The sequence below is a fragment of the Microcoleus sp. PH2017_28_MFU_U_A genome (assembly GCF_020738035.1).
In the GTDB taxonomy this organism is placed as follows: domain Bacteria; phylum Cyanobacteriota; class Cyanobacteriia; order Cyanobacteriales; family Microcoleaceae; genus Microcoleus.
This window is the reverse complement of sequence record NZ_JAEQCX010000041.1, coordinates 1-57435: the sequence shown is the minus strand read 5'-3', so window position 1 is coordinate 57435 and position 57435 is coordinate 1. Positions and strand designations below refer to the sequence as shown.

The 57435-nt window shown below is 46.0% G+C and carries 54 protein-coding genes, 1 tRNA gene and 1 other RNA gene; 38 read left to right on the top strand and 18 right to left on the bottom strand.

Annotated features, from left to right (window positions below; genetic code table 11):
* The first annotated feature begins 299 nt into the window (after window positions 1-299).
* From JGK14_RS09165 to JGK14_RS09155, 3 genes are all read left to right on the top strand, one after another.
* A complete protein-coding gene (locus tag JGK14_RS09165) occupies window positions 300-1619 on the top strand; it encodes a 5-(carboxyamino)imidazole ribonucleotide synthase (protein WP_293184715.1) in 1320 nt (439 codons plus the stop codon).
* A gap of 327 nt (window positions 1620-1946) precedes the next feature.
* Window positions 1947-2134, top strand: a non-coding RNA gene (gene ssrS / locus JGK14_RS09160) — 6S RNA.
* Between the two features lie 29 nt (window positions 2135-2163).
* A complete protein-coding gene (locus tag JGK14_RS09155) occupies window positions 2164-2292 on the top strand; it encodes a hypothetical protein (protein ID WP_293184713.1) in 129 nt (42 codons plus the stop codon).
* 72 nt (window positions 2293-2364) lie between these two features.
* Here JGK14_RS09155 and JGK14_RS09150 read toward each other — a convergent pair whose 3' ends face one another.
* Complete coding sequence (locus JGK14_RS09150; protein ID WP_293190545.1) at window positions 2365-2967, bottom strand: hypothetical protein; 603 nt, start codon at window positions 2965-2967, stop codon at window positions 2365-2367.
* A gap of 59 nt (window positions 2968-3026) precedes the next feature.
* On the opposite strand from JGK14_RS09150, the gene JGK14_RS09145 reads away from it, so the two are divergent.
* The 10 genes from JGK14_RS09145 to JGK14_RS09100 all read left to right on the top strand — a co-directional run bounded on the left by JGK14_RS09145 (window position 3027) and on the right by JGK14_RS09100 (window position 10732).
* Window positions 3027-3629, top strand: coding sequence for a hypothetical protein (locus JGK14_RS09145; protein ID WP_293184708.1), 603 nt, complete (start codon window positions 3027-3029; stop codon window positions 3627-3629).
* A 111-nt stretch (window positions 3630-3740) separates the two neighbouring features.
* The gene (locus JGK14_RS09140; protein WP_293184706.1) at window positions 3741-4328 is read left to right on the top strand and encodes a TetR/AcrR family transcriptional regulator; all 588 of its coding nucleotides are present in this window, start codon (window positions 3741-3743) and stop codon (window positions 4326-4328) included.
* A 141-nt stretch (window positions 4329-4469) separates the two neighbouring features.
* Window positions 4470-4895: an acyl-CoA thioesterase gene (locus JGK14_RS09135; protein WP_293184703.1), complete on the top strand. Its 426-nt coding sequence runs from the start codon at window positions 4470-4472 to the stop codon at window positions 4893-4895.
* 121 nt (window positions 4896-5016) lie between these two features.
* Window positions 5017-5847 carry a glutathione S-transferase family protein gene (locus JGK14_RS09130; protein ID WP_325314982.1) on the top strand — a complete coding sequence of 277 codons (831 nt, stop codon included), beginning with the start codon at window positions 5017-5019 and terminating at the stop codon, window positions 5845-5847.
* A 35-nt stretch (window positions 5848-5882) separates the two neighbouring features.
* Window positions 5883-6080: a 50S ribosomal protein L35 gene (gene rpmI / locus JGK14_RS09125; protein WP_293126590.1), complete on the top strand. Its 198-nt coding sequence runs from the start codon at window positions 5883-5885 to the stop codon at window positions 6078-6080.
* A gap of 20 nt (window positions 6081-6100) precedes the next feature.
* Window positions 6101-6457, top strand: a complete 357-nt coding sequence (gene rplT, locus JGK14_RS09120) for a 50S ribosomal protein L20 (protein ID WP_293148587.1) — start codon at window positions 6101-6103, stop codon at window positions 6455-6457.
* Between the two features lie 268 nt (window positions 6458-6725).
* Complete coding sequence (locus JGK14_RS09115) at window positions 6726-7256, top strand: tetratricopeptide repeat protein (protein WP_293184697.1); 531 nt, start codon at window positions 6726-6728, stop codon at window positions 7254-7256.
* Window positions 7257-7494: 238 nt separating this feature from the next.
* A complete protein-coding gene (locus tag JGK14_RS09110; RefSeq protein ID WP_293184695.1) occupies window positions 7495-7872 on the top strand; it encodes a response regulator in 378 nt (125 codons plus the stop codon).
* Entirely contained in the window at window positions 7869-8477 is a 609-nt protein-coding gene (locus JGK14_RS09105) for a chemotaxis protein CheC (protein ID WP_293148579.1), read from the top strand. The genes JGK14_RS09110 and JGK14_RS09105 overlap by 4 nt, the downstream gene beginning before the upstream one ends.
* Window positions 8474-10732: a sensor domain-containing diguanylate cyclase gene (locus JGK14_RS09100; protein WP_325314981.1), complete on the top strand. Its 2259-nt coding sequence runs from the start codon at window positions 8474-8476 to the stop codon at window positions 10730-10732. Before JGK14_RS09105 ends, JGK14_RS09100 begins: the two co-directional genes overlap by 4 nt.
* 760 nt (window positions 10733-11492) lie before the next feature.
* On the opposite strand, the gene JGK14_RS09095 is transcribed toward JGK14_RS09100, so the two are convergent.
* Window positions 11493-12542 carry a hypothetical protein gene (locus JGK14_RS09095; protein ID WP_293184689.1) on the bottom strand — a complete coding sequence of 350 codons (1050 nt, stop codon included), beginning with the start codon at window positions 12540-12542 and terminating at the stop codon, window positions 11493-11495.
* A 374-nt stretch (window positions 12543-12916) separates the two neighbouring features.
* Window positions 12917-13894: a DNA polymerase III subunit delta gene (gene holA / locus JGK14_RS09090; protein WP_293207014.1), complete on the bottom strand. Its 978-nt coding sequence runs from the start codon at window positions 13892-13894 to the stop codon at window positions 12917-12919.
* Window positions 13895-14113: 219 nt separating this feature from the next.
* Between holA and JGK14_RS34035 the strand changes: the two genes are divergently transcribed.
* The 6 genes from JGK14_RS34035 to JGK14_RS09065 all read left to right on the top strand — a co-directional run bounded on the left by JGK14_RS34035 (window position 14114) and on the right by JGK14_RS09065 (window position 19940).
* On the top strand, window positions 14114-14404 hold the full coding sequence (locus JGK14_RS34035) for a zinc ribbon domain-containing protein (RefSeq protein WP_442921442.1): 291 nt from the start codon (window positions 14114-14116) through the stop codon (window positions 14402-14404).
* Between the two features lie 34 nt (window positions 14405-14438).
* Window positions 14439-15179, top strand: coding sequence for a DUF1868 domain-containing protein (locus JGK14_RS09085; RefSeq protein WP_293184776.1), 741 nt, complete (start codon window positions 14439-14441; stop codon window positions 15177-15179).
* On the top strand, window positions 15176-15331 hold the full coding sequence (locus JGK14_RS09080; protein WP_293184683.1) for a hypothetical protein: 156 nt from the start codon (window positions 15176-15178) through the stop codon (window positions 15329-15331). The genes JGK14_RS09085 and JGK14_RS09080 overlap by 4 nt, the downstream gene beginning before the upstream one ends.
* A gap of 243 nt (window positions 15332-15574) precedes the next feature.
* Window positions 15575-16888 (top strand): precorrin-6y C5,15-methyltransferase (decarboxylating) subunit CbiE, encoded by a 1314-nt coding sequence (gene cbiE, locus JGK14_RS09075; protein WP_325314980.1) that lies wholly within the window; start codon window positions 15575-15577, stop codon window positions 16886-16888.
* A gap of 220 nt (window positions 16889-17108) precedes the next feature.
* A complete protein-coding gene (locus tag JGK14_RS09070; RefSeq protein ID WP_293230287.1) occupies window positions 17109-18314 on the top strand; it encodes a glycosyltransferase family 2 protein in 1206 nt (401 codons plus the stop codon).
* Between the two features lie 162 nt (window positions 18315-18476).
* Window positions 18477-19940 carry a PIN-like domain-containing protein gene (locus tag JGK14_RS09065; protein ID WP_325314979.1) on the top strand — a complete coding sequence of 488 codons (1464 nt, stop codon included), beginning with the start codon at window positions 18477-18479 and terminating at the stop codon, window positions 19938-19940.
* A gap of 7 nt (window positions 19941-19947) precedes the next feature.
* Here JGK14_RS09065 and JGK14_RS09060 read toward each other — a convergent pair whose 3' ends face one another.
* From JGK14_RS09060 to JGK14_RS09035, 6 genes are all read right to left on the bottom strand, one after another.
* The gene (locus JGK14_RS09060; RefSeq protein ID WP_325314978.1) at window positions 19948-20280 is read right to left on the bottom strand and encodes a DUF5615 family PIN-like protein; all 333 of its coding nucleotides are present in this window, start codon (window positions 20278-20280) and stop codon (window positions 19948-19950) included.
* Window positions 20277-20507, bottom strand: coding sequence for a DUF433 domain-containing protein (locus JGK14_RS09055; RefSeq protein ID WP_325314977.1), 231 nt, complete (start codon window positions 20505-20507; stop codon window positions 20277-20279). Before JGK14_RS09055 ends, JGK14_RS09060 begins: the two co-directional genes overlap by 4 nt.
* Window positions 20508-20609: 102 nt before the next feature.
* A tRNA-Asn gene (locus JGK14_RS09050) sits at window positions 20610-20681 on the bottom strand.
* A 108-nt stretch (window positions 20682-20789) separates the two neighbouring features.
* Window positions 20790-21344, bottom strand: a complete 555-nt coding sequence (locus tag JGK14_RS09045) for an NYN domain-containing protein (RefSeq protein WP_293245856.1) — start codon at window positions 21342-21344, stop codon at window positions 20790-20792.
* A 327-nt stretch (window positions 21345-21671) separates the two neighbouring features.
* The gene (murI, locus tag JGK14_RS09040; protein ID WP_293184665.1) at window positions 21672-22532 is read right to left on the bottom strand and encodes a glutamate racemase; all 861 of its coding nucleotides are present in this window, start codon (window positions 22530-22532) and stop codon (window positions 21672-21674) included.
* Between the two features lie 208 nt (window positions 22533-22740).
* Window positions 22741-24531: an N-acetylmuramoyl-L-alanine amidase gene (locus tag JGK14_RS09035; RefSeq protein ID WP_293212408.1), complete on the bottom strand. Its 1791-nt coding sequence runs from the start codon at window positions 24529-24531 to the stop codon at window positions 22741-22743.
* A 160-nt stretch (window positions 24532-24691) separates the two neighbouring features.
* On the opposite strand from JGK14_RS09035, the gene JGK14_RS09030 reads away from it, so the two are divergent.
* Window positions 24692-24853: a hypothetical protein gene (locus JGK14_RS09030; protein WP_293184661.1), complete on the top strand. Its 162-nt coding sequence runs from the start codon at window positions 24692-24694 to the stop codon at window positions 24851-24853.
* A 712-nt stretch (window positions 24854-25565) separates the two neighbouring features.
* Here the strand turns inward: JGK14_RS09030 and JGK14_RS09025 are convergent.
* On the bottom strand, window positions 25566-25760 hold the full coding sequence (locus JGK14_RS09025) for a hypothetical protein (RefSeq protein WP_293184659.1): 195 nt from the start codon (window positions 25758-25760) through the stop codon (window positions 25566-25568).
* A 97-nt stretch (window positions 25761-25857) separates the two neighbouring features.
* Entirely contained in the window at window positions 25858-26862 is a 1005-nt protein-coding gene (locus tag JGK14_RS09020) for an alpha/beta fold hydrolase (RefSeq protein WP_293184656.1), read from the bottom strand.
* A 416-nt stretch (window positions 26863-27278) separates the two neighbouring features.
* Between JGK14_RS09020 and infC the strand changes: the two genes are divergently transcribed.
* The 3 genes from infC (at window position 27279) to JGK14_RS09005 (ending at window position 31776) form a co-directional block, all read left to right on the top strand.
* A complete protein-coding gene (gene infC, locus JGK14_RS09015; protein WP_265239585.1) occupies window positions 27279-27812 on the top strand; it encodes a translation initiation factor IF-3 in 534 nt (177 codons plus the stop codon).
* A gap of 259 nt (window positions 27813-28071) precedes the next feature.
* Window positions 28072-31128, top strand: a complete 3057-nt coding sequence (locus tag JGK14_RS09010) for a HEAT repeat domain-containing protein (protein ID WP_325314976.1) — start codon at window positions 28072-28074, stop codon at window positions 31126-31128.
* 171 nt (window positions 31129-31299) lie between these two features.
* Window positions 31300-31776: a Crp/Fnr family transcriptional regulator gene (locus JGK14_RS09005; protein WP_293184648.1), complete on the top strand. Its 477-nt coding sequence runs from the start codon at window positions 31300-31302 to the stop codon at window positions 31774-31776.
* Here the strand turns inward: JGK14_RS09005 and JGK14_RS09000 are convergent.
* A complete protein-coding gene (locus tag JGK14_RS09000) occupies window positions 31733-31921 on the bottom strand; it encodes a hypothetical protein (protein ID WP_325314975.1) in 189 nt (62 codons plus the stop codon). The two genes, JGK14_RS09005 and JGK14_RS09000, sit on opposite strands and share 44 nt — an antisense overlap.
* A 184-nt stretch (window positions 31922-32105) precedes the next feature.
* Window positions 32106-32450, bottom strand: a complete 345-nt coding sequence (locus JGK14_RS08995) for a DUF4870 domain-containing protein (RefSeq protein WP_293183305.1) — start codon at window positions 32448-32450, stop codon at window positions 32106-32108.
* A gap of 102 nt (window positions 32451-32552) precedes the next feature.
* Here JGK14_RS08995 and prfC point away from each other — a divergent pair, with 102 nt between their 5' ends.
* Genes prfC through JGK14_RS08980 form a run of 3 tightly spaced genes read left to right on the top strand, consistent with a single transcriptional unit; the run spans window position 32553 to window position 35128 of the window.
* Complete coding sequence (prfC, locus tag JGK14_RS08990; protein WP_293207022.1) at window positions 32553-34181, top strand: peptide chain release factor 3; 1629 nt, start codon at window positions 32553-32555, stop codon at window positions 34179-34181.
* A gap of 57 nt (window positions 34182-34238) precedes the next feature.
* Window positions 34239-34514, top strand: coding sequence for a hypothetical protein (locus JGK14_RS08985; protein WP_293207024.1), 276 nt, complete (start codon window positions 34239-34241; stop codon window positions 34512-34514).
* 50 nt (window positions 34515-34564) lie between these two features.
* Window positions 34565-35128, top strand: coding sequence for a Uma2 family endonuclease (locus JGK14_RS08980; RefSeq protein WP_293207026.1), 564 nt, complete (start codon window positions 34565-34567; stop codon window positions 35126-35128).
* 198 nt (window positions 35129-35326) lie between these two features.
* On the opposite strand, the gene JGK14_RS08975 is transcribed toward JGK14_RS08980, so the two are convergent.
* Window positions 35327-40840, bottom strand: a complete 5514-nt coding sequence (locus tag JGK14_RS08975) for a trifunctional serine/threonine-protein kinase/ATP-binding protein/sensor histidine kinase (RefSeq protein ID WP_325314974.1) — start codon at window positions 40838-40840, stop codon at window positions 35327-35329.
* A gap of 143 nt (window positions 40841-40983) precedes the next feature.
* On the opposite strand from JGK14_RS08975, the gene JGK14_RS08970 reads away from it, so the two are divergent.
* Window positions 40984-41169 carry a hypothetical protein gene (locus JGK14_RS08970; protein WP_293281580.1) on the top strand — a complete coding sequence of 62 codons (186 nt, stop codon included), beginning with the start codon at window positions 40984-40986 and terminating at the stop codon, window positions 41167-41169.
* A gap of 249 nt (window positions 41170-41418) precedes the next feature.
* Here JGK14_RS08970 and JGK14_RS08965 read toward each other — a convergent pair whose 3' ends face one another.
* Complete coding sequence (locus JGK14_RS08965; protein ID WP_293190539.1) at window positions 41419-41865, bottom strand: KTSC domain-containing protein; 447 nt, start codon at window positions 41863-41865, stop codon at window positions 41419-41421.
* Window positions 41866-42455: 590 nt separating this feature from the next.
* Between JGK14_RS08965 and bchB the strand changes: the two genes are divergently transcribed.
* Together bchB and JGK14_RS08955 are read left to right on the top strand one after the other, a co-directional pair.
* Window positions 42456-43979, top strand: coding sequence for a ferredoxin:protochlorophyllide reductase (ATP-dependent) subunit B (gene bchB / locus JGK14_RS08960; RefSeq protein WP_293207029.1), 1524 nt, complete (start codon window positions 42456-42458; stop codon window positions 43977-43979).
* Window positions 43980-44176: 197 nt separating this feature from the next.
* Window positions 44177-44731: a GNAT family N-acetyltransferase gene (locus tag JGK14_RS08955; RefSeq protein WP_293236456.1), complete on the top strand. Its 555-nt coding sequence runs from the start codon at window positions 44177-44179 to the stop codon at window positions 44729-44731.
* Window positions 44732-44742: 11 nt separating this feature from the next.
* On the opposite strand, the gene JGK14_RS08950 is transcribed toward JGK14_RS08955, so the two are convergent.
* The 3 genes from JGK14_RS08950 to JGK14_RS08940 all read right to left on the bottom strand — a co-directional run bounded on the left by JGK14_RS08950 (window position 44743) and on the right by JGK14_RS08940 (window position 45755).
* Window positions 44743-45108, bottom strand: coding sequence for a DUF5615 family PIN-like protein (locus tag JGK14_RS08950; RefSeq protein WP_293207033.1), 366 nt, complete (start codon window positions 45106-45108; stop codon window positions 44743-44745).
* Entirely contained in the window at window positions 45105-45365 is a 261-nt protein-coding gene (locus tag JGK14_RS08945; RefSeq protein WP_293207036.1) for a DUF433 domain-containing protein, read from the bottom strand. Before JGK14_RS08945 ends, JGK14_RS08950 begins: the two co-directional genes overlap by 4 nt.
* A 93-nt stretch (window positions 45366-45458) precedes the next feature.
* Window positions 45459-45755, bottom strand: coding sequence for a hypothetical protein (locus JGK14_RS08940; protein ID WP_293207039.1), 297 nt, complete (start codon window positions 45753-45755; stop codon window positions 45459-45461).
* 644 nt (window positions 45756-46399) lie between these two features.
* Between JGK14_RS08940 and JGK14_RS08935 the strand changes: the two genes are divergently transcribed.
* The 9 genes from JGK14_RS08935 to JGK14_RS08895 all read left to right on the top strand — a co-directional run bounded on the left by JGK14_RS08935 (window position 46400) and on the right by JGK14_RS08895 (window position 57408).
* Window positions 46400-48001: a sensor histidine kinase gene (locus JGK14_RS08935; protein WP_325314973.1), complete on the top strand. Its 1602-nt coding sequence runs from the start codon at window positions 46400-46402 to the stop codon at window positions 47999-48001.
* Window positions 48002-48075: 74 nt separating this feature from the next.
* The gene (locus JGK14_RS08930) at window positions 48076-48744 is read left to right on the top strand and encodes a response regulator transcription factor (protein ID WP_293207045.1); all 669 of its coding nucleotides are present in this window, start codon (window positions 48076-48078) and stop codon (window positions 48742-48744) included.
* 89 nt (window positions 48745-48833) lie between these two features.
* Window positions 48834-49217, top strand: coding sequence for a response regulator transcription factor (locus JGK14_RS08925; RefSeq protein ID WP_293207048.1), 384 nt, complete (start codon window positions 48834-48836; stop codon window positions 49215-49217).
* Window positions 49218-49748: 531 nt separating this feature from the next.
* The gene (locus JGK14_RS08920) at window positions 49749-51182 is read left to right on the top strand and encodes a UDP-glucose dehydrogenase family protein (protein ID WP_293207051.1); all 1434 of its coding nucleotides are present in this window, start codon (window positions 49749-49751) and stop codon (window positions 51180-51182) included.
* Window positions 51183-51271: 89 nt separating this feature from the next.
* Window positions 51272-52510 (top strand): glycosyltransferase family protein, encoded by a 1239-nt coding sequence (locus JGK14_RS08915; RefSeq protein WP_325314972.1) that lies wholly within the window; start codon window positions 51272-51274, stop codon window positions 52508-52510.
* Window positions 52511-52699: 189 nt separating this feature from the next.
* Window positions 52700-53995, top strand: a complete 1296-nt coding sequence (locus JGK14_RS08910; protein ID WP_293207056.1) for a glycosyltransferase — start codon at window positions 52700-52702, stop codon at window positions 53993-53995.
* Window positions 53995-55182 (top strand): glycosyltransferase family protein, encoded by a 1188-nt coding sequence (locus tag JGK14_RS08905; protein WP_293230304.1) that lies wholly within the window; start codon window positions 53995-53997, stop codon window positions 55180-55182. Before JGK14_RS08910 ends, JGK14_RS08905 begins: the two co-directional genes overlap by 1 nt.
* A 162-nt stretch (window positions 55183-55344) precedes the next feature.
* A complete protein-coding gene (locus JGK14_RS08900) occupies window positions 55345-56577 on the top strand; it encodes a glycosyltransferase (protein WP_293230306.1) in 1233 nt (410 codons plus the stop codon).
* 102 nt (window positions 56578-56679) lie between these two features.
* Window positions 56680-57408, top strand: coding sequence for a glycosyltransferase family 2 protein (locus tag JGK14_RS08895; RefSeq protein WP_325314971.1), 729 nt, complete (start codon window positions 56680-56682; stop codon window positions 57406-57408).
* Window positions 57409-57435: the final 27 nt, after the last annotated feature.

The window sequence follows — 57435 nt, the reverse complement described above, 5'->3', positions numbered from 1 at the left end:
TTTCAGTGTTTGCACCTGTCTATCTGCTTTTTGCAGTGCTGTCAATTATGCCATGCTTGGCGAATCGTGAATTGCTAGATGTGGCACTTTTCTGGAGGAGTGGGGAGCGATCGCTATTTGCCGGCATCCTGGGATCGTGCAATAATTCAAGACTTTCGCCGTCGATTTTTTCTAGGTTCTGCCTCGATTAAATCGTGCAATTAGCCCAAAAAAATTGCTTTTAAATATTCAATATTTCTCATACATTCGGCTACAAATAGCGATAAAATAAACAAGTTGATACCAGGAATTTTACTCACATGAAATCTAATCAAACCGCTGCGAGTTCGCCTGCCAAATTGAAGCGGGTGGGCGTTGTCGGCGGCGGTCAGCTAGCTTGGATGATGGGAGAAGCTGCTAGCGCGCTGGGTATTGAATTGGTAGTCCAAACTCCTAATGGTGATGACCCGGCAGTTTCTGCTGCTGTGGGTGCTGTTTTGGGGGCTGTTGATGATGTTTTGGCTACGGCTTATTTGGCGGATGGCTGCGATGTTATTACTTTTGAAAATGAGTTTGTGGATTTGGATGGTTTGCGAACGCTAGAACAGCAAGGTGTGTTATTTCAGCCGAGTTTGTCGTCGCTTTCTCCTTTGTTGGATAAGTACGTGCAGCGCTGTTATTTACAAAGGTTGGGTTTGCCAACTCCCAGGTTTTGGGCGCCAGATAGTATGGCGGATTTGGATTTAGATTTGTTGCAGGAACCCCAGGGAAGGCAGATTGGAGCAGGGGCTGTGGGGCATGAACCTATGTGCGGGGAAGTTGCGATCGACAATTTAGCAATTTCTGTTTCCGACAGCACACAGATAGAACAAAACTCGGAATCTGGGCCTAGAGATTTTCCCTTTGTCGTCAAAGTTCGCCGCCACGGTTACGACGGCCAAGGTACTTTTATTGTTAAGGATCGCGAGAGTTTTGAGTCAATTAGCGCTACACTTAAAGGTCAGTCTTTGCTGGTAGAAGAGTTTGTGCCGTTCGATCGCGAGTTGGCTGCGATCGCAGCTCGATCGGCAACTGGTGAAATAGCGATTTACCCGATCGTGGAAACTCAACAGCAAAATCAGGTTTGTCGTGTAGTGATTGCCCCCGCCGATATTAGTTTAGAGGTGCAAACCGAAGCTTGTGCGATCGCCCGTACTCTCCTCAACAGCTTAGAAGCCGTCGGCGTATTCGGCATTGAATTATTTTTAACCGCCGACAATAAGCTGTTAGTCAATGAAATTGCTCCCCGCACCCACAACTCGGGACACTTTACAATCGATGCTTGCAAAACTTCACAATTTGAACAGCATTTGCGCGCAGTTTGTCAACTGCCTTTAGGTAATTGCGATCTAAAATGTGCAGGTGCTGTGATGGTAAATTTGCTGGGCTACGAGTCTGCGGAGTCAGATTATTTAGAGAAACGAAAACAACTGGCACAAATTAGCGGCGCTTTTGTACATTGGTATGGTAAGAAAGTATCCCGCCCTGGCAGGAAACTGGGTCACGTTACTGTCCTCTTCGACGGGGACTTGGGGGAGAATGAAGGAAAGTCGGCTAGTGCGATCGCTCAAACCATTGAATCTATCTGGTATGGAAGTTAAATTGCTCGAAGAGTTGCCAAAATCGAGTTAGTTGCTGTATGTTAACTACCAGCCGGGAAGTCTAAGGGTATATTTAGAGGGGATTAATCTCAATTGCTGCGCGAAGTACCCCGTTGGGAATTACTCCTTGGGATGAAAGGCTCGTCGGGTGTAGATACCGAAACCGACAATTATTCTTTTATACCCCTTGATGATCTGGAAATACTCTGATACTATATTAACAAGTGGGGGTGGAACTACCTCACTATAAAAAGCCTTTGAAAAAAAGGAAAAAGAAGCCTGCGGTCTAACTGTACTCAGTTGACAGTCAGGTTTGTTCACATAAAGGTTCTACTGCGACGTTGGTGACTGCCAATAATGTTTTTTTGATCTATAACTCTTAACTCTCGGGAATCAAGATGTTTGGACAGCAGTAAACTGGGCTTGTACCCAGAAACTTTAAGTCCGAGCCAACGGTGCCCACCTGGTAAAATACCAGGTCAAAAGCTGAGGTAAGACGGCGTTGCGGTGAACCCTTAAAATATTGATTGAGATAGGCGCTAATATGGCTGGCCTATTTTTTTTATTGGGAATTGGGAATTGGGAATTGGGAATTGGGAATTGGGAATTGGGAATTGGGAATTGGGAATTGGGAATTGGGAATTGGGAATTGCATAAGTCCTATGATTATTAGTTTCGATCGCAAATAACACATAAATACTGACTACCGACTACTGACTACTGACTACTGACTACTGACTTCTTCTCAACCTTCCCGTACCATCCAGACAAGCATCGACAAAATTGTCTCGACAGGAGGAAACGGATAATCACTGACATCAATAGTCACAACTTGCCCTTCGAGCTTCATAAATCTCCAAGCAGTGCCGCTAGTTACTGAACCGTAAATAATCGGAATTGGGTTATTGTTAATTTCATTAAATCTTTGAGCCGCCACCATTTCAGCAATGCACTGTCCTAAACCGCTGTTAATGTTATCTCGCTTCGCTTCTACTAGCATAACAGCAGGTGCTTCTATCTCAAATTGCTCAGGAGAGCGACTGATTAAAAAATCGCAAACTCCGTTTAATCCCGCTGCGGTATCCACGGTGAAATCGGTGCCGGAAAATACGCTGATTTGGCGGTTCAGCAACCGTTTGACTTCCAAAAGTGCGGGGGCGATAATTAGTTCTGATTTAGCTTTTTCGGTTCCTACTGCGATCGCCCAAGGCACTGTATCTGCCAACAAACCTGCTAAAATAGCACTGGGTGCGATCGGCTCAACTTCCGGCAAAAAACGCCCGCCTTCAACTGCGGTCAATCCGAAGCTTTGCTTAACCTTTCGCAGTGTAAAATCGCTGTATGCCATGATTTTGATTTCAAATTTAATCAGATGCTATATTAACATCAATAAAAATGGTGCTTTCAATGCCCTACAGTGAATTCACACTCAGAAAAGCTAAACGCGATTTCGGCTTAACTACCGTAGAAGCAGGCAGATTTTTGCCACCAACCGAACCCATCGAGCCTAGTGTATATTTAACTGAATCCCTCATTGAAGGATTGCCGCTTGCTACAGCGACGGGTTCTGAAAAAGCGCGATCAGAACTGATTATTAGTCCTATTTTAGTCGAAGTCCGCAAGATTTTACAGCGGCAAGTGAGTCTATTTTCGGGAGAAGATTTTACTGTAGAGCCGGAGTTGGGATTGAGTGGTATCTGCGATTTTTTAATTAGTCGTTCTCCCGAACAAATATTAATCGAAGCACCAGCAATTGTGATTGTTGAAGCGAAAAAAGCCGATTTAAAAATGGGATTGGGACAGTGCGCGGCCGAGATGGTAGCAGCTCAAAAGTTTAATGAAATCAACAATATTGCGATCGGCACAATCTACGGAAGTGTCAGTAGTGGCACTGCTTGGAGATTTTTGAAGTTGGAGGCAAAAACTCTGACAATTGACCTCAATGACTATCCTGTGCCGCCTGTGGAACCTTTGCTGGGGATGTTGGTTTGGATGGTGCGGGATGGTTAGGGCGATCGGCTTTAAGTTGAATTTTAAATTAATTGCGATCGCCCCTTGCCATTCACAGCTCGCTCTGCTATTCTCTAAAAAAGACCGATAGGTCTGTCAGCACCGCTCAAAATGTCAAAAGCTCAAGAAACCAGAGAAAAAATTCTCAGGGAAGCCGCAGCACTGTTCAATCAGTACGGCTACTCAGGTTCTTCTATGTCTGACATCATGCGCGTTACAGGCTTGCAAAAAGGAGGAATTTACAACCATTTCAAGAGCAAAGATGAGTTAGCCCTGCAAGCTTTTGACTTTGCGGCTGAATGTATGCGCCGACAATATCTCGGGGCTTTGAAAGGAAAACGTCATGCGGTCGATCGGCTAAAAGCTGTTATATCTTTATTTAGCACGTTTGCCGAAAATCCTCCAATTCCAGGCGGCTGTCCCCTGTTAAATACAGCAGTTGAAAGCGATGATGCTCATCCAGCTTTGCGTCAGCGGGTACAAATAGCAATGGATGGTTGGCGCGCTTTGATTTGCAAAATTATTAACAAAGGAATTGCTAAAGGCGAAGTTCGAGAAAATGTCGAAGCCGATGTAGTCGCAACTATTGTGATTTCAACCCTGGAAGGAGCCGTGATGATGAGTAAACTTTATGGGGATGCAATTCATGTCAAAAGAGCAATTGAGCATTTGCACGGATATCTCGACAGTCAACTTTAGAACCGAATAATTTTTTTGTTATCAAACAGACCTTTCGGTCTCAAGAGAGCAATTTCTCCTCGTTACTAGGCTCTGCCTCCAATTTTCCTCCCCAATCGAGGCAGTTTTTCAATTATTAAAAATAGACTGAGAGTACCCAAAATGCAAGCATCCAGCGAACAGAAAAGACCTTTGGAAATAGAATTAAGCTTTCCCGTACAAACTTACGATATCGACTTTGCGGGAATCGTTAGCAATATTGTTTATATCCGCTGGTTGGAAGACTTGCGAATCGCACTTGCTGATGCTTATTTTCCAGTACAGAAAATGCTAGAAAATGGTGTGGCTCCAATGCTGGTGAAAACAGCAATTGAATACAAGCAGCCGATTAATATTTTCGATAAACCAACTGGGAAAATTTGGATGAGTAAAATGAAATCGCTGAAGTGGATGATGGATGCTGAAATAATTGTAGCTGGGAAAGTCGCTGCTATCGCCCAACAATCTGGTTGTTTTATTGAACTATCAACTCGCAAACCAGTGCCGATTCCATCTGAGTTTTCTCAAGCATATTTGGCTCAACAGTAAATCGATAAATTTTCACACAAAATACTTTTTGTAGTCAGGAGTTTAGTCCTTAAATTTTACGCCGATCGTCCGAAATAATACCAATACCAAACTGCAAATATTTACAAATCTCAATTACTTTATGAATCATTCAACAATTGCCAATACCGAAGTTATCCGCCTCATCACCATCCCCATCAGTCACTACTGCGAAAAAGTGCGGTGGGCCCTTGACTTGCTAAAAATTCCCTACATTGAAGAAAGACACGTACCACCTTTTCACCGATCGGCCACCAGCAAAAACGGAGGTAGCAGCGTTCCTGTTTTAGTTACCAAATCTGGCAATTTTACAGATTCAACAGATATTTTGCATTACCTCGATACAATCAGTTCATCAGGTCAGTATTTGTATCCGACAAATGTAGAAATGCGCCAAGAAGTCGAAGAACTTGAAGAGTTATTTGATGCTAAACTGGGAGCAGATACTCGAAATTGGGGATATTTTTATCGATCGGGCGATCGCAAAACAATGCGAAGAGCTTGGTGCAACAGTACCCCCGTACTTGAGCGAATAGGGTTTGAAATAGCCTTTCCGTTGATTAGCGCCAAAGTGCGGCAAGTCTACAACATAACAGCAGATTCCGCCGCCAGTTCGCTGCAAGGAATCAAAGAAATTTTTGAGATTGTCGATCGAAGATTAGCAGGTGGCAAAACCTATTTAGTAGGCGATACAATATCCGCAGCCGACATAACTTTTGCAGCGCTGGCGGCTCCGGTTTTGCTGCCGTCGGAACATCCGGTTTCGGTAGCGAAAATTGAAGAATTGCCGATCGAAATGGCAGCAGTAATTAAAGAATTGCAGTCAACTGCCGCCGGAGTTTACGCCCTCCGCTTGTATCGCGATCAGCGCCGAGTTCAGTCATCCCATCCCGATCGTCGCAAATCCAGCTTGCAGAAAGTAGCAGAAACGTGATACAGTTGAAGCTTGTGTCCAAATAACACCACTCCATGCCAAAACTCAAAACTCGCAAAGCAGCCGCAAAGCGCTTTAGAGCGACCGGCAGCGGAAAAATTGTGCGCCGCAAAGCTTACAAAAGCCACTTGCTTTCACACAAAAGTTCAGCTCGCAAAAGCCGTCTCTCTAAGCTGGTCGTCATCGATGAGACCAATGATGGTAACGTGCGGTTAATGCTTCCATACTTGTAAAGTTTAACGGAAATTCAAAGATGACACGGGTAAAACGCGGTAATGTCGCCAGAGCGCGCCGCAAAAAAATTCTCAAATTAGCCAAGGGTTTCCGCGGGGCACAGTCCAAACAGTTCCGCACAGCTAACCAACGGGTGATGCAAGCCCTGCGAAATGGTTATCGCGATCGCAAAAAACGCAAACGCGATTTCCGCCGCCTGTGGATTGCTCGGATCAATGCTGCATCGCGCCAACACGGCACGAGCTACAGCAGACTGATCGGCAACATGAAGAAAGCCAATATCGAAATCAACCGCAAAATGCTGGCACAAATGGCAATCATTGACCCCGCAACATTCGGTAAAGTCGTGGAAATGGCAAATCGAGCCGGATCGTGAAAGCTTGAATAGTTTTCAGACAGAAGAAAGCAGAAGTAGGAAAGATTTAGCTATCTGCCAGAGAAGGAAAACTCCTGATAAATCTAGGAGGTTGAGACTCATTTTCCTTCTTTGTTCTTACTTCTGGATTCTTGATTTTTCAGAAATCGCGATCGGGCTAGTCGATCGCCATTTTCGTGTTTTTATATAGTTGCCAAGGCAAATCTCACAGATTGCTAGCGGATTAAAATAAATAAAACCTTCCACAAACCAACTAACATAAAAAAACATGGATAGTAATTTGCTGATTGTTTACCTGTCAGTTTTGCTGGCTATACTCGGTAGCACTTCCTGGTTTGTTGTGCGCCAGATTTTCAAAACTCGGAAGCTGGAAATGTCCTTGGAACGCTTAGAAAATAAGCTGACCATAGAAAAAGGAACAGCACAGGAATACTACGAGTTAGGCAGTATCTATGTAGATAAGAAACTTTACTCCCAGGCGATCGTACTATTTCAAAAAGCTCTGAAAAGCCAAGAATTAGCAGGCGAAGAAGATCTAGCATTTCTTTACAACGCCCTAGGTTTTGCCCACTTCGGCCAAGAACAGTACGACATCGCGATCCGTCAGTACAAAGAAGCCCTGAAGTTGCAGCCCGACTACGTTACATCTCTCAACAATCTCGGTCACGCCTATGAGCGCAAGAAATTAACAGCTCAAGCCTTGGAAATGTACGAACAAGCTCTCACCTGCGATCCAGAAAATGCCACTGCTAAAAAGCGAGTAGAGTCCCTCAGGAAGCGTTTGGTAATCTATAATTGAGGGCCGGTGTTACGAGCAATACAGATCCCGCAAACCTGGTTTCATTCAGAAACCGGGTTTTTTCTTCCCATAATCAAAGAGACTAGACTATCGAACACCTTAATGCGTTAGTTTTTAAGAACAGGAATTCACCTAATGCGAGCGATCGCAGGCGATCCCAACAGTTTAAACTACTGTCAAGATCGAAGCAGTGCCTGCAACATCGGTCAGTCCTAAACAATTGAAGGAGGAGAACGTAGTGACATCAATTCTCGTTGTCGAAGATTCGTGGTTGACTCGCAGGGTGATCTGCAAAATCCTGCGAGCAGAAGGATACGAGACTTGGGAAGCATCGAGCGGCCCGGAAGCTCTGGAACTTCTGGCCGCTAAGACCCCAAACTGTATGCTCTTAGATTTGCTGATGCCAGAAATGGAAGGTCGCGAAGTCCTGCAAGCCATGCGCGATCGAGGATATAACATTCCAGTCATCGTCATTACCGCAGATATTCAAGCAACCACCAAATCCGAATGCATGGAACTCGGAGCCCTGGCAGTAATTCACAAAATGCCCAACTCAGACGAACTAATCGGGTGGATCAAAAAAGCTCTCAGTGCCAGCGAGGAGAGCGCCCCATGAAATTAAGCGCTCGACAGCTCGATGCTTTGCAGGAACTCGTCAACATCGGGATCGGTCAAGCAGCAGGGATTTTGAACGACATGATCGAATCTCCCATTCGCTTGCAAATTCCCTACCTCCAAATCCTGTCTCCAGCCGACGTGCAAACAGAATTAGAGCAGCACCTCAACGGCGAACAAATTTCCGCCGTCCAGCTCAAATTTACTGGTTCCTTTGGAGGCATTGCCCAGCTAGTCTTTCCCACCAACAGTGCGGCCACGCTCGTGACCATGCTGACTGGGGAAGAAGCTGGAACTCACGACCTGGATTCGGTCAAAATTGGTACGCTGAGTGAAGTAGGAAATATTGTAATCAACGGGGTCATGGGTGCAATCAGCAACGTACTTCAGCAGCGCCTGAACTACTCAATTCCCAATTACACGGAAGGGACGATCGCGACTTTGCTCACATCTGGCGGTTTGGCTGCTGATACAGTGGTTTTATTAGCCCAAACCCGTTTCATTATTGAAAGGCTTCACATTGAAGGAGATATCATCCTCATTTTCAATGTCAGTTCCTTTGACGCCTTGTTGGCTGCGATCAATCAACTTGCCGGGGGTCTATGATCGAGGAGAGCAAAACTATTGAGGAAAAGTTTGGAGTTCTCGACAGTGTACCAGTCGGCGCCTGCCTGCTGCGAGATGATTTTGTGGTGCTGTTTTGGAATGCCTGTCTGGAAGACTGGACGAAAATTGGGCGCGAGCAAATGTTGGGAACCAAGATCACAACTCATTTTCCTCACCTGAGCCAGCTCAAGTACGCAAATCGCTTCCAGCAAATCTTTGCAGGAGGCCCGCCAACAATTTTTTCTTCTCAAATTCACAAGCACCTGATTCCGGCAACTTGGCAAGAGGGCCAGCAGCGCATCCAGCAAACTACTGTGACGGCTGTCCCTGCACTTTCACCGGGCGTTGCAGAACTGAATATTCCCAACTTGATTCGATCGACTGTGGAGTTGGAACCAGATAGTATGGTGCGACAAGGAGATTCTGTTGGTGTCGCATTGCCGTCAAACTTTCGGGATTCAATTTCGCCTTACGGCTTTATCCCACCAAACTGCCAATCGTTTTACGCCCTGTTGGTAATACAAGACGTAACCGACCTCACCCACCGCATCCAAGCTTACCGCACGATGCGAGATCAAGCTTTGGAAGAAGTGGAAGTGCGCCAGCGGGTGGAAGCAGAATTGCGCGAGAGCCAGCATTTCATCCAGCAGATTGCCGATGTGGCGCCTTACTTACTCTACATTTACGACTTGACCGAACAGCGCAACGTCTATGTCAACGGTCAAGCTTCTAAGCTGCTAGGCTACACTCCCCAAGAAATTTTACAGATGCAAACAGCTTTGTATTCCAGTTTGGTGTACCCAGAAGATTTGCCGAGGCTATCCGCCCACCTGCAAAAATTTCCCTCAGTCGCAGACGGGCATATTTTGGAGTTGGACTATCGGCTCCAACACCGATCGGGCGAATGGCGCCACTTTCGCTGCCGCGATCAAGTGTTCGCCCGCACAGCAGAGGGGAAGCCCAAACAAATTTTCGGCACTGCTCAAGATATTACCGAGTACAAGCAGGCAGAAGAGGCGCTGCGACAACAAAACGAACGGGAACTGCTGATGGCGACGATTACTCAGCACATCCGCCAGTCTCTAGATTTGGGCGAAGTGCTCAGCACGACAGTGACAGAAGTGCGCCAGTTCCTTCAGGCCGATCGAGTGATGATCGTCCGCTTTAACCCATGCACGGGCAGTCACTGCGCCACACCCCCGACGGGGGCGGTGACAGTGGAATCTGTAGCACTCAACTGTCGGCCGATGCTGGGAGAAACCCTGGAAAATTTCTGTTTTGACGAGTTCTATCTTGAAGCCTACCAACATCGGGCGATCCGACCGATCGCGGATGTCTCCGCCGCCGATTTGCCGCACGCTCAAATTGACTTGCTCGCACAATTTGAAGTCAGAGCTTATTTGGTGGTACCGCTAGTGCAAGGGGAGGAATTGTGGGGACTGCTGATGGCTCACCAGTGCAGTCCCCGACAGTGGATGCAGTTGGAAGTCGAGTTATTGTCTTCTCTGGCCACTCAGTTGGCGATCGCGATCAAACAAGCAGAACTCTACCAGCAGTTGCAAGCAGCCAACCTCAAGTTAGAGCGTTTAGCAACTTTAGACGAACTCACGCAGCTAGCAAACCGCCGTCGGTTCGATCAGTATTTAGACAGGGAGTGGCGCCGACAAGCGCGGGAACAAACACCTCTGTCCCTAATTTTGTGCGATATTGATTCTTTTAAAACTTATAACGATACCTACGGACATCCAAAGGGAGACGAGTGTTTGCGGCAAGTCGCCCAGGCGATCGGCAAAGCAATTAATCGCCCTGCCGATTTAGTAGCTCGCTACGGAGGCGAAGAATTTGCCGTTATTTTGCCGAATACGGCGAGTGAAGGGGCCGAGCTGGTAGCCGAACACATACAGCTCAAAATCGCAGCTTTACAGATTCCTCACGCTGGTTCTCAGGTGAGCAACTACGTCACTGTCAGTCTGGGGATAGCGACTATGGTTCCTATCTCTGAATCCGAAGCCTCTATGGTGATCGACGCAGCCGACGCAGCAGCGAGTACGGTTCCTGCATCTAAATCCCCAGCCTCGATATTGATTGACGCAGCCGACGCAGCGCTGTACCAAGCCAAAGATCTCGGGCGCGATCGCATCCAAGTTTACCAACCAGACCCTCCCACAGCCAAAACCAACGGCACAGCCCCTCCCGTGCGCCCGGTTGACTTTTCCCTACCCAATACTAATTTCCCCTCACCCACAAGCGCTTGACTTCTGCCAATATTTGTGAATTCGGAATAGACACTGACCCGAATCCGGCACTAATACCATTAAATATTTTAGATTAAATATTTTAAATTAAATATTTTAGAATGACTTATCACTATCAGGCTTTCGAGCTTGCCTACAGTTACATTCTTTTTTTTACCGCTATAACTTCAACACCGGAGACATTTTTATTCTAGCATTTTGGAACCAGCTTTGGCAAGAAAAAGTCTCAAATACAATCAGTTTTTTCTGACAATTTTACTGACTTTATCACTTGTTTGACCGAGAATGCTCCCAGTATAGATTAAAGTTTAATATCAAGTCCGCTGCTACCAAACTTGTATGGTAGGCTTCGATCGCAATTAGCAATAGAACAATGCCACCAATTAAAGAAAGTTAAACCAGGAATTAAGTCTTGACAGCGATGAAATAGTACCTTTTTGGCTACCAATCTTATAGCGTTCCAGCCAGATAGTATGGTACCAAGTGAGATCGATCGGGTCGGATTCCTAACCGTAGTTGCCTTCAACTTCTTCTACTGAAAGATGTGGTTCAACAACCAGACGCTTGACCATAATTGTACGATCGCACGCTCTTCACCACACCGCCATTATAGCCAGGACGGTGCGACCGGACTCGATATGAGTAAAATTCAAAAAAGTCAAAAGTAATAAAGCTTTCAGTAAAAACAAGATTTTTTACTTTTGACTTTTGACTTTTGACTTTTTAGCACATCAAGTATTCAACTTAAAACTCAAAACTATTAAGGTGCTGCCGCCGCCCTGCGGTTGGCAACAATCAGATTTGCCTGGTACTCTGCCGCTTTTTGCTGAGCCTTTGAATGGTTGGGGCTAGTTGACGGCACGGCTCTCATAAGCTGAACCGCTTTCTGCCATTCGCTTGCTACCGCAATCCACTCTGCTTGAGATTGAGCCGTCTGTGCCAAAACTGCCGCCTTCTGAGCGTTGTTAACGCCTTCCCTCCAAGAGTCAGGCTTAGGCGCGGCGGCTTTTGGTGCAGGAGATGCTGCTTTTGGCGCAGGAGATGCTGCCTTGGGCGCAGGAGGTTTGGGAACAGGGCTCGCGGGCGTAGCAGCATTAGTGGGAGCGGCTTTTGGTGCAGGAGGAGATGCTGCCTGTGGGGCCTCGCCAGATGCGCTGGGAGATGGAGATGTGGCTTTAGACGCAGGAGATGTGGCTTTTTTGGGGGAGGGCGAAGCTGCTTCGGGGGCGCTCGGTTCAGGGTTCGAGCCGCCACCGAAGGGGAAATTTCCAGTCAAGTAAAGCGCTGCGATCGCCCCCAAAGGCACTAAGATACCCACAGGTATTGCCCATTTTGGGAATTGTTTTTTCGGAGGGGGGGCTACATCTTCGTCTTCGTCTTCCTCGTCGTCTTCCTCGTCGTCATCTGGATCGAATTGTCCCTCTTGATAATAGTCTTCGCCATCGGGTTCGACATCATCTAAACCTACAGAGTCGTCAGGCATTCCAGTATCCGAGGCATAAAGCATTGGATCTGCTGGCATCAGATCTATTTCATCTTCCCACGCAGGGGAGCCGTCACCTGTGCGACGCCCGTAAACTTTGACAGTGTGAATTGATTCGACTCCCAAATTCGTCATCCCGCTGCGGATGAAATCCACCAATGCCATTTGACTCGGTACTTTGCCTGACTCCAGAGTTATGTGGAGGCAGCCGTTGTCCCGCGTCACATCGGCGTTGATGCCTTTGGGTTTGAGTGTACGGTTGATGCTAGATGCGATCGCTTTTGGATCGCCCTGCTTCAGAAGTTCCCGCAGGTTCTGTTGTGTCATGGGTAGCGCTCTTTTTTTTGGGGGGGGTGGAGAGCCGGCAAATAATATTAATCGATCGGCGTTCGGCGGCGGACAATATTTATTTACCACATTAACTTCTACTGTGGCATTCTGAGATTATTTCTCGTAGCTATTGAGATTTTTGCGCGCGATCGGATATCCAGCATATATCCGATCGCGCAATTTGTTGTAAAAATTTACCAGAAAGAATTGGTTTAAAGCCCGCCCGCCCGATCGGGAGAAATTAAAAGAAGCCTATTCATTACTCCAATCCTTTTCCTTCCAGGTAGAGGTCGCCCTCAAACTGTCAACTGTCAACTGTCAACTGTCAACTGACTGAAAGTCACGGCCCGCTCCTGCTGGGCTGTCTCTCCTCACCGAAACAAGCTAGAAAGTTCTATTACTTTGGTTTGCAGGGTTGAGACTTCTTCCCGGCCCCGCTTTAAAGAAGCTTCTAACTCTAGCAGCAAAGGCAAACTTTTTTGTAGTTTTTCTAAGCTGGCGTTCTTGACTTCTTGGCGAAAATAGTATATTCGTTTCGGATTGCCGAGGTCTAGAGCTTGAGCAATTTTATCATCGCGATCGCCCGCTTGGATCATTGCCTTCACCCACAGCCAAATCCGAAACTTACCAGTCAAGCCCGCCACAATCCTCAAACCAGGTTCGCTCTGAGCCGTTAAGCCCGCCAATAACTCTAAAGCAGCGGAAGTCTTGCCCTCGCGAATCGCATCGGCTAGCTGGAAGGTATTCTGGGCGTTACAGTGCACCAGTGCAGCAACTTCCTCGGGGTTGAGAGGTTGACTGCGATTGCCGGCAAACAGCAGCAATTTTTCGAGTTCGCTGTATAGCCCGCGCGTATCGCTACCGATGGATTCGGCTAAAAGTTCGATCGCCGTGGCGGTCAATTTGACATTCATTTCGCCGGCGACTTGGCGCACCCGCTGGGCTAACTCTTTTTCATTCCAAGGCGGAATCGGTGAAAATTCTCGGAATTCGGCGGACTTGGCGATTAACTTGGTAGATTTGAGCCGGCTGTCGGGTTTTTTGACAGATGTCAGCAGCAATACGGTACTAGGGGAAATTACTGGCAGCGTCCGTTCCAATTGGGCTAAAAGTTCCGCAGAGCACTGCTGCGTTACAGTCGTATTTGCCAGCCAGACAAAACGGCTGCCGGTGCCGAAGGGTGGCGTTAAAGCTCGATCGAGTCCTTCAACCACAGCGTCGGGTCGATCGGCAACAATCTTGTCATAGTTAAAACTAGCCCAGTTGGGATCGAGGACAGAGGAGCGCAAACTTGTGACTGCTTGCGCGATCGCAAAGTCGTCTTCCCCCCAAAACAGGTAAATTGGCATATTTCAAGTTCAGCAGCCCAAAAAATCAGATTTGCACGATCCCGAAGTCCAACATATCCTGAATCAGACTCTTGATACAAAGTAAATGATTTTCTAGAAACTTCTTGAATAATTAGGTAAAAGCTGGTAGTGTAGATTGAGAAAAAAATGCTTTAGCGACTAAAACAGCTAAGACCATGGTCACTTTGAGTCATTATCATTTCCAGCAAATGTTGAAGCATCAAGCTGCTGTTAAATGGCAGTTTTGTAGTAGGCATAACGGAAGAATACACATCAAAAACCTGTTCAAAGTGTGGACATAAATTCAAATGGCGCTTTCAATATCCTGTTGAAAGCTTTGAGAGATACCTCCTTGACAGGAGAGCTTGCAGCTTTTTCTGTATTGCCATACACGGTAGTATCAGGCTTAGTCCTGGATTTGCCGGGTTAAATGTATCTGTTGAAAGCCCGCACCATAATATAAAATTTGGTGTGGCAGTATTTCACCGCGAGGAAATCAAGATTGGATGATACTTATCAAGCTTACGTAAATCGGGTGGCGCGAATGACGCTGCTGGACTCCTACAAGTCCCAGGTGGAACACATTCAGGAATCTCCAAAATTTAAGCCTGATGAAGCCGGTCACAGAACTCCTGTACCTTTTCCGGGTTATTCGGTGATTACGCCACCTGCGGGGGAAGATGCAGACAATACTGCACTTTATACTAATTTACACTCAGTCCAACAACGGCTATTGCAGGAAATCGCGGACGGTGCGATCGTAGCACTGCCTCCTGATAGCTTCCATTTAACCGTCGCCGATCTGATTTGGAGCAGCGCTTTTCGAGATGCCTCTGAGAAAAATCCAGAATTTGAGGGTCAACTGCGCGGGCGCATGAAAGATGGTTTTGCGGCCTGCAAACCCTTGGCGGGCGGCTCTCCCATACGCTGGACGGTGCTGGGGTTGATGGTGATGACTAGGGCTGTAGGTGTCTGTTTGGCACCGACGGACGAAAACTCTTACAAGCAAATTCTGGAGTTTCGTCGATCGATCTATCAAAATCCCGATTTAATTGCCTTGGGAATTGAACAGCAATATCATTTTACGGCACACATTACTCTGGCTTATTTTGGGGACACCGGGCCGAACCTAGACCGCGCTCATTTTTCTGCCCTGATGGCTGAGTTAAACGACCAATGGCTCGACACGCCCCAGGATCTGTGGGTGCACAAAGCCGAACTGCGGAAGTTTGACGATATGACTAGCTACGTGCGGCAACCGGATTGGCCTGTTTTTGAGTTTTGACCACGAAGGAAGAAGGAAGAAGGAAGAGGGAAGAGGGAAGAAGGAAGGAAGAGGGAAGAAGGAAGGAAGAGGGAAGAAGGAAGAAAGAGGTTCGAGCGAAGTTCGGCAACGAGCAAAGTACGGAATTTAACCGATACAAGCCAGAATTATGAGGAATCAAGGAAGATTTTCCCAATTCTTCCCCCTCTTCCCTCTCCCCCTCTCCCAATTCTTCCCCCTCTCCCCCTCTCCTCCTCTCCCCCCTCTCCCCCTCTCCCCCTCTCCTCTGTCCCAACCTTCAAAATACTGCTTATAAAATGCTTTAATTATTCTGACTTGACAACAAAATCAAGCAAAAAATTCATGAGAAACCAGGAAAAATCAGTAATTCTGGTTTTTTAATTTTTAATGCAAAAGTGACTGTACACGTTGTTGGTATTGGTTTAGATGGAGCTGCTGGGCTGAGCGAATCGGCGCGGCAGGTTGTAGAAATGGCCGCTCTGCTCATCGGGAGCGATCGGCATTTGAGCTATTTTCCCGAGCAATCCTGCGAGCGCTGGGCGTTGGAAGATTTAACCGAAGCAATTCTGGAAATTCGGCGTTGGTTGGCCGTAGATGCGAATTTAGAGCCAGATGCAGGGACTTTTTCGCCCCCCTCCACCCCCTCGCATCAACTGATTGTAATTTTAGTTGCCGGAGACCCGCTGTTCCACGGCTGGGGAAAGTTGCTCATTTCCCAACTGCCGCCGGATAAATTGACTTTTCACCCCCATGCAAGCTGCGTGCAGTTGGCCTTTAACCGCTTGCACATCCCTTGGCAGGATGCTCATTTTGTGGGTTCCCAGGGACGTTTTTTTGAGGAACTGACGGCAAAACTCAAGCTGGGTGTTGAGAAAATTGCGGTACTCGCAGACGAAACTCGCACTCCGGCGGCGATCGCAAGTTTGGTGAAAGCTCTGGATTTGCCCACACGCTACCAGTTTTGGGTTGGCGAAAATTTGGGTTCCGCCGAAGAGCGCGTGGGTTACAAGTCTCTGGAAGCTTTGCTGGGAGAGGATTTTGCACTTCTGAGCGTGGTGGTGATGCTGCGGTACTCCCCGCCGACAGAAGCTTTGGATTTGGGAAAGTTGCCTTTGTTGGGCATTCCCGATGCAGCTTTTATCGGTTGTGGCGACAGGCCTGGTTTGACGGTTGAACGGGAAGTGCGGGTGTTGGTACTGGCACAATTGGCTTTGCAACCCGAACAAGTTGTCTGGGATGTGGGTGCTGGTAACGGTTCTGTCTCGATCGAGATTGCTCGTTTATTCCCGCAGTCCGAAGTATACGCGATCGAACAAACGGTTTCTGGCACTTCTGCGATCGAACTCAATTGTCGCCGTTTTGAGTTGCAAAATGTGTTTTCGATTCACGGAACCGCCCCGGAAATCTTGCACCGCTTGCGTCCGCCGCACCGGATTTTTATCGGTGGTAGCGGTGGAGGGTTGACTAAAATTTTGGGCGTTTGCGCTCTGCGGCTGCTCGCTGGAGGGTCGATCGTCCTAGCTTTGGATGTTTTTGAGGATATTGCTACTGTTTTAAGCTGGATTGGCGATCGGGTGCGCCGGGAACCGCACTGGAGTTACCGCATCGTGCAGGTGCAGTTATCGCGTTCTGTGTCTGGGGGCAGTTTGACTCGTTTTGATGCGTTGAATCCAATTTCGATTGTGACGATCGATCGACATTTGAATTAATTCTAGAATTTTAACCGCAGATGAACGCAGATGAACGCAGATGAATCGCTGCATAATATCCCGTCTTCTCGAAGGCTCGCACCTAATAATGGTGATTTTTCAGGACATGATATTATGATAGCTTAGATAATAGGTTTGCTCGCTGAGTAGACCAGGGTGCAAATTGATTAAATCAACTCAATGACCGCAGCAAATTAAATTAAATTAAGGTACTAGAATTGTGCAAATAAATCAGCTAGGGTTCCTATTTGTTGATGTTGTACTCTCGGCGATCGCCCTGATCGTTCTAATTCCGGTTGCAGTTCTATTCCTAGAATGCTGTGCAGCTTTCCTGTCCAGCTTTGGCACTACAGCGGAAACTGAAGAACCCCGCCCCAAAGTAGCAGTTTTAATTCCCGCCTACAACGAAGCAGCAGGAATAGCCGCCACCATCTCCACTATATTGCCACAGCTAACACCTCAAGACCGGCTGTTAGTGATTGCTGACAACTGCACCGACGCCACAGCAGAAATCGCCCGTAACAGCGGTGCAAGCGCGATCGAGCGCCACGACACAGAACGCAAGGGGAAGGGATACGCCCTAGATTTCGGCTTGACTGCGATCGCCTCAGACCCCCCAGAAGTGATCATCATGGTTGACGCCGACTGCATTTGTCAGCCGGACGCGATCGACAAATTAGCCCGGGTGGCAATGGCAGAACAAAGGCCAGTCCAAGCAACATATTTAATGGAACAGCCGCCCAATCCTACCCCAAAAGATTCGATTTCTGCCTTAGCATTTCTAGTGAAAAACCTAGTCCGGCCGAGCGGATTAAAACAGTTAGGATTCCCGTCATTGCTAACAGGTACGGGCATGGCTTTTCCGTGGTTAATCATTCGAGATGTTCCCTTAGCCAGCAGCAATATCGTCGAAGATATGCAAATGAGCTTGGATTTGGCGATCGCCGGACATCCAACGGTATTCTGCCCCGAAGCCCGAGTCACCGGATGTTTGCCGCAGCAGGAACAAGTAGCTAAAACTCAAAGAACCAGATGGGAACACGGACACTTACAAACCTTGCTAACTCAAACTCCCAGGCTGGCGACAGCTTCGATCGAGCAACAGCGTTTTGACTTAATGGCGATCGCCCTCGACTTAGCCGTCCCTCCCCTATCCCTTTTAGTTGCTATCTGGCTAGCCGCTTTTGTCGCCTCAATACTAGCAGCAATTATCGGAGCATCCGCGATTCCCGCCATATTATTAGGAGTACAAGGATTGCTAATTTTAGTTTCAATTGTCAGCGCTTGGGCAAAATTTGGGCGTGCCGACATTTCCGGCGCAACTCTATTGTCTGTTCCTTTTTACATCCTGTGGAAAATCCCTTTGTATCTGGGTTTTATCCTGAAACGGCAAACTAAATGGGTGCGTACAGAACGCGATGTTTAGTATGGGGTAGTATTCGGTAGGTTGCGTCAGCCAAATAGTTGATGCAACTCGAAACTCTTGTTCCTGACGCACCTTAGGATGACGACTGTAATTTATTTTGCGATCCTAGATTTGAAATAATTTGATATACTGAATAATAATTGATACATAAATTAAAAGCACATGAAAAAATTATTCTTTTGGAGATTTCCCCTATCTGAGGCGGATTTGTCAAACCTGTGGGAGAATGCTACTTTTGTTTTTGATACAAATTTCCTCCTAGACTTATATCGAGTATCGCATTCTACGGCAGAGAATTTTCTAGACATACTACAACAAATTCAGAACCGAATTTGGCTGCCTTACCAAGTAGCAGATGAATTTTCTAGGCGCAGAGAAGAGATTATTGATGCTGAATCAGCATCTTTTCAAAAAGCTCTATCGGCGCTTGAAAAATGGAAAGCAGAACAAAAGAGCTTTAATAGTCTTAAGGGTAATCTCGGCCAAATAGGAAGGATAGTAGCTGCTGAGGTAGAATGCTTATTTTCCGAACAGAAGAACTATCTTGATGCAGTTGATAATGTCGAGAAAATTTTCCGAGAAAAGATAGAAAAAATTAAGAGCGATCATTCTTCACTGAATTCAGGTGAAGACAGCATTCTAAACAAACTTCTTTCATTGTTTGATTCAAAAGTAGGACAACCATTTGACGAGCAAAAATTGCCAAATTTATACAAAGAAGGTGAAGATAGATATAAAATATCTAAGCCTCCTGGTTTTATTGATGCTAAAACAAAGGAGGATGAACGGAAGTATGGAGACTTTATATTGTGGAAGCAAATATTAGAATTTGCCAAAAAAGAATCTCGACCAATTATTTTTATAACTGGAGAAAAGAAAGAAGATTGGTGGAGCAAGAAAAATGGGAAAATAATTTCTCCGCATCCAGAGCTGAGGCGCGAATTTCAAGAGTATGTACAACAGCCATTTTGGATGTATCAAACTCAAGATTTTCTTCCAGAAGCTAAGAAGCAATTAATGGTTGAAATTGACCCAAGATCTATCGAAGAAACGAATGCGATTGCTGATATTCAGTTCGTTGATGAGCAGGATAACGACACTTTAAGACAAGCTGTCGATCAAATTGTCAAACCCAACTCTGTACAACAATGGATCGAGCAGATTAAGGCAGTCGATTATATTGTCAAGCCCAGCGCTCTACAACAATTGATCTACGAGCAGATTAAGGTAGTCGATTATATTGTCAAGCCCAGCGCTCTACAACAATTGATCGAGCAGATTAAGGTAGTCGATTATATTGTCAAGCCCAGCGCTCTACAACAATTGATCGACGAGCAGATTAAGGCAGTCAATTATATTGTCAAGCCCAGCGCTCTACAACAATTGATCGAGCAGATTAAGGTGCCTAGCTCTGCCCTACATCAAGCTCAAGAGCGGATGAAGGTGCTTCAAGACAATAGCACATTTCAGCTAAATCCACGCATACAAAAACTAATTTCAGAAACTATAACAACAAGCTCTCCAGAAAATGGAAAATTACAAGAAATTGATACACCAGCAAGCAATAATGAGCCAACCACTTCGCCAATACTCAATCGACCTCAAGAGGATACTGAGCAGGACTAACCTTGAATCAATGAAGCTCTAAGCAGTGAAGGTTAGAATTACTTAAAAGTTCTTGAATTGCTTCTTGTCCAGAACGAATTAGAGTTTCAACTTGATTGGTGGGCGCATTTCCACATCTCAACCACACTACTTTCGGGGGAGAACTATACAGCCGACTTCTTTCCGTAAAGTCTGCATCTTGAGTCACAATACAGAAATCGTTCAACTTAGCGAAATCCCAGATTTCTGTATCTGTTTTCTCTGCTAGCCCATGCAACTGAACATGGCTAGCGTTAGGGAAAATATCAGCCAAGCGAGTAACTAATTTTCGGCTCAGATTTTGATCGAATAGTAGTTTCAAGCGACACTCACCGAAGCAACTAAACGATGATCGCGATCGGCAACAAACTCTAGACAGGCTCTAATATCTGTTTCTGTAAGTTCTGGGAAGTCGTCAATAATCTCAGTAATAGACATTCCAGAAGCCAGCCAGCCAAGAACATCGTAAACCGTAATTCGCATCCGACGAATGCAGGGCTTACCACCTCGCTTATCTGGCTCTATGGTGATGATGTCGCGATAGCTCATGATAAAGGTAAAGTGTTTGCATCTACATTATAGAAAAATATATAGAAAAATAAAAATAAAAAAGTCTGAAGTTGGAAATTTCCAACTTCAGACTTTTAATAACTCCCCGGGTAGGATTTGAACCTACGACCAATCGGTTAACAGCCGATCGCTCTGCCACTGAGCTACCGAGGATTGCGTGGTTTTTGTCACCCACATTTACTAATAGTAGCTGAACTTAGAGGATTTGGCAAGGCCTTTGACAAACTTTTTTTTGATCGTACAGAAAGCGGGTTCCAGCAGCTAATGCAGCCCCATTCTCATTCTGGCGAGGCGCTGCTGCGATTCAGGATCGAGGGAATTCGACAGAAAACGACTGGAGTTTTGTTTGCGGGATTTGTGCTGGCGCTCGCTGCGGCGGGCGGTGGATTCTACGTCAGCGGCTAGTTGTTCGGCGGACATCCATTCGGCACCGTAGCCGACTACGGTCAATTGCTGCGCTCGGTCTGAGGTGGCGACAATCATCCGCCCTTTGCCTTTGACCGATCGCAACTCGTAGCGCAAACTAGCACAAGACTTTTCAATATAAGTATCTGCCGTCTGACCGAAGTCAGTGTAGTGCACTGATAAATTTTTAGTAATAATTTCTTTAACGCTCGGAGTATCTCGATAGTGAGCGTCAAACACCAGTCTGGCCTCAAAATCTTGAACGGCGCTGTAGTTAACTAAAACCTCAATCAACTCGCGGCGGGCTGTTTCGAGTTCGTCGCGATCGCGCTTCTCTCGGAGTCGAGGCCAAAGTCCAATCATGTTATAGCCGTCTACAAGTAACACTGCTTGCGATATATAGGGTGACATGGTTCAAGGCTGAAGAGCTCCAGCAGATAGAGGACGTTATTTGCATTGTTCATCAAAGCTTTTGTTAAATCTTATTACAGATTGATGATTGATTGCTACCTCCGATCGCAATAATTAAACCCCCCAAATCCCGAAAAGCTTGGGATGTGGGGGGTGATACGATTTTCGATTTTTGATTTTCGTATTGAAGATTAAAGAATGGGGAATGACTTGTCACATAAGGGTTTGGAGTTTGCTTGCAGTTGCATTCCTGTGGGAAATTGGTGTGGGATTTGTGCGATCGTCTTCTGCAAGCTTTGCTAGCGCGCGATCGATAAATTTTTCCGCTTACTCGACAGATTCCACGGATACGGGCGATGGCTTACGCCCCGCTTCGCTACGGACAACCGTCGGCAGAGATATTTTCTCCACCGCAGGAGTACAGCCCAGCCACTGCACCGACAAGTCCGCAAACTGCTGCGGGGCGCCACTCACGCAAAAACGAGTCGGCAGCGCAGCACCCGAATTTCGCAGCCCTAAAACCTCCAATTCTCGGGCAGCAGCAGCCACCACGCGCACCGCAGGATCGATTAAATTCACCCCAGCAGGCAAGAGCGATCGCAACACGGGAGCCAACAGGGGATAATGAGTGCAACCGTAAATCAGCGTATCAATTCGCTGCTGAATCAAAGGAGCCAAATATTCCCGAGCCACCTCAGAAGTATAAGGATCGTGAATCCGGTTTTGCTCCACCAGAGGCACAAAAGCCGGACAGCTAACCTGCCATACCCGACAAGAATCATCCATTTCCAAAATCGCATTTCGATAGGCATTGCTAGCAGCCGTAGCAGGAGTTGCGATCACCCCGATCCGCTTGCCTTGCTGCACCGCAGCCTGGGCCCCCGGCAGAATTACTCCCAGCACCGGAATATCAAACTCAGCCTGCACCATCTCCATCGCCAAAGCAGAACTGGTGTTGCAGGCCATAATGACCATTTTCACATCCTGTTCCACCAGCCAGGCCATAATTTCGCGGACAAAATGCACAATTTCCGACGCCGCCCGAGTGCCGTAAGGCAGTCTCGCCGTATCTCCAAAATAAAGTATTGATTCGTTGGGCAATTGTTTGTATAACTGCGTCAAAACAGTCAAACCGCCCACGCCACTGTCAAATATACCGATTCTTTGTTGTCTGGAGTCTGTTGTCATTTGTTAATAGTTAGTTGTCTGTTGTCTGTTGTCTGTTGTCTGTTGTCTGTTAACTGTTGGCAGGAAAGCAGGAAAGCAGTTGACAGGAAAGCAGTTGTCTGTTGTCATTTGTTAATCGTTTTCTGTGGCTAATAACAAATAACCAATAACATTAATCAACTGTCAACTGTCCACTGTCAACTGTCCACTGTCAACTGTCAACCGCCCATTATCTTTGTTGAAGATAATATAAAATGCCACGAGCGATCGAAGCCGCCATTTGACTCCGGTAAGCTGGATCGGAAAGTTTAGCAGCATCCTCAGCACCTGTGACAAAACCGACTTCCAGCAACACAGAAGGCATAGCACTCTTCCTCAAAACATAAAATCTCGCCTGCCGCACCCGACGGTCTTTCGCCCCCGTCCCATCCAAAATACTGGCGTGAATCACCCGGGCTAAATCTTCCCCGCTATCGAAATAATAAGTCTCAATCCCGCTAATATCCGGGCGACTCATGTTAATCGCGTTGGCGTGAATGCTGACAAACAAAGTAGCATTCACCCGTGATGCTAAAGAAACTCTCGGTTCTAGGTCAATTTCGCTGTCGTCAGTCCGAGTCATTACGGCTTGCACGCCCTGCTGTTCTAGCAGCCTTGCCACCTGATATGAGATATCTAAAACAATTTCCTTCTCCTGAATGCCCCCAATCCCGACGGCACCCGGATCGCGGCCGCCGTGGCCAGGATCGATCGCCACTACGAAACGACGGTTAGAACCTTGGGGCAAATCACCCGCTCCTATACTGCTTCTCGGCGGCAACGGCTGCGGATTTGGATCGCGAGTCAAAGGTGACTGCGCGCTAGCACTCGATCGCAACTGCAAAGACAGCATCTGCGGGTTAGGTCTCGTCACCCTGCCTACCTGTACCCCCGATCGCGGCTGCACCCAAATCACCACAGTCTCCGCGTCTTCCTGGCTGGCGGTAAACGATACAGGACTGTTGCCATCGAGCTGAGGAATTTGCCCCGCCAGGGAACTAGAAGCAAGCCGAATCCAGTAAGCTTTCGATGATTGATCCCACCCGCTGGTATAGGACACTTGGCGGTCAGTTCTCACCACGAATTGCGTGCCGTTACTCGCTAAATCAATGGACTGAACTCTCGCTAAACTTCCTTGAGCTGGTCTCCCAACAGTTAGGGGTTGGGAGCGCGTCAGGATTGGCGGACTCGTGCCTCCTGGCGATAGCACAACCGAGCCAGAATTGCCGACAGAAGCGCGCCACTGAGTATTAGAACTCTTCATCCGCAAAGTTACGCGGGTAACGGGCGGATCTGTTGGCAATTGCCGGACTTCAATCTTGTCAACTCCGTGCTTGCCGTTAGTTTGAGGCTGTTGGCCGCCCGCGCCCGCAGCTAAAGTAGCTCCTTCAATATCGAGGGTGGCGATGTCCCCGGCTCGACTTTGTTGAAAATTAATTTGGGGGTTGCCACCGGCAGTACGGATCAAAAAACCGTCCGCCGTCACCTGAACGTTCTGAACTACAGTCGCTTCAGCAGATTGGGTTTCCCTTGCTGAAGGTTCAACCGATAATCTTTCTCCCCCGGGTTCTGAGATCGAATTTTGAGTTCCTCCGCGTACTGGTGCGGGCAAATCTACTGTCCACTCGCTGGCAGAAATGCCCCGAAATTTTACTTGCTGGGGGTCTAGAGTAAACCCGTCTTTGAGTTCGACGACTATTCTGGTGGTATCGTCGTCAAACTGTCCTACTCGCACAGATTCGATCGCCCCTGACAGCGGTTTGTTGACCGAGGGACTGCCCAGACTCGTCCCCGGTAAGTCGATTACCAATCGCGTGGGGTTGAAAATCAGTTGAGCCTTGGGTTGGACTCCCCCCTCTGTTCTAATGTAGAGCCGGTTCTCTGAAGCATCAAACCGCCAAGATTGCAGTCTAGCTGCTTCGGCGGCTCCGGCGAGCAAAAATACACTTAAGAAACTTGGTAGTAGCCAGTGGAATTTCACGACAGTTTTTTCCTCGTTTGCGTTACTGCTAAAAGCTGGAAGGGTGCTGCTTGCCCGAGTGGCTTTCAGCAGTTCGCCGCCAGCAGACCGGGGGCCAGGGGCCGTCAGTTGTTGGCTAAATGACTTTTTTATGCGTTAACTGGCCGCCAAATCCCCAATTATGACATTTTGGAACTTTCCTGCATACTTGGGGGCGATCGGTTATAAGCTGACTGAGAAATTGTTGGCACAAGGGAAGGTATTTATAGCAAAAGGAAGAAGGAAGTTCGGCAACGAGCACGCGATCGGGATTTTTAAAATGCGATCGGTTAGAAAACTTTAATTATCTATCGTCGCCAGAGAACTCAGAAGCAATAAAGTCAATGGTTTCAGCAATTCATAATATCCGGACGATCTGGTGCTGCTACTATTTATAGGAGCAATTAACCCTTATTTCTTGAAGTTAGAAGTTGGAATTTTACCAGAAAGAATTGGTTGAAAGCCGGAACCCCGATCGGGAGAATTTAAAATCAGACTATTCATTACTCCAATCCTCATCCTTCTAGGTAGAGGTCGCTCTCCTTCGGTCAACTGTCAACTGTCAACTGTCAACTGTCAACTGTTGAACGCTCTTCAAGGAATCTGTACGACGGGTCTTTAATGGATAGAGATAGTTACAGTAAGGGTAATAATCCGTTTGACAGTTGCATTGTCTTCTAACTTTTCATAGGCTACCTTGATAACTTAACAACCTACTTTCAGCATGATCAGGATTTCCCAGATTGAAATGACTTTTGAATGCAGCTAAATATTAGTTCCAGACCAACTGGCATATCCTTTTATAAAATCATTGTCTCTCACAGCTTGACATTGACATACAACTACATAGCGCCTCTTCCGTCTTTTTTTATGGCATTGTTACAGTCGGACATTTTGGGTAGTAATGGAAACTTAGTTGTTAGTTAGGTTTCCGGCATCGCTAATCTTAAACGATGATAGCCAGTCAATGCTGTTAACTGTAAATGGAGAATGTTTTGTCTCACTTTGTTTGGTGCCTAATGCTTTGTCACCAACAGTCTTTGAGCGTATACGATCGACAGCCAAAGGATTGGTTGCTTGACGGGGGAAAAGTTTTGACCGGAGATATTGTTATCGCAGTTGTCAAGTTTTTGCGACACCAGAAACAATCGATCGGCTTCTGGCAAAAACCTGTGATTTGGTTTGATGACCTGCCTTTCGACTAACTGCATAACTCCCACGTATACTACCAGTTAGAGAAGATACAGTATCTTGGCGATTCTGTCAATCTCTAAATTGCTGAAAAAAGCGACCATAAAATTAAATAAATCAACTCACCTTAGCTGCAAAATTTCGATCGATCCAGTTCAAAATTGCTTCATTTACTTGTTCCGGGCATTCATCCTGGGGACAGTGGCCGGCATTGTCTAATTCAACTAGCTCTACATACTGGGGATTGCATTCGACAAATTGGTGGGGCCGGGCGAACCGAGGGGGAATCATCCGGTCTTGTTTGCCCCAAATTAACAGCATCGGGATTGTGGAATTTCGCAGTACAGTCTTGACACCGGGGCTGAATTGTGAACTGCCTACAGCTTTAAATACAGCGCAGAAGGTACGGGCGGCTCCCCGATCGCCCGCAGGCCCTGATAGAATGTCCACTAATTCGTCGGTAACAGATTCCGGGTTGGCGTAGGCAAAGCCGACCCAGCGGCGGACAACTGAAGGTTTGCGGACGAAAGCAAACAGAGGTCTGAGGATGAGCGGAGAAACAAACCAGCTTTCCACAGCTTCGATCGCCGGTAACAGCCATCCGGGTACCGCCTCGGCTCGCACAGACGGGTCTGGGAGGCTAATCATCACCGTGCCGGCTACCATCTCCGGGTGAGCGGCGGCGGCGGCCAGACAAATCAGGGAACCGATCGAATTTCCTGCCAATACTACCGGCTCTCTGATAAAAGTCAGCCAAAAATCATACACTTGATCGACCCACAAAGACACAGAGTAGTTAACGGGAGCTTTTTGGGAAGCGCCAAAACCCAACAAATCCAAGGCGTAAACTGTATGTTTTTCAGCGAGGGGGCCGAGATTTTGACGCCAATGACCGATCGAAGCTCCAAACCCGTGCAGTAAAATAATTGGGGTGCTTGATGTGGCGGAGGCTATTGGTTTGGTAGCAGCATCTGGAAGATCGATCGCGCCTTGATTGTTCCCCAAAGCCGGCCGCAAATAGCTGTAGCGAGTTTGCCAACCGCGCCACACCCAGTCTCGTTGAGTTCCTACCCGTTGGTGCCAGTGCAGATAATTTGTCAATTTTGCCTCAGCTCGCAACATAAATTTACATTTGCTTATACCCATTCTACAAGGCAAATCAGGGGACTTGGGGAACGGAGCGGACTGGCTAGATTAGCTAATAAAAGCCGTTTTAGCTGATTTTTAACGATTTACCGGGAATTTGCGACCTTTTTACCATCAATCTGGCACGGGGGCGGGCGATCGTGTGTGAAGTTAAAATAAAACTAAGCAGAAACTTAGCCAGACTGAGTAGAATAACAGGTATTGTAAGAATTCATTTACGATAGTCCAAATATTCCCTAAGGCTTTAGCTGAGGGGAGAGAGGGCGCGGTAGTACGTCCGGTAAGGGTAACACCTTACAAAATAGCTCGATCGGACAAAATGAAAGATTGGTCGATCGAACCTGTAATTATCAAGAAGCTTCAATATTAAACTACTGATTGTAAAACCATTCATGCCTGTGATTGAAAGAAGACAAAATCGCAACCTACCCCAGATTAACGAAAATATTCGATACCCCAAAATCCGGGTGATCGATACCGACGGCGCGCAACTAGGGATATTGACACCCGCAGAAGCGCTGCGTCTGGCAGAAGAAAAAGAACTCGACCTCGTACTTGTCAGCGACAAAGCTGACCCGCCTGTATGTCGCGTCATGGACTACGGGAAGTACAAATTCGAGCAGGAAAAGAAAGCGCGAGAAGCTAAACGGAAGCAACACACTGCTGACGTGAAGGAAGTGAAGATGCGCTATAAAATTGAAGAACACGACTACCAAGTGCGCCTCAAACTAGCAGACCGCTTTATCAAATCTGGGGACAAAGTAAAAGCCACGATCATGTTCAGAGGTCGGGAAATCCAACACAGTAACCTAGCAGAGGACTTGCTCAAGCGCATGGCCACAGATTTGCAGGAAATCGCAGAGGTGCAGCAAGCGCCGAAAAAAGAAGGCCGCAGTATGATGATGCTGCTGTCGCCGAAAAAATAGTTATGAGCAATTAGTCATCAGTCATCAGTCATCAGTCAATAGTAATAGACTGGTGACGGTAGACTAATTGCCACGCCCCAAAAAGGATATAGGTTTCCGACTCTAGTCGTCGAGGGTCAAAACAAAAATTTTAGACCAAAGTTCCAGCTCCTAGATTCCATCTGTGGAGCAAATCTAAAATCGTTCGATGCTCGCGCTAGCCGAAGTCTAAAATCTAAAATCTAAAATCTAAAATCGGGATATCTACGCACTCTTAAGCATGGAAAATTTTCAAATCAGCGCTTGGGCGGGAGCAGGAAAAGGAGTGCTGCGATCGCTCAACCTGCGATCGGAAGAAGTAGAGCGAACCATACTGATGTTCCTCGTCTACACTCTAACCTCCGTCGGGCTGATCTGGCTGGAACTCAGCACGGTAGGTCTGTTTTTAGACGAATTCGGTGCGGACAAAATGCCCTTTATCTATATAGCCAGCGCCTTTATTGGTTCTGGTTTGGGATTTGTCTACTCGTGGATGCAAAAAATCCTGCCGCTGAGACGCACCGTTGTAGCGGTTCTGGGAATGATGTCGGTACCGCTATTTTTGTTTAGATTCGGCATCGGCTACGAAAATACTAAGATAGCTGGCATCAGCATCGCTTTTATTACTATTTTTTTGATGTGGCTGTGGGTGGAAGCTTGCTATGTCCTCAATGACCTCAATACTTCCATTACTTCCAACCAACTGTTTAATATTAGAGAAATCAAGCGCACCTATCCGCTAGTCAGTAGTGGTTATCTAGTGGCTGGGGTAGTTAGCGGGTTTTCTCTGCCAGTTTTGCTCTATGTAGTCGGACTCAAAAACGTTACTCTAGTATCGGGGTTAATGGTGGCGACAGGCTCGCTGTTGCTGTACTACCTCACAGAAAAATACCGTCAAGCTTTCCCGGAAACGGCTCACTGGACAGATGACGAGGACGAAGACGACCAACAAGAATTTACCGCCCGCAAAATAACAGGCCCTCTCCAAAAATACGCCATACCTCTAGTTAGTTTTTTCGTCCTTGCAGAAGTCCTCTATGTGTTGGTAGATTTTCAATTCTACAGCCAGCTAGAATACCAAAACCCTTCGGACGGCGCTAGTGGAGCTAGCTGGATAGCGAGCTTTCTGGGCATTTACGAAGGCATACAAGGCTTGTTTCAAGTGGCGACTCAGTGGTTCGCCTCCAGCCGCTTGGTAGAACGAATCGGTGTATTCGTGACGGCGATGATTTTGCCGGCGGGAATCGCTATTCTGGGCGTGCTGACGATAGGAGCATCCCTGGGCCAGCTAGTATCTGTGTTCATCGGACTGATATTGCTGAGATTTCTGGACGAACTGCTGCACTACACGCTGTTGGAAACGGTGAGCCCGGTTTTGTTCCAACCGATTCCTGACAATATTCGATCGGGAATTCAAACTCTAGTCAACGGTGTGGGCGAACCTCTGTCCTGCGGTGTGACAGGAGTTGGCATCCTGATTATGCTGTGGGTGACAGACAAGGTACTTCCCCACCAAGACGAAAAAGACACACTATTTCATGACAACCAAAGCTTGGTATTCATCGGGGCGATCGTACTTTTGGCCCTGGTGTGGCTGTTTGTAGTCTGGCTGATCCGCTCTCAATACGTGGGTTTGTTGGTCAAAAGTGCTGAACGGGGGCGCTTGGGCGTCACCGATGTTGACCTGAAAGCTCTCAAACGCGCAGTGGTGGAAACTCTGGAAAAGCCGGGGGGCGAAGATGAAAAGCGCTCTTGTATAGAACTGCTGACGCAAATTGACCCGAAAAATGTCGGAGAAGTTTTGGCGCCGATCCTGGAAGTGTTACCTTCGGCTTTGCAGCGCCAGAGCTTGGAAACAATGCTGCAACACCCAAACCCGGAATATTTAGAAGCTGTACGGGCTCTATCGCAGCAATCCTTGCCGCCGGAGGTGCTGGCCTTGGCTTTGCGCTACATCTGGCTGACGGAGGCTGAACCGAATATCGACAGCTTGCGGCCTTATTTGCAGCCGAATGTCGATCCGGTAGTACGGGGTACGGCGGCTGCTTTAATTATGAGAAGGGGCGATCGCCAGCAAAAGGCAGAGGCTACTAATACGCTGCGCCAAATGCTTACCCACAAGCTTGAGCGGGAACGGGTGATGGGGACGCGGGCTCTGGGAGAGGCTGATTATTTGCAAGGACTGCGGCTGTATATTCCCAATCTGTTGCAAGATGAATCTCTGCGAGTGCGCTGCGCTCTGTTAGACGTGATTTCTTCTACTCATTCGGAAGAATATTATCCTTCGCTGCTGCGCGGACTCGGTTACAAATCGACTCGGGAAGCGGCTTTGCAGGCGATCGTCAAACTTCACAATGATGCGATTCCTTTGCTCGTCTATTTGGCTGAGGATATCCATAAGTCAGATTTGGTCAGATTGCAAGCTTGGACGGCTCTCGGTCAAATAGGGACTGTGGAGGCGATCGACATTTTGGTCAGCAATTTGATGACGGCTTGGGGAACTACCAGGCGCAACATCCTCCGCATCCTGTTGAAAATGCCATCGGAAGCGGGTATAGAAGGGATTCTAGACCGCATCGGCCGCAGCGGATTGGAAACTCTTATCGAACAGGAGTTGATGTTTATCGGTCAAATTTATGCAGCTATGGTGGATTTGTCTGGTGTAACAACCTATGGCAATTTTGCCGATCGAGATGCCAGCAGGGGTGCACCCGAGAACGATACGGCTCAATTGTTGCAGCGCGCTCTGGCGGGGTTGGAAGCTGATGCTAAGGAACGATGTTTTTTGCTGATGAAGTTTCTTTATCCGTTGGACACCGTACAAGCTGCTGCTTTCAACATTGCTTCTGGCCAACCTTCTTTGGTGGCTAGGGGATTGGAAATTCTCGACAATACTGTGGATATCGCTAAGAAGCGATCGCTGATCAATTTGTTGGATCAGCACTCGGAAAGAGAGAAATTGAGCAATCTCTCGGAATTAATGGTGTACAAACCTCTATCCCCGAGCGATCGTTTGCGCCGCTTACTGGAATTGCGCCATTTCCTTTCGGATTGGACTTTAGCTTGCTGTTTTCACTTGGCGAGGGAAGCGCGTTGGAGCCTTACCGCCCAACAAACTCTTGTCTGTCTGCAACACCCGACGGGTTTTGTCCGCGAAGCAGTGTTAGCCTATTTGAAAATAGCTTCACCGCGGGCTTTGCTCGAATTGTTGCCGAGGCTGCAAAATGACCCCGATAATTTGGTATCAGCTCAAGTTGAAGAGATGATGGCAGAGTTGGGTGCTGGGGGGAAAAGGTAAAGAAGGAAGAAGGAAGAAGGAAGAAGGAAGAAGGAAGAAGGAAGAAGGAACAAAAAGAAACTATCTTCAATACCTAATTCCCAATACCTAATGCCCAATGCCCAATGCCCAATGCCCAATGCCCAATTCCCCTTCCTTTGTTAAAGTTTAAATTAATCACTGCATCGCATTATGTTAACTAGCGTCGAACGCCTATTGTTTGTCAGGGAAGTTCCGATTTTTAAGGAACTGCGGGATGATTTTCTTGTCCGTCTAGCATCGGTAATGGACGAACTTTCGTTTCCTTCTAAGCACAGGATTTTTACGGAAGGACAAGAAGGTCGATCGCTCTATATCTTGGTATCGGGTACGGTGCGGGTGCATATAGGCGATCGGGATTTGGCACAGTTGAAGGCGGGGGCTTGTTTCGGGGAAATGTCGCTATTTGATGCGGAACCTCGATCGGCTTCTATTTCGACTCTGGAACAATCGGAGTGTTTGATGCTGACTCAAATGCAGCTTTATGATGCGATCGATGAAACGCCGGGAATTGCTGTTAATATTATTCGCTTGCTGTCGCGCCGGATTCGCGAGTTGAATATCAAGTTGAATGCTAAAGAGGCGGTTATGCCACCGACAGATCCTGTGAGAGTTCCTGAAATGCGATGAATATTGGGAATCGGGAATTGGGAATTGGGAATTGGGAATTGGGAATTGGGAATTGGGAATTGGGAATTGCGGATAGTTTATTCCTTCTTCCTTCTTTCCTCTTCCTTCTTCCTTCTTCCTTCTTCCTTCTTCCTTCTGCTATCAAACAATTAAAAACCCGGTTTCTTATTAGACCTCTTGCAACGGGCTAGAAGCCCATCCCACAAAAATCTTTTTTCTTGTGGGATGGGCTTCTAGCCCGTCCCAAAATTTGGTTAAAAGGATTTTTGCAAGAGGTCTATTGAAGAAATCGGGTTGTTTAAAATCGATAATGAAGCGCGATTTGCTGTCTAAACTATTCGGAAAATAAAAGGGTAGCGGTAAGCTTCGTTTGGAGTTTGCAACACGTGGATAATAGCCATGATTGTCAGTCCCCAATGTAGGAGATAACCTAGCGGCACTAGGATAAACCCGGCAAGCCCAAAAGTCACCACAGTTAACGCCACAATCACAGCGCTGTACACCCATACATTCAAGTGAAAATTGATGGCTTCTGTGGCGTTTTCTTTGACAACGGGGTCATCAGATACTAACAATACAGCGATCGGCGCTCCGATCGATAAAACTAACGTGCTGAAAAAAATCGCCCCGTGACACACCAGTGATAGCAGCTTCCGCTTGTCGGAGTCGTACATATTACTTTGATTCCTTGACTTTAGTGATAATTTTACCTTTAATAGCAACTCTAGCACAGGCTATAATGGCGATCGGGTGATGATTCCCCTACCTATTTTGTGATGACAACAGAACTCGAAACTGAACTGCTAACTGCTGTTGAGCGCCGGCGCAACTTTGCTATTATCTCCCACCCTGACGCGGGAAAAACTACTTTGACAGAAAAGCTGCTGCTTTACGGAGGTGCAATTCACGAAGCAGGTTCTGTGAAAGCACGGCGGGCTCAGCGACACGCTACTTCTGACTGGATGGCGATGGAACAGCAGCGGGGAATTTCGATTACTTCTACTGTTTTGCAGTTTGAATATCAAAATTATCACATTAATCTGCTCGATACTCCCGGACACCAAGATTTTAGTGAAGATACTTATCGTACTCTGGCGGCTGCTGATAATGCGGTGATGCTTGAGGATGCTGCTAAGGGTTTGGAACCGCAAACTCGCAAGTTATTTGAAGTTTGTAAGTTGCGACGTTTGCCTATTTTTACTTTCTTTAATAAGCTCGATCGCCCTAGCAGAGATCCTTTGGATTTGTTGGACGAAATTGAGAAGGAATTGGGGTTGCAGACTTATCCGGTGAATTGGCCGATCGGTACGGGCGATCGCTTTAAAGGTGTTTTCGATCGCAGAGGGCGCAAAATTCACTTGTTCGAGCGGACTAAACACGGTTCTCGCGCTGCTGTTGATACGGTGATCGAATTGGGCGATCCGCGCATTGAGGATTTGTTGGAACAAGACCTTTACTATCAGCTCAAAGAAGAGTTGGAACTGTTGGATGAGTTGGGAACTGAACTCGATTTAGACTCCGTTCGCGCTGGGAAAATGACTCCGGTTTTCTTTGGTAGTGCGATGAGCAATTTTGGGGTCGAGCTGTTTTTGGATGCGTTTTTAGATTACGCCATGAAGCCGATCGCCCGCAACAGCAGCGCCGGGGAACTTCCGCCAACTTACGAAGATTTTACCGGGTTTGTGTTTAAGTTGCAAGCGAATATGGATCCGAGACATCGCGATCGCGTGGCGTTTATTCGCGTTTGTACCGGCAAGTTTGAAAAGGACATGAACGTCACTCACGCTCGGACTGGTAAAACGGTGCGTTTGTCAAGACCTCAAAAGTTATTTGCTCAGGATCGGGAATCGATCGAGGTTGCGTATCCGGGCGATGTTATCGGTTTGAACAATCCGGGGGTTTTTGCGATCGGCGATACTATTTTCACCGGTCAAAAAGTCGAATATGAAGGGATTCCCTGTTTTTCGCCGGAACTTTTTGCCTTTTTGAGAAATCCGAATCCTTCTAAGTTTAAGCAGTTTCGCAAAGGCGTTTCGGAGTTGCAGGAAGAGGGTGCTGTGCAAATTATGTATTCGGTTGATGAGTCGAAACGCGAACCAATTTTGGCGGCTGTGGGACAGTTGCAATTTGAGGTGGTGCAGTTCCGAATGCAGTCGGAATATAATGTCGAAACTACGATCGATATGTTGCCTTACAGTGTAGCTCGTTGGGTAGATGGCGGTTGGGATGCCCTGGCCAAGGTGGGACGGCTGTTTAATACTGTGACGGTGAAGGATTGTTGGGGAAGGCCGGTTTTGTTATTTAGGAATGACTGGAATTGCCGTCAGGTGGAAGGTGAGCATCCTGTTTTGATGTTAAATGCGATCGCGCCTGTGGTTTCTGGTTTGGCCGTTACCGCGGAGTGAGATTACCACGATTACCTTGAATGAAAGACAACCCTAGATTCGATCGAAATCTTCCGAGTGGCGATCGTTGACATGAGTGCGATCGCCTCCATCAACCCCAAGCAGTGCGAAGTGCAAGCAGATTTCGACATTCGGGGCGATCGATCAAACTCGATCGCCCCCGGCTACGGCAAACTGATCGGTTTGTACGAATCCCGCAAACCAGAAACCTGGAAGCATCCAGTCACAAATTATTCCCTCACCTACCGCCGCTTGTTTGAATTAGAAGCGTGTCTGCTGGAAAAAGAACGATCGCCAGAAAGCGGTTTATTCGGTCAATTAATTGTGCGCTGAGGTGATACAATAGCATAAGCAAAAAACTGGTATCTAGTTTGCATCGCATTATGGTTGCTTTACCCGATCGCCTATTGATGAGCGCAGAAGAATACCTAACTTGGGAACCCGCCCAAGAAGAACGCTACGAGTATTGGGATGGCGAAGTCGTCGCTATGACAGGCGGCACCCGGAATCACAGTCGAATTACCTTCAACTTCTCGAAGCTCCTGGATGATGCCCTTGTCGATCGCCCTTGCGAGATGTACATGGCGGATGTAAAAGTCCAAGTGGAACCAGGGCGAAAGTATTTTTATCCTGATGTTGTCGTAACTTGCGACGATCGCGATAACGATCCGCAATTGGTACAATTTCCTTCCTTGATTGTCGAAGTTTTGTCACCTTCAACGGAAGCTTTGGATCGTGGCGCAAAATTTGCTAAATATCGCCAATTTTCAACGCTGCAAGAGTACGTCTTGGTGCAAGTCGAACAGCCCGGAGTAGAGCTGTTTCGGCGCAACGAACAAGGGCTGTGGGTGCTGTCGGAGTACGGTTTGGGCGATACTTTGCGACTGGAATCAGTGGATGTCGAAATTGCGATCGGCGATTTGTACCGCCAAATACAATTTTCTTAGTCTCGCGTTGCGCGGACATTGTTTGTGTAGCCACGAATTCCATTCGCCCTTTCTTTCTTTCTTTCTTTCTTTCTTAGTCCGCGGAGGCGGACATTGTTTGTGTAGCCGCGAATTCCATTCGCCGGGTATCCAACGGAAATTCACCCAATATTCACCCAATATTCACCCAATATTCACCAGATATTCCCCCTTTCTTCCTTACAAAACTTGCTTGGGGGCGATCGGAATTTCAATAATAAACTCAGTCCCCTCTCCAGGTGCAGAAACACAACTCAACTTTCCGCCATGAGAACTCACAACAATCGAGTGCGAAATCGATAATCCCAAACCAGTTCCCGAACCCACAGGCTTAGTTGTAAAAAACGGATCGAATATCTTGTGCAGTACCTCAGCGCTCATCCCAGGCCCACTATCAGCCATTCTAATAATAGCAGAATTGCGATCGGTCACCTCCGTAGAAATTGTAATAGTAGGCTGTTTATGAGAGCTTTCCGGGCAATCTCTTGCCAACAGCAGCGCATCGATCGCATTTGTCAAAATATTCATAAATACCTGATTCAACTGCGACGCATAACAAGTAATTAACGGTAGCTTGCTGTAATTTTTAATCACCTCAATTCCCAAACGGCCACCTTCTTTTCTCAGGCGGGGTTGCAGCAACATCACTGTACTGTCTATGCCTTCATCGATATTAACCGACTTCATTTGCGCTTCATCCAGGCGCGAGAAATTCCGCAAACTCAACACAATATCCCGGATTCTTTCCGCTCCGACTTTCATAGAATCCAGCAGCTTTTGCAAATCTTCGCTCAAAAATTCCAGTTCAATTGTTTCTATTTCCTCGATGATTTCATCAGCAGGTTCGGGATAGTGGTGCTGGTAAAGCTCAATCAACTTCAGCAAGTCTTTCACGTAGTCGCTAGCTGGATTGAGATTGCCGTAGATAAAACTTACAGGGTTATTAATTTCGTGAGCAACACCAGCCACCATTTGCCCCAAACTCGACATTTTTTCAGTTTGAATTAATTGAGCTTGAGTTAGTTTCAGCTCCAGCAAAGTTTGTTCTAAACGCTCATTCTTGTCATTTAACTCATACGTCCGCTCTTGCACTTTCTGCTCCACAGAATTGTAAAGCAGAGCATTTTCCAAAGAAATAGCAACTTGCGAAGAAAGCAGCCTTAAAACTTCCAATCTATGCGCCGTAAAAGCCCCGAGTGTTAAATTGTTTTCTAAATAAAGAATCCCAATTAGTTTGCCTTGATTGACAATCGGCGTACACAAAAGAGATTTGAGCTGGTGTTTGGCGATGTAAGGATCGGCAGTAAATCGCCCCTCAGCCACAGCATTGCTCAACACCAAGTCCGAGCGAGTCCTTTCCACATAATTAATCACCGTAACAGGCAAATCCTGACATTCTTCCACAGGCGTAAATTGCAGCACTGCTACATCTTCAGCAATTACTGACGCTTTGGCAGAAATCAACAGTTTTTCATCTCTCACCAAGATTAAAAACCCGGATTGTGCGCCTGCGTTTTCGAGGGATATCCTCATCAAAGAAGCCAGCAATTTGTCTAGGACAATTTCGCTGGAAATTGCCAGAGATGCTTTCATTACAGTTGCTAAATCCAGCACTCTCGCATCGCTTCCAGTAGAAGTATGAATAGTTGTGGTAGTTTGATTGTTGTGAAAACTGCCGTTGAGCGGCGTCATTTCCCGCAACTGGGGATACTTCTGTTCTAAATCTTCAACTTTGCGGACTGCACCCCAGCGCAAGTAGCACGAGTGAGCTTCGCGCAAGTGGATTTTGGCATATTGATATTTGCCTTTACTCAACCAAAACTTGGCGGCTAGTTCGTTAGCGAGGGCTTCATTTTGGACAAACTCATTGTCTTGAGCTAAATTGATCGAGAAATCGTAAAGCTCTACAGCTTCTGAATCTTTCTTAGTAATTCTGGCTATTTCTGCTTGTACTAAAAGATACTTGTGCAGAAAGTTTTCACGACAGTTATCAGCCCAGATTTTCATCTGTTTTTGATTGGCTTCTAACTTTTCCAGATATTGTTTTTGCTTGCTTTTTGAAACATTGGGAAAAACGGCAGCTAAAACTAGAGAAAAGAAAAAATTCCACTCGGTAGCGGGTATCGCTCCGGTAATAAAAGATAGTTGCTTTTCTACTTCCAATGCTAGTTGTAGTGCTTCATTGAAGTTGCCATACCAGTACATTACCTGGCATTTGCGAATCTGGTAAAGGCAAAGCGAGTACAAATTTTGATGAGCTTGACAGTTTTGTACGTATTCAGCTTCGCTCATATCGTCGCTTTCAAAGACAAACTTGTCAACAGTGAGTTGGCTCAAGTTACGCAGTATCAGCTCCACTCCTAATAATGTATCGGTAACAAGCTGATTTTTGGTTTTTTGGCTAAACTGCAAATACCTGCTCGTGTCTGCCAGAATTTGCGATATTTCTTTGCCTTGAAAAAAGTAATTGGCTATGCGGTTGGATAGGATATAACCGGCATATTCTAAATCTCCTGATTCTAAAGCTGCTTGATATCCTTCATTACTGATTGCGTGTGCGTCTTTAATATGGTTGAACCAGTAATGAAAAATACTAACTAGCGAAGAACAAGCTCTGCACTTCAAGCCGATATTGCCAGATTTTTCACTCAAATTTAGCGATAGCATGGCAAATTGATACGCGGCTTTGTAATCTCCCGAAACAGCGTTTAAGAACATACCGTAGCCTGCGTAGCAGAGAGATGCTTCGGGTACTAAACCGTAGGTGAGAGAAAGATTGACTCCTTTTAAAACGCTGACTTTCCATAAGTCGGGATTGCTGAGGTAAGCTGATGTTAAGAAGTTGGTGATTAATTTGACTGCGACTTTTTTGTCGGGTACTGTCATTTCGGGAGCGTCAATCAGGGAAGCTATTTCTCTACCTGCTAAAAAGTTTGTGGCTGCTGCAAATTCTTCGGCTATGACTTTTTGCAGCCCGTCTAGTGGCAAGTCAATGCCCAGCAAGTTCAAGGCTTTGATTCCAGCTTTAACTGCTTCCTCGTATTTGGCTCGCAGGGTGTACTGCACGATCAGGAGGTTGTAAATTTCTACTTTTTCTAAAGGCGATCGCGCTTTTTGCAAAGTTATGTTGATAAATTCTTCTGAATGCTCGAAATAGCCGTTCAGATACTCAACGTTAGCGCGCTCCATGTGCAGAGCAAAGGCTAAATCGTAGTGGGAATCCCAGATATCGGCGGTTAAACCGTCCATACCTGCGGTTAAATACTGCAACGCAGCAACATAAGCAGTGGCATCTTTGGCTCTGCGGGCGGCGTCTAAATTCAGGGTTGCCAGTTCGATTAGTTCTCGCTCGTCTCGAATTAGCGATCGCGCTACATTCAAGTGATCGACTAACTCAAAGATTCTGTCAGCGCGATATTCAGCAGGAGTATTTTCGAGGATTTGCCTGCCGATTTTCAGGTGAACGTCTTTTTTTTGCGAATCATCAATTAAAGCATAAGCTGCTTGTTGTACGCGATCGTGCAAAAATTTATAATTGAGAATTAACAGCGGAAACAGCACGTAATCTAATGACTTGCTTTCCAATTCCGAAGTCGGCAGAATCAGCCCCGACTTAATCGCCGGCAACAGGTGAGAAAAAGTTTCCGACGCTTCTTTCTCATTAATTAAAGAAAGAGTATTTAAGTCAAATTCGTTGCCCAAACAAGCCACTAAACGCAAAACCTGCTGCGTTGAACTTGGCAGTTTTCTCAACTTCTGCACCATCAAATCTACTACATTGTCAGTGATAGCGCACTGCTCAATTTGAGTCATATCCCAATGCCAGCCGCCCTTGCTCCCCAACTGTGGCGGATGAAAAACTAGCAGATTTTCTTGATACAATGTTTGTAGGAATTGATTAACAAAAAAAGGATTGCCGTCTGTTTTACTGACAACCAGTTCAGCTAAGGGTTTGACCGATTTGCGATCGCTGTGCAAAGTCTCGGCAATCAAATGAGTGATGTTGTCCACGCCCAGCGGCGACAGAGCAATCTCATTAATGATGGCTTCCTGATTTCGCAGCGTCTCCACAGTCATCATTAAAGGATGAGTGGGACTGACTTCATTATCCCGATAAGCGCCAATTAAAAACAGATATTGTGTCGCTTCATCTGTCATCATCAATTCGATCAATTTGAGTGTGGCAGAATCAGCCCACTGCAAATCGTCGAGAAAAATTACCAGCGGATGTTCGGGCTGGCAAAATACGCGAATGAAATTTTGAAAGACTAAATTAAAGCGGTTGAGAGATTCCGTCGGCCCCAATTCAGCTACAGGAGACTGAGCTCCGACAATTAGTTCTACTTCGGGAATTACATCAATAATAATTTGCCCGTTTTGCCCGAAAGCAGTACGGAGTTTTTCGCGCCAAACTGCCAATTGAGCTTCGCTTTCAGTTAAGAGTTGTCGCACCAATTCCGAAAAGGCGCTAACAACTGCTGAGTAAGGAATAGTCCGCTTGTACTGGTCAAATTTTCCCCAAATAAAATAGCCGCGCCTGCGGGTAATAGGTTTGTCTAAAATCTTCACCATTGCAGATTTGCCAATGCCGGAATAACCAGCAATCAGCATCATCTCGCTGCGGGATTTATGCTGTCCTCTCGCGAGCACTGACAGGGAACTTTCTTTGCGCGATTTGCTCTCTTTCTTGATGACAGAAATTTGGGACTGTTCGATGCGGTAGGCTCGATTATTTGTTGCTGCTACCCGTTCAAATGCCGCTAAAAGAGTTTCAACTTCTCGCTGTCTGCCGTAAAGTTTTTGAGGAATTTGAAATTTGTCAGAAATATCTTGGCTGCCGAGAGCAAACTCGGAAATAACCCCAGATGTTTGCAACTGAAACAGACAGGATTCCAAATCCGCTTTCAGTCCCCAAGCACTTTGATAGCGATCCTCAGCCGCTTTTGCTAGCAATTTCATCACAATGTCTGAAATAGCTTGAGGAATTTCTGGTGAAAGTTCAGCGAGAGGTACTGGCTGTTTGGCGATGTGACAGTGAACTAACTCCATGGGATCGGTAGTGGTAAAAGGGAGCTGTCCTGCCAGGACTTCATAGAAGGTGACGCCAAGAGAATAAAAGTCCGTGCGGTAATCGATTACCCGGTTCATTCTGCCAGTTTGTTCCGGCGACATATAGGCTAAAGTCCCTTCTAAAAAGTTGGGATTTTTATTGGCAACGTTTTCCTGATTTGAGTCACTTGAGATGCTAAAATCTATGACTTTAACTTGTCCAGTCGCGGGATTAAAAACTATATTAGAGGGGTTTATATCTTTATGAATTACATTTTTTGCGTGAATCTCTCCCAAAGTTTCAGCAACTTTGATGGCTGTGGTCAAAAATCCCAAAGAGGTAAATTTTTGGGTAGCCATAAATATTTTTAAAGATTCGCCACCAAAATCTTCTAAAATCATTGCCAGACTATTTCTAACCTGCTGCAACCTGTGCATTTTAACAACTCCGTCGAGCTGGTTTAAGTTGGCAGTGATGTCATATTCCCGTTTGTATCTATTCAGTTCTTCGGGAGTCGGATAGTCTTCTTTGAGAATTTTGATAATAACAGGTTGGTTGTCTTGCTCGTTGCGGCCGCGGTAAACCAGGGAAGTGCTGCTTTCATAAATGAGAGCGAGAACTGCAACGCCGGGAATTGCCATCATAGTTGGTTCTCTCAAATTAGGTGTGCTTGTTGGTCAATATTACAGGACTTACGCGCGGCGGGCTAGAAACCCGGTTTCTTTGTTGGTAGTTGCTGACAATCTCAAGATTTTTTCCTATGAACCGGGTTTTTTCCGTAAATCCTATGTTATTCTTCATTATCACTCAAGAGCTATGTTTTGGGATGTGTGGGAAGACACGCCGTATCCAGCAAAGAGCTGTTGCTGACTTGCATGGGCCTGGGGCTTTTTCACCTCAGCAGTTAGGTAAACAAAAGCACAGATACAGGATTTGTGCAATGATTTGGTGTGGCGATCGATCGCACGGCTGACAAAAAAACAATCTCAGCTTTTAGGAGATTGCTTGAATTTAGCCTCGCATCTATGTTTTCGGTCAAATTACGCAAGTATTCACACTTCAATCAAACCGCTTCACTGTGCGACTGCTAACTACACGCCCGTCAGTCGATTTTCCATTTTTCGATTTGAGATTTAATTGCAGCGCTGTGAATCACCCGATTCCGAACTTAAGTGTAAAATTTTAATCTCTCCAGGATAGGAGTCGAGGGCTTGTATCCGTTTTAGAGCGAGTCATCTACGCACCGGCTGGAATAATAACCTTTAATCTCGGAGTTAAAAAATCGGCCTGTAGAATCAGCTTCTTGCAGAGATTCCCAAATTTCCGATTCTACGTCGCTGTATTGATAGACTGACCCGCTGCTAAATTCTATTTGCAAAACTTGATCCTCTTCATTGTATCCGATCGCGCTAGCCATTGCCGAATCAACCGGCATCATAGCAATGGGTTCGTCGGCTGGGGCAATTTCTGTTAATTCAATACCGCCACTGAGTTCGGTAGAATCTGTATTGGCGATGAAATCAACCATGTGCAGGCCGTGCATTGCAGCTTCGGGTGCGGCAATTTCGATAAATTCGAGGCATTCCCCGCGATCGATCAACAGTCCTAGCTGGCCGTTAGAGTGACCGACTGCTAAGACATTGCTCAAGTCTATTTTGGATAGTTTCATGGGTTTTGTCAACAAGGATTTGTTTTACGTCAATATTTCCCGATCTTTGCAAGTTTCGGTGTCGAGGAAATAGTGGATTAATTAATAGTGTAGCCCGTATTGCCTAAAAAGTCAACTAACGTATCTTTTATGTGTAAAGTGTGCATTTAGCATCCTAATTTGGTATGATTTGTCTGTTGCTTAAGGAAATTAGACCTCTTCCACTCCTAAGCTTTCCTACCCTAAAATTATCTGCGTTTATCTGTATTTATCTGCCTGAAATCTGCGGTTTGTGTGTCGATCGCAGACTTATGCAAGAGCTGTATTGAGCAAGGTTCGCCATAAGCACCCGAGTTTGATAAGATGTGTCAGCTTCTTAACGAAACTTGACAATAAATTAAGAATTATTGCCATAAAACAAAGGTAAAGTTGTGGCAATGGCGAGTCAAAGCCCAACCAGCAAAAGCGTTTGAGGATTTTTCCCATCTGTAAATCTTCAGAAAGTTACTATTTCTAAAGGATTCATCTGGTGAGAAAATCTCAAACAACCTTAAAATTTAGCAGTAATCGCCCGATCGGGCAAATCTCAACCAGCATAAGGGAAAATACCTATGAAATTGGCTTATTGGATGTACGCAGGCCCAGCCCACATCGGCACTCTGCGCGTTGCGACTTCCTTCAAAAACGTCCACGCGATCATGCACGCACCGATTGGAGACGACTATTTTAACGTGATGCGATCGATGCTGGAGAGGGAACGGGACTTCACTCCGGTAACTACCAGCGTGGTTGACAGACACGTACTGGCGCGGGGCTCGCAGGAACGGGTGGTGGACAATATCACCCGCAAAGACAGAGAAGAGCACCCCGATTTAATTGTACTTACCCCGACTTGCACCTCCAGCATTCTGCAAGAAGACTTGGAAAACTTTGTTAACCGAGCTCAATTGGATGCCAAAGGCGATGTGATGCTGGCGGATGTTAACCATTATCGGTTTAACGAACTCCAAGCTGCCGATCGGACTTTGGATCAAATCGTCCAACTTTACATTAACAAAGCTCGCAAAAAAGGCGATTTGGAAGGTAAAAGCGAAAAACCATCGGTGAATATTATCGGTATGTCTACGCTGGGTTTCCACAACCAGCACGACTGCACCGAGTTGAAGCGTTTGATGGCAGATTTGGGAATCGAAGTCAACGAAGTTATTCCCGAAGGTGCTTCGGTTCACAACTTAAAAAGACTGCCGCGCGCTTGGTTTAACCTTGTTCCTTATCGGGAATTGGGGATGGCAGCCGGGGAGTATTTGCAAAAAGAATTCGGCACGCCGATGGTGGATATTACGCCGATGGGTGTGGTGGAAACTGCGCGCTGCATTCGGAAGATTCAGGAAGTTCTGAATGCTCAAGGTGCGGATGTTAATTATGAAGAGTTTATTGACCAACAAACGCGGTTTGTGTCTCAGGCTGCTTGGTTCTCAAGGTCGATCGACTGCCAAAACTTAACCGGCAAAAAAGCCGTCGTATTTGGCGATAATACGCACGCTGCGGCGATGACGAAGATTTTGGCTCGCGAGATGGGTATCCACGTTGTGTGGGCAGGAACCTACTGCAAACACGATGCTGATTGGTTCCGGGAAGAGGTAAAAGGGTATTGTGATGAAGTGCTGGTGACGGAGGATCATGGTGCGATCGGGGATGCGATCGCCAAAGCAGAACCTTCGGCGATTTTCGGCACGCAGATGGAACGCCACGTGGGTAAAAGGCTTGATATTCCGTGCGGTGTGATTGCTGCGCCGATTCACGTGCAAAATTTCCCGATCGGCTACAAGCCATTTTTGGGTTATGAAGGCACGAATCAATGCGTAGATTTGGTCTACAATTCCTTTACTTTGGGCATGGAAGACCACTTGCTGGAAATCTTCGGCGGCCACGATACGAAGGAAGTGATTACTAAGGGAATTTCGGCTGATTCTGACATGGGTTGGACGAAGGATGGACAGGCAGAATTGAATAAAATCCCTGGTTTTGTGCGGGGTAAAGTGAAGCGAAATACTGAGAAGTTTGCGCGCGATCGGGGAATTGAGAAGATTACCGTTGAGGTGCTGTACGCGGCTAAGGAATCTGTCGGCGCGTAGTTTCGATTGTGATAAGGGCATCTGTTGTAGATGCCCTTGCTTATTTATGAAATTTCAGATAAAATTCGGTATTGCGAGACTGTCGAGCGTCACCACGCACCCTATAGTGGAGACGCTGGCACTCTCGATGATGCGATCGCGAGCGGGGACGCTCGCACTATAAATGACTCTTGATGATGATAAGGTAAACAGCCCTGATGCTCCCTCAGATATCGCTTGAAACCGCCCGGTTGGTTTTACGCCCGCTCGCTTTAACTGATGCGCCAGCCATTCAAAAACTTGCCAGCGATCGCGCAGTTGCTGATACGATGATTTCGATTCCTCATCCTTATCCAGAAGGCGAAGCTGAGAACCATATCTCTAATAAAATTGCTGAGTTTCGAGATGACCATTCTGTGGCGTTTGCGATCGAGTGCAAGCAGGAAAAGTTGGTGAGGGGCGCGATCGAAATCCGAGATATCGATCGGGAACATTCAATCGCTGAATTGAGTTTTTGGTTGGGTGTTGAGTCATGGGGACAGGGATACATGAGCGAAATCCTCCCTTCGATACTTTGTTTCGGGTTTGAAAACCTGCACCTCAATCGGCTTTATGCCTACCATATGTTGAGGAACCCAGCATCAAGTAATGTATTGAAAAAAAACGGGTTTATTCAAGAAGGCGTGCTGTGTCAGCGAGTCCGAAAGTGGGAAGTGTTTGAAGATGTAGTGCTGTTAGCAATTCTGTATCGGGATTGGAAACGCCAAAGATAGGACTCAAGTCCTCACATTGCTTGATACTCCAAAAGCTGTTCCCCTCGGATAATCCACAATTTACCCGCAACTTCTGCGGCATCCAATCCGCTAATTAATATTTCTACTGCCGCTTGCAAATCTTGCGGTTTCGCTTGAGAAGGCAGACGCAGTAACACAATCCCACAATAATCAGAAGGATTGTAGCGGAGGCGATTGCCAAACCCCCTATCCAAAGTCACCAAACATCTATCTTCCCTTCGACAGATATCAATTAATAATTCATCCGGTGTTGAACTCAAATTTTGTTCTCGTACAGTCGCAACATCGTGGCCAGCCAAACGTAACATCGAAACAACGCGGATGCTACCCAAATTTTCATCAAGTTTTAACTTCACTTTAAAACTACCTTTTTTTTACCCACAGGAATTTCGACATAACAATCTCTTGCCAACTCAGCCCCATAAGCAATGCAAGCCAAAACGTCTTCTCGTTCAATTCCCGGATATTCCTCAAGCAATTCTTCCACAGTCATGCCACTAGCGAGAAAATCAAGAATCAGAGAAACCCAGATGCGATGGCCGCGAATGCAGGGTTTGCCAAAGCAGATATTCGAGTCGATTGAGATCCGAGACAGTAAATTATTTTGAGTCATGTCTTTTCAATCCAAGATAAGCTTTGAGAGTGACTGGGATGACATTCTATCAACGCTGCTATCAGAACGGATGTATCAAATAAAACGTTCATTTTAGATAAATTTCCCGATTCTTTCTTCGCGCATATGGGGAATAATTGTATCCCAATTAATCAGTTCTTGATTTTTTATTGATGATGCTTTGACGACTAAGACTCCACCAACATAATAAACCTCGCACTCTTCATCCATATTAGCCGGTTCGCTGTTGCCAGTTTCATCGGGCGGCGAAACTACTTCCTGGTTTCTCCGCTGCCATAACAGGAAATCTGCAAAGTTGAGGATTTCTTGCAGTTCGATTTCCGAGAAATTTTTCAGTTTTTCAACAATTTTTGCTTGGATAGGTATCACGGCTATTTTTTCCTTGCTTAACACGACCGCCAGATTCAGTTTAACACGAACTAGGAGCGTGAAGCGAAGCTATCCCGTAGGTAATCGCCCTCACACCTCATTCTGATTATTGTCTTTTTCAACTTCCTCAAAATTCACTTTCTTATAAATAGCAGATAGAGGAACTTCTAGCTGAAACGAATTAAACACTAATCCGGTATCTTCCTCATCATACTCGGAATACAACCATCTTTTGTGCTCGGTTTTAGCATATTGCTCGACCTTAAAAGCTTGCTTAGTCTCAACTCCAGTTTATTGTTCTGAGCGCTACGTGAAAGCAATCGCAAAGACTTTGGCAATAATTGAGGATTCCTCAAATGGGTAAACAACCCGGACATGGTATGACTAATTTGCGCTGCCATCTGTGAGGTTAGCGCTGCGGATCTGACAAAAAAATGCGAAAACTCGGTCTGCAAGAAGTGATAACTTAACATAGCAGTTCTGTTTGATATGAGCTACCCTTGGTAATTGGCGAGCATTCGCCGAGCGCTTACCTATGTGAGGGAAACCATACTATAAGCTTTTCTGCTTTTAAATTGCATATTCGGCGCGCTGCTCAAAGCCGACGCCACAAGAATTTGATTGATTCTTGACACACAATTTAAATGTGCAACAGCTTACTTATCACAAAACTGCTGAAAAAAGTTAGCTTTGTTCGCGATCGGCAATCGATCGGATCCGATATGAATAACGAACGCAATTCACAGAAACAGGAAAACTACTTGCACCTCAATTGGCACAGATTTTTTGGCGAAGCGCGTACCCGGATTCTGCTCTGGTACGTTTTGTTAATGGCATTCTTCCTGTCCCTTTCTATTCCTGCAATTCGCCATCGCTTGTTTTTGCTGGTAGATGGGCGCGTCAATGCGGAGTTAGTTGAAGAAATTATCATATTTGATGAAGTGCTGGCTGCTGAATTTGACTCTAAAAACGGAGACGTAGAAAAACAATTAAAAGAAAAATACAGATCTCTTAAAACTTACTCGAATTCTCAAAAATTGTCGGCACTCTTGGATATTCACCTTTCCCGGCAAATCACTGAAGATGATACATTTCTCATCGCTATCATAGAAGGAAAATTTTATAGAGCCAGTTCCAAGGCACTGCCAAAACTGCTTCAGCCGGATTCGGAATTGGTAAAAAGTTGGGGAAAATTTAGCCAGTCAATTCGCGGCGAATACAAGGTCTCAGACAGTAGGGTTGGGAGCATTCTCTACGTTGCCAAACCTATTAATATTCAAGGCAAAACTGTGGGAGTATTCGTTGTGGCTCACCTGACTGCGGGGGAACGCCAAGAAGCACTGGAAGCTTTCCAAGTTATGATTGAGGTAATTTTGGTTGCCATGATCTTAGTTGCTTTGCTCGCTTGGATAGCTGCTGGAAAACTGCTGGCTCCTCTGCGCGTGCTAACAGCAACTGCTCGCACGATCGAAGAGTCGGATTTGACTCAGCGGATTGCAGTGGAAGGAAAAGGGGAAATTGCGGAACTGGCAACTACTTTTAATCAAATGATGGATCGGATTGAGGAATCTTTTGCTACCCAGCGCAATTTTATTAACGATGCGGGACACGAACTGCGCACTCCGATTACGATAATTCGGGGGCATTTGGAATTGATGGGCGACGATCCCCAGGAACAGCAAGAAACGATAGCGTTGGTGATGGACGAACTCGATCGCATGAGTCGATTTGTGGAGGATTTAGTGCTGCTGGCTAAGGCGGAACATCCAGATTTTTTACAGCTAGAAACTGTGGATATCGGCACGCTAACTGAGGAACTTTTTGCTAAATCAACGGTTCTAGGAAATCGGAATTGGGAATTAGATGGTATAGCCTTATGTCGGATTGTTGCCGATCGCCAGCGCATTACTCAAGCTATAATGAATTTGGCTCAAAATGCGGCGCAACACACTCAATCGGAGGATTCGATCGCGATCGGATCTGTTGTTAGCGGCAGTAACGTGCGATTTTGGGTGCGCGATACTGGAGAAGGTATTGCCCCGATCGACCAACAGCGAATTTTTGATAGGTTTGCGAGGGCTGCAAACAGCCGCCGCCGTTCTGAAGGGGCTGGCTTGGGTTTGTCTATTGTCAGGGCGATCGCAGAAGCTCACGGTGGCAAAGTATATGTTAACAGTCAATTAGGTACTGGCTCGACTTTCGCTGTCGTTTTGCCGATCGATGAACCATCTGAATCTAGAAAGTAGCATCTAATTATACTGCTATCAACTCTCAACTCTTAACTCTCAACTCTTAACTCTCAACTCTTAACTCTCAACTCATGAGTAGAATTCTAATTGCTGAAGACGAACCCAGAATCGCTACTTTTATCGAAAAAGGTCTGCGATCGCACGGTTTTATGACTGCCGTTGCTGCTGATGCTCGCGATGCCTTAATAATGGTTATAGAAGGCGAATTCGATTTAATGATTCTCGATTTAGGACTCCCCGGCAAGGATGGATTGCAAATTCTTGAGGAATTGCGCGGACAGGGAGAAGAATTGCCGATTATTATCTTGAGCGGGCGCGATGATATTCAAACTAAAGTAGCCGGATTTGAGGGCGGTGCTGACGATTATTTAACTAAACCTTTCCGTTTTGAAGAGTTGTTGGTGCGGTTGCGCGCGCGCTTGCGCGGTCGGGAAGATCGCAGCATTTCAGAGGAAATGCTACTTAAAATTGGCAACATAACACTCGATTTGCGAACTCGAAAAGTGAAAGTGGACGATCGCACTATTGACTTGCCCGCCCGAGAATTTACCCTCGCAGAAACCTTCTTTCGCCATCCCGGACAGGTGATGAGTCGGGAACAGTTGTTGGATCGAGTTTGGGGTTACGATTACGATCCCGGTTCCAATATTGTCGATGTTTATGTTGGTTATTTGCGGAAGAAATTAGGCTCTAGTCTAATTGAAACTGTTCGCGGCATGGGGTATCGGCTGCGATCGTGAAAAAAATCTCATAATAATTTCACAATTTATTCATGGGAATTTGTCATAATTTAAAGGTTATAGGTGGCTTGTCATTTAATACAAAAATTATGTACCGAATTTTGATTGCGGAAGATGAAGTTAAAATCGCTGCTTTTATGGAGAAAGGCTTCAAAAAACAAGGATTTGCTACTGCGGTAGCGGAAAATGGCCCGCAAGCTCTGTCAATGGCAACAGAGAGCGAATTTGACCTATTATTGCTGGATTTGGGGTTGCCTGCGATCGACGGTATGACGGTACTCCGGGAACTGCGCAACCGAGGAGAACAGCGGCCGATTATTGTGGTAACAGCCCGTACTGACCGACAAGAATTGGTTTCGGCATTGGAATCTGGCGCTAGCGAATGCGTTACTAAGCCTTTTAGTTTCAATGACTTGCTCTTGCGGGTGCGATCGCACTTAAAAGAAACAAATTCTTGTCTGTCCCTGACCTAATTAATAAATTTCGGTAAAGTTCATAAATTTTTTCAACCTAACCAATGTAATTTTTGTTAGGCAATTCTCAGTGTAATTACTGAGACAACTTTGACATAATCCCCCTCACTGAGGGGGATTTTTGTGAGATTTTTGTTGTGTCATGTCCGATCGATTCCCGAACGCGCCCGCGATCGGGTTTGTAGTGAGGACTTCAGTCCTCAAAAAAAGAACTAGAGTCCTTACTGCGAACTAATCTTTTTGTCTTTCTCGAATGTGCGAATATTTTTTTCGCAAGCATCGGGCGGTTTCTCATTGTCGATCGGCCGTACCTATGTTACATATGCTACCAAATTAGCTGCCCAAATTCCCAATTTGTCAGTAAATCACCGGAGTTTCGTGAGAGTTTTCTCATCAAAGCTTCATGAAGACTTCATAAAGAATTGGGAAATTATATTTAGAAAGTCGTCATAAAACTTAAAGACACCCAAGGGCGATCGCAACTTACCCGAGAGGCTGTCCTCAACTTAACCCCATAGGAGAATTGCCCTCATGCGCGTTTGTGTCATCGGTACAGGATATGTTGGTCTGGTAACAGGAGCTTGCTTGGCAGAAATAGGACATCACGTAATCTGTATAGACAATAATGCTGAAAAAGTAGCCCTGATGCAGTCGGGAAAATCTCCAATTTTTGAACCCGGATTGACAGAAATCATGCACTCTGCGATGGAAAGCGGACTGCTGGAATTCACGACAGACTTAGCTGCTGGCGTGGAACACGGCGACATTTTGTTCATTGCTGTGGGTACTCCGGCTTTGCCAACCGGTGAAAGCGATACTCGCTATGTTGAAGCAGTGGCCCGCGGCATCGGAACTCATCTCAACGGCGGCTACAAAGTAATAGTAAATAAATCCACTGTTCCCATTGGTTCGGGAGATTGGGTGCGCGGGATCGTGCTCGATGGTGTTGCCGAAAGCCAGCAGACAATTGCAGGTTTTGATGTCGTCAGCAACCCGGAATTTTTACGGGAAGGTTCAGCAGTTGCCGATACTTTCAATCCCGATCGCATTGTTTTAGGTAGCAACAGCGAACGGGCGATCGAGTTGATGCAACAACTCTACACTCCAATTATAGAACGCAAATTTGCTGCCGCTCCTTCTTTGCCTCCCGTTCCCGTCGTCGTTACCGATTTGAGTTCGGCAGAAACGATCAAATACGCGGCTAATGCGTTTTTGGCAACTAAAATTAGTTTCATTAATGAAGTAGCAAATATTTGCGATCGAGTTGGTGCAGATGTTACTCAAGTAGCGAAAGGAATCGGACTCGACTCCCGCATCGGCAACAAATTTCTGCAAGCCGGCATCGGTTGGGGAGGTTCCTGTTTTCCCAAAGATGTTTCTGCTTTAATTCACACCGCCAGAGACTACGGTTACGAAGCTCAATTACTCAATGCTGCCGTCAGAACTAACGAATATCAGAGATTAATTGCGATCGAAAAACTCCAGCAAGTTCTGAAAATCCTCAAAGGCAAAACCATCGGATTATTAGGTTTAACATTCAAACCAGACACCGACGATATGCGCGATGCACCAGCTTTAGATTTGATTTTGCAACTCAATCGTTTGGGTGCCAAAGTCAAAGCCTACGACCCGATTATTTCCCCCGACAGCACGCATTCCAACCTGTCGCAAGTTACCCTAACTGCTGATGCCGAACAACTTGCCGATGGTTGCGATGCCTTAGTATTGGTGACAGATTGGCAAGAGTTTCGCAAGTTAAACTACAGCAAAATTGCCCGCCACATGGCCAATCCGATCGTCATCGACGGTCGCAATTTTCTCGACCCAGACCTTCTAGAAAAAGCTGGTTTTTATTACCTTGGCATCGGTCGTTCTGGTACGGGCAGCGTGCCAATTGCCAAAGAAAAAATTAATGCCAAAATTAATTATTCAGTCTCAGAAAATTCTTGCACTGTTCTTGCTTGAGCTTAGCAAACAGTTGACTGTTAGTTGCGCTCTTTTTCAACTAATGACTGATGACCAATGACTGCTGACTAAATTGAGGCACATTGACTATGAGACTGATGGTTTACTCCCACGACGCATTTGGTCTCGGCAACATCCGTAGAATGCTGACCATTTGCGAACATTTACTAAGTTCTATTCCCGAACTTTCCATTTTGGTAGTATCCGGTTCGCCGATGCTGCAAAGTTTTAGACTGCCGCCGAGACTTGACTACATCAAAATTCCCTGTTTGAATCGGGGCGAAAGTGGGGAAATATCAGTCAAATATTTGAAGACTGACATTTCTGAAACTATCAAAATGCGATCGGACTTGATTTTGATGGCAGCAATCAACTTTAAACCCGATGCTATTTTAGTCGATAAAAAGCCTTACGGCATCAAAAATGAGTTGGTGACAACACTTAAATTCTTGAAAAAACAGTTGCCGCAAACCAAACTTTTACTGCTGCTGCGCGACATTTTGGATGCACCAGAAAAGACAATTAGTGAGTGGCAAGAACACGGTTTTTACCAAGCAGTCGAGAAGTTTTACGACCAGATTTTGGTAGTCGGTATGCCGGAAGTATTTGATATTTGTCGCGAGTATCAATTTCCGCCGGCAGTTGCTCAAAAGGTGCGCTATTGCGGCTATATCCGCAAAGAACCGGGGTTGAAAAGTCGAGAAGCCAGACGGCAAGAATTGCAAGTACAAGAGTACGAACAGTTAGTTTTGGTGACACCGGGCGGCGGCGAAGATGGCTATCATGTCGTTGACACTTACTTAACAGGAGTGGCGCAACAAACAACAAAAAAAATTCGCAGCGTAATTATTTGCGGTTCGGAAATGCCCGCCGAACATCGAGAGCAACTTTATCAAAAAGCTGCGTTAAATCCTCAAGTTGAAATGTTGGATTTTACCGACGATTTGATGAGTTATATAGATGCAGCGGATGTCGTCGTTTGTATGAGCGGGTACAACACAATTACGGAAGTGCTTTCTTTGGGAAAAAGGACGATCGCAATTCCCAGAATAAAACCCGCTAGCGAGCAATTGATGCGAGCTGAAAAAATGTCTAAACTCGGTTTGCTGAAAATGATTCATCCCTGCGAAGTGACTCCAGAAAATTTGATGGATTTGCTTTTAACTAAATTAGAGAAAACTCTTTATTGCGCTGTGGCTCCCGGTTTAGATTTGGGTGGACTGCCGCGAATTTCTCATTATATTTCTCACCTGTTATCTAACCCGGTAACTTCCATTGAGTTCGATTTTTCAGCACTCAAGCCAAAGCCAATTGTCACTGTTCAATAAGGCAATCGACCATAATATCCAGCCGGGGCGGGTTTATTAGATCTCGGATTTGTACGGGAAATATTGGCGAACCCGCCCCTACAGGAAACAATGTAACTGTCAACTGTCAACTGTCAACTGTCAACTGTCAACTGTCAACTGTCAACTGTCAACTGTCAACTGTCAACTATCAACTGTCAACTGCTATATATGTCTAAAAATCGCAAAACCGCAGGCTACCTGCTCAAAACTTACCCGAAACTTTCGGAAACTTTCATCTTGAATGAAATTCTGGAATTAGAACGTCAAGGAGTATCCTTGCACTTGTTTTCTCTCCGCAAACCGACGGATGAAAAAAATCATCCCGATGTGGATAAAGTCAAAGCTAGCGTTACTTACATTCCGACACTGCTGCCGAATTTCAGCTTTCAAGATTTAATTAGTTTGCTAAAAGTTCACGGGCGACTTTTGTCTCAAAGTCCGAGGCAATATTGGCAAGCGCTGCAATTTCACTTGCAGCGGCCGGAAAAGAAGCGCTGGAATGAATTTTTGCAAGCGGGATATTTGGCAGCAAAAATGCAGGAATTGGGACTTTCTCACCTGCAAGCACACTTTGCCAACATTCCGACAGCAACGACGGAAATCGCTAAGATTTTTGGCAATTTCTCTTACAATATCTTTGCTCACGCTAAGGATATTTACTTGACAGAACCGGAAGTGCTCGATCGCAGAATTAGCAGTGCAGAATTTGTACTTACCTGTACTGGATTCAATCACCGCTATTTGCGCTCTGTTTCCCAAAGCAACACGCCGATTTACTTGTCCTATCATGGCATCGATTTAACCCGCTTCACCTCAGCATTTGCCAAACACAAAACTGAAATTTCCTTGATTTTGAGCGTCGGTAGGTATTGCGAAAAAAAAGGATTTCCTTACTTGATCCAAGCTTGCCAGCAGTTGAAACAGCAAGGTTATAAATTTCAGTGCGACATCGTTGGTTACGGGCCTCTGCAAGCAGAACTCGAACAATTAATCGCCGATTTGGATGTAGCGGATGTTGTCTCTCTAGCCGGGAAAATGACTCAAGATGAGCTAGTCAAAGTATATCAGAGAGCAAGCATATTTGTGCTACCTTGTCAAGTCATGGAAAATGGCGATCGCGATGGAATTCCCAATGTTTTATTAGAAGCAATGGCAATGAAAATTCCGGTTGTTTCTACCGATATTTCTGGCATTAGCGAACTGGTAGAAAGCGGGGAAAATGGCTTTTTGGTTCCAGAAAAAAATCCGCCAGCTTTAGCCGAGGCTTTAGCAAAATTGCTAACTCAGCCTGAATTGATGGCGCAGTTTGGCAAAGCCGGAAGACAGCGGGTTTTGCAACAGTTTTCCCTGGAACGAAACGTGGGTGAAATTCGCGAATTGTTCGATGGACTCTTGAACTCAACTCAAGTAGAAAACCCGCAGCCAACAATAGAATTTACAGCAAAAGTAGAGGTAAAAGTCTGATGAAAAAGCTCATGTTTTACTGTCAGCACATCTTAGGTATCGGACACCTAGTCCGCAGTATGGAAATTGTGCGCGGTTTAGTTGCAGACTTCGAGATTTGTTTTGTCAACGGTGGAAAAGCGATTGCCGGATTTGAAATTCCTGCTGGAGTTGAAGTTGTGAATTTGCCTGCGATCGAAACCGATCCAGAATTTCAAAATCTTGCGGTTGTTGACGACAATCGCAGTCTTGAAGAAGTTCAAGACTTTAGGAAGGAGCGACTTTTAGAGATTTTCAACTTTTTTCAACCGGATATTTTGATGATCGAGTTATTTCCCTTTGGTAGGAGGCGGTTTTCTTTTGAGCTGATTCCACTTTTAGAACAAGTAAAAGCCAAAGGAAGAGTGACAAAAGTAGTTTGCAGTTTGCGGGATATTGTTGTCACCAAACAAGACCAAGAAAGGCATGAAGAAAAGATTTGTAAACTAATGAATCAATACTTCGATCTATTATTGATTCACGGCGATCGGCAATTTCAACCCTTGGAGGAAAGCTTCTCCCGAATTAGCGACTTAAACTGTCCAGTCCATTACACGGGATACGTGGTTCAGTCTTCGCCGGAAAATCCAGTCCTTAATGATGAGGACAAAGCTGCGATCGACTCCGACAAACCGCTAATCTTGGCGAGTATCGGCGGCGGTAGATTCGGACACGAACTGCTAGAGTCTTTAGTAGAAGCAGCTCCGATTTTGCAGCAGATTGTTCCCCATCAAATCCAGATATTTACGGGGCCGTTTTTTCCTGAAGCAAAGTTTGCTCAAATGCAGCTTTTGGTATCCACTCAACCCAACATTAACATTCAGCGATATACACCAAATCTGCTGACATACATGGAAAAAGCGGATATGTCTATTAGTATGGGAGGCTACAACACTACCATGAATATTTTGACAACTGGGGTGCGAGCCATGATGTTGCCATTTGTTGGAAATGGCGATCTCGAACAAACTATCAGAAGCCAAAAGCTGGAAAAATTGGGAATTTTAAACGTGATTCATCCAGCCGATTTAGAACCAAAAAAGTTGGCTCTCAAGATTGTGAAATGTTTGATGGAAACGCCAAATCCGGTGAGGTTTGACTTGCAGGGAGTAGATAAAACTGCTGTTTTCTTGAAAGCTTTACTGAAAGTACCGGCTGTTGCCGCATAAAATCCTTGGGAAATCTCGCTTTTACCTAAGTCTAGATCCCCCTAAATCCCCCTTAAGAAGGGGGACTTTGACTGCTTCCGGCCCCCCCCCTTCTTAAGGGGGGCTAGGGGGGATCGAAGCCCTGCATAAGCACAAAAATTATCAAATTGAGGAGTGAATTTAATGACAGTTAAAGTTTGTATTGCAAGTTTGGAATATCCGCCAGAAGTGGGTGGAGTGGGAGAGTCGGTACACCGAATTGCTCACATGATGTTGGATGCGGGATACGAAGTTCACGTTGCTGTTTTTCATTCCAAACAGCGGAAGTTTGTGGCCGGTGAACCCCAGCGGGCGAGGATCGAAACTGTCGATCGAGATGGTGTTTTGGTACACCGTTTGTATCCGCCTGTGCGATCGAGTGAGCCGATTATGCAGGATTTTTTGAGCGAGATTTATTCTCAATTAAAAAACTTGCATCAAAAATACAATTACAATCTGTTTCATGCTTTTTTTATCAATGAAACTGGTTTTATTACTACTTTGCTAGCCCGCGAACAAAATGTGCCGGTTATCAACAGCATTCGGGGTAGCGATTTGCACAAACATATTTTCAATGCCAAACAGCATGGCCAAACTGTTTGGATCTTAGAAAATTCGGATTGGGTAACGTTTGTTAGCCGCGATTTGCAAACGAGAGGCCGCATTTTAGCCCCCAGCATTCAGCACAAATCTTCGGCGTTTTGGAATTCGATCGGTGCGATCGACTTTACCCAACTGTCGGCTCCTGTTGTGCCCGGTGAATTGCGGGGCACTGTCATCGGCTCAGTTGGTCGTTTTCGCGACAAGAAGGGCATCGAATATTTGATGGAAGCTTGCGGCAAAATCAGCGCCGACGTTGATTTAACGCTGCTTTTAATCGGGGATTTTGCCGATCGCGAACGGGATTACTGGCAGCAAGAAGTGCAAAACAGCGGATTGGGCGATCGGCTGATTATCACTGGACTTGTCAGCCGAGAAACGGCCCTTGCTTACCTGCCAATTATCGATATTTTTGCCATTCCTTCCCTGCACGATGGCTGTCCCAACGCCATGTTAGAGGCAATGTTAGCAGGAAAGGCGATCGTGGGTACAAAGGTAGATGCGATCGGCGACATTCTGGAAAACGAGGTGGATGCACTGTTAGTCAATCCAGGTTCAGCAGCAGAATTAGCAGTTGCTTTGCGACAACTTGCCCTCAAACCCGAACTGCGACAAAAACTCGGCTTAGTTGCTAGAAAAAAGGCGATCGAACACCTAAATCCCGCTGTCGAACAAGCTAATTGGCAAACCGTTTATCAGGAAGTTTTAGAGTCATCCAAGCCAATTATCGCCACTAATAGTATCAGCCAAAAGTTTGCTCTTACTAACAGCATTTAATGGCAAATCTGAGTTTGTTTTTGCTTTGATTACTCGGCGATTGAAATCGCTACTACACAAACGAAGTCCGCCTGCGCGGACTGAAGAATAGGAGTTACCACTGTGATATCACCAAAAGTTACGATCGTTGTCTCACCCCGCGAACGTTTTAGTTACTCTCGCGAGTCTTTAGAAAGTCTGTACGAACATACAGAAACGCCGTTTTCCCTAATATATGTTGATGGCAACTCACCATCAATGATACAGCAATATTTGGAATTACAGGCAAAAGAAAAAGGCTTTCAACTATTGCGGACAGAAACTTATTTAGCGCCCAATGAAGCTAGAAATCTCGCTTTAGATCGAGTTGAAACTGAATACGTGCTGTTCATTGACAACGACGTTGTTGTCACTCCCGGCTGGCTCGATCGCCTTTTGGAATGTGCCACCGAAACCAAAGCCTCTGTCGTTTGTCCCCTCACCTGCATCGGCAATCCACTGCATGAAACCATCCATTTAGCGGGAGGAGAAGCGCGGATTGTCTTGGAACAAAAACCGGGCAAAACTAAAGTCAAGCGGAAGGTACATGAAAAACATCATTTCGTCAATCGTCCGGTGGCTGAAGTGCGCGAACAACTCCACAGAAGCCAGTGCGAATTTGCCGAATTTCACTGTATGTTAGTCCGCACCGAAATATTTACTCGCATCGGCAAACTAGATGAAGCGTTGCTGAGCACGCGCGAACACATTGATTTCTGCATGAGTGTGACGAATGCGGGCGGGGAGCATCCCACTTTTGCAATCAGTATAAATACTCAGACAATTGTCTGTCTGACTAAGTTGATGGCATAATAGAAAGCAAATAAATTACCATAATCC

What these genes read in the sequence shown, in the direction of transcription:
- JGK14_RS09100 (WP_325314981.1), top strand. Translation starts at nt 8,474, where the DNA reads ATGATCGAGGAGAGCAAAACTATTGAGGAAAAGTTTGGAGTTCTCGAC.
- JGK14_RS09135 (WP_293184703.1), top strand. Translation starts at nt 4,470, where the DNA reads ATGCAAGCATCCAGCGAACAGAAAAGACCTTTGGAAATAGAATTAAGC.
- JGK14_RS08945 (WP_293207036.1), bottom strand. Translation starts at nt 45,365, where the DNA reads ATGACTCAAAATAATTTACTGTCTCGGATCTCAATCGACTCGAATATC.
- JGK14_RS09010 (WP_325314976.1), top strand. Translation starts at nt 28,072, where the DNA reads ATGGAAAATTTTCAAATCAGCGCTTGGGCGGGAGCAGGAAAAGGAGTG.
- JGK14_RS09025 (WP_293184659.1), bottom strand. Translation starts at nt 25,760, where the DNA reads ATGCAGTTAGTCGAAAGGCAGGTCATCAAACCAAATCACAGGTTTTTG.
- JGK14_RS08935 (WP_325314973.1), top strand. Translation starts at nt 46,400, where the DNA reads ATGTGCAACAGCTTACTTATCACAAAACTGCTGAAAAAAGTTAGCTTT.
- JGK14_RS08915 (WP_325314972.1), top strand. Translation starts at nt 51,272, where the DNA reads ATGAGACTGATGGTTTACTCCCACGACGCATTTGGTCTCGGCAACATC.
- JGK14_RS09105 (WP_293148579.1), top strand. Translation starts at nt 7,869, where the DNA reads ATGAAATTAAGCGCTCGACAGCTCGATGCTTTGCAGGAACTCGTCAAC.
- JGK14_RS08965 (WP_293190539.1), bottom strand. Translation starts at nt 41,865, where the DNA reads ATGAAACTATCCAAAATAGACTTGAGCAATGTCTTAGCAGTCGGTCAC.
- JGK14_RS09045 (WP_293245856.1), bottom strand. Translation starts at nt 21,344, where the DNA reads ATGTCACCCTATATATCGCAAGCAGTGTTACTTGTAGACGGCTATAAC.
- murI (WP_293184665.1), bottom strand. Translation starts at nt 22,532, where the DNA reads ATGACAACAGACTCCAGACAACAAAGAATCGGTATATTTGACAGTGGC.
- JGK14_RS08955 (WP_293236456.1), top strand. Translation starts at nt 44,177, where the DNA reads ATGCTCCCTCAGATATCGCTTGAAACCGCCCGGTTGGTTTTACGCCCG.
- JGK14_RS09155 (WP_293184713.1), top strand. Translation starts at nt 2,164, where the DNA reads ATGGCTGGCCTATTTTTTTTATTGGGAATTGGGAATTGGGAATTGGGA.
- JGK14_RS08995 (WP_293183305.1), bottom strand. Translation starts at nt 32,450, where the DNA reads ATGTACGACTCCGACAAGCGGAAGCTGCTATCACTGGTGTGTCACGGG.
- JGK14_RS09145 (WP_293184708.1), top strand. Translation starts at nt 3,027, where the DNA reads ATGCCCTACAGTGAATTCACACTCAGAAAAGCTAAACGCGATTTCGGC.
- JGK14_RS08925 (WP_293207048.1), top strand. Translation starts at nt 48,834, where the DNA reads ATGTACCGAATTTTGATTGCGGAAGATGAAGTTAAAATCGCTGCTTTT.
- JGK14_RS09085 (WP_293184776.1), top strand. Translation starts at nt 14,439, where the DNA reads ATGACGCTGCTGGACTCCTACAAGTCCCAGGTGGAACACATTCAGGAA.
- JGK14_RS08920 (WP_293207051.1), top strand. Translation starts at nt 49,749, where the DNA reads ATGCGCGTTTGTGTCATCGGTACAGGATATGTTGGTCTGGTAACAGGA.
- JGK14_RS08930 (WP_293207045.1), top strand. Translation starts at nt 48,076, where the DNA reads ATGAGTAGAATTCTAATTGCTGAAGACGAACCCAGAATCGCTACTTTT.
- JGK14_RS08975 (WP_325314974.1), bottom strand. Translation starts at nt 40,840, where the DNA reads ATGATGGCAATTCCCGGCGTTGCAGTTCTCGCTCTCATTTATGAAAGC.
- infC (WP_265239585.1), top strand. Translation starts at nt 27,279, where the DNA reads ATGCCTGTGATTGAAAGAAGACAAAATCGCAACCTACCCCAGATTAAC.
- JGK14_RS08900 (WP_293230306.1), top strand. Translation starts at nt 55,345, where the DNA reads ATGACAGTTAAAGTTTGTATTGCAAGTTTGGAATATCCGCCAGAAGTG.
- rplT (WP_293148587.1), top strand. Translation starts at nt 6,101, where the DNA reads ATGACACGGGTAAAACGCGGTAATGTCGCCAGAGCGCGCCGCAAAAAA.
- JGK14_RS09030 (WP_293184661.1), top strand. Translation starts at nt 24,692, where the DNA reads ATGACATTTTGGAACTTTCCTGCATACTTGGGGGCGATCGGTTATAAG.
- JGK14_RS09065 (WP_325314979.1), top strand. Translation starts at nt 18,477, where the DNA reads ATGAAAAAATTATTCTTTTGGAGATTTCCCCTATCTGAGGCGGATTTG.
- JGK14_RS09115 (WP_293184697.1), top strand. Translation starts at nt 6,726, where the DNA reads ATGGATAGTAATTTGCTGATTGTTTACCTGTCAGTTTTGCTGGCTATA.
- holA (WP_293207014.1), bottom strand. Translation starts at nt 13,894, where the DNA reads ATGCCAATTTACCTGTTTTGGGGGGAAGACGACTTTGCGATCGCGCAA.
- bchB (WP_293207029.1), top strand. Translation starts at nt 42,456, where the DNA reads ATGAAATTGGCTTATTGGATGTACGCAGGCCCAGCCCACATCGGCACT.
- JGK14_RS09140 (WP_293184706.1), top strand. Translation starts at nt 3,741, where the DNA reads ATGTCAAAAGCTCAAGAAACCAGAGAAAAAATTCTCAGGGAAGCCGCA.
- JGK14_RS09165 (WP_293184715.1), top strand. Translation starts at nt 300, where the DNA reads ATGAAATCTAATCAAACCGCTGCGAGTTCGCCTGCCAAATTGAAGCGG.
- JGK14_RS08905 (WP_293230304.1), top strand. Translation starts at nt 53,995, where the DNA reads ATGAAAAAGCTCATGTTTTACTGTCAGCACATCTTAGGTATCGGACAC.
- JGK14_RS09150 (WP_293190545.1), bottom strand. Translation starts at nt 2,967, where the DNA reads ATGGCATACAGCGATTTTACACTGCGAAAGGTTAAGCAAAGCTTCGGA.
- prfC (WP_293207022.1), top strand. Translation starts at nt 32,553, where the DNA reads ATGACAACAGAACTCGAAACTGAACTGCTAACTGCTGTTGAGCGCCGG.
- JGK14_RS09055 (WP_325314977.1), bottom strand. Translation starts at nt 20,507, where the DNA reads ATGAGCTATCGCGACATCATCACCATAGAGCCAGATAAGCGAGGTGGT.
- JGK14_RS08970 (WP_293281580.1), top strand. Translation starts at nt 40,984, where the DNA reads ATGTTATTCTTCATTATCACTCAAGAGCTATGTTTTGGGATGTGTGGG.
- JGK14_RS08980 (WP_293207026.1), top strand. Translation starts at nt 34,565, where the DNA reads ATGGTTGCTTTACCCGATCGCCTATTGATGAGCGCAGAAGAATACCTA.
- JGK14_RS09005 (WP_293184648.1), top strand. Translation starts at nt 31,300, where the DNA reads ATGTTAACTAGCGTCGAACGCCTATTGTTTGTCAGGGAAGTTCCGATT.
- JGK14_RS09130 (WP_325314982.1), top strand. Translation starts at nt 5,017, where the DNA reads ATGAATCATTCAACAATTGCCAATACCGAAGTTATCCGCCTCATCACC.
- JGK14_RS08910 (WP_293207056.1), top strand. Translation starts at nt 52,700, where the DNA reads ATGTCTAAAAATCGCAAAACCGCAGGCTACCTGCTCAAAACTTACCCG.
- JGK14_RS09095 (WP_293184689.1), bottom strand. Translation starts at nt 12,542, where the DNA reads ATGACACAACAGAACCTGCGGGAACTTCTGAAGCAGGGCGATCCAAAA.
- rpmI (WP_293126590.1), top strand. Translation starts at nt 5,883, where the DNA reads ATGCCAAAACTCAAAACTCGCAAAGCAGCCGCAAAGCGCTTTAGAGCG.
- JGK14_RS09020 (WP_293184656.1), bottom strand. Translation starts at nt 26,862, where the DNA reads ATGTTGCGAGCTGAGGCAAAATTGACAAATTATCTGCACTGGCACCAA.